This window comes from Candidatus Nanopelagicales bacterium (assembly GCA_028687755.1).
GTDB lineage: Bacteria > Actinomycetota > Actinomycetes > S36-B12 > S36-B12 > UBA11398.
On sequence record JAQTZL010000002.1, the window covers coordinates 114332 to 168881 of the forward strand.

65 protein-coding genes, 2 tRNA genes and 1 riboswitch (2 of these 68 cut by a window edge) are annotated in these 54550 nt (G+C 52.8%); of the genes, 47 read left to right on the forward strand and 20 right to left on the reverse strand.

The window, feature by feature from the left end; genetic code table 11:
- The 3 genes from PHN51_03685 to PHN51_03695 form a co-directional block, all read left to right on the forward strand.
- On the forward strand, positions 1-561 hold the 3' portion of the coding sequence (locus PHN51_03685; protein MDD2817881.1) for a type I restriction endonuclease subunit R. The gene continues 2577 nt to the left of window position 1, outside the view; only the last 561 of its 3138 coding nucleotides appear in the window; its start codon lies off the left edge, out of view; it ends in the stop codon at positions 559-561.
- A 15-nt stretch (positions 562-576) separates the two neighbouring features.
- A complete protein-coding gene (locus PHN51_03690) occupies positions 577-1674 on the forward strand; it encodes a DUF4238 domain-containing protein (protein ID MDD2817882.1) in 1098 nt (365 codons plus the stop codon).
- A gap of 214 nt (positions 1675-1888) precedes the next feature.
- Positions 1889-2173, forward strand: a complete 285-nt coding sequence (locus tag PHN51_03695) for a hypothetical protein (protein MDD2817883.1) — start codon at positions 1889-1891, stop codon at positions 2171-2173.
- Between the two features lie 107 nt (positions 2174-2280).
- Here PHN51_03695 and PHN51_03700 read toward each other — a convergent pair whose 3' ends face one another.
- The gene (locus tag PHN51_03700) at positions 2281-2427 is read right to left on the reverse strand and encodes a hypothetical protein (protein MDD2817884.1); all 147 of its coding nucleotides are present in this window, start codon (positions 2425-2427) and stop codon (positions 2281-2283) included.
- A complete protein-coding gene (locus tag PHN51_03705) occupies positions 2424-2909 on the reverse strand; it encodes a fasciclin domain-containing protein (GenBank protein MDD2817885.1) in 486 nt (161 codons plus the stop codon). Before PHN51_03705 ends, PHN51_03700 begins: the two co-directional genes overlap by 4 nt.
- 226 nt (positions 2910-3135) lie before the next feature.
- Between PHN51_03705 and PHN51_03710 the strand changes: the two genes are divergently transcribed.
- Entirely contained in the window at positions 3136-3684 is a 549-nt protein-coding gene (locus tag PHN51_03710) for an anti-sigma factor (GenBank protein MDD2817886.1), read from the forward strand.
- Between the two features lie 24 nt (positions 3685-3708).
- On the opposite strand, the gene PHN51_03715 is transcribed toward PHN51_03710, so the two are convergent.
- A complete protein-coding gene (locus PHN51_03715) occupies positions 3709-4521 on the reverse strand; it encodes a mycofactocin-coupled SDR family oxidoreductase (protein MDD2817887.1) in 813 nt (270 codons plus the stop codon).
- A gap of 101 nt (positions 4522-4622) precedes the next feature.
- Between PHN51_03715 and PHN51_03720 the strand changes: the two genes are divergently transcribed.
- Positions 4623-5225, forward strand: coding sequence for a class I SAM-dependent methyltransferase (locus PHN51_03720; protein ID MDD2817888.1), 603 nt, complete (start codon positions 4623-4625; stop codon positions 5223-5225).
- Positions 5226-5283: 58 nt separating this feature from the next.
- On the opposite strand, the gene PHN51_03725 is transcribed toward PHN51_03720, so the two are convergent.
- Positions 5284-5487 carry a cold-shock protein gene (locus PHN51_03725; GenBank protein ID MDD2817889.1) on the reverse strand — a complete coding sequence of 68 codons (204 nt, stop codon included), beginning with the start codon at positions 5485-5487 and terminating at the stop codon, positions 5284-5286.
- Between the two features lie 164 nt (positions 5488-5651).
- On the opposite strand from PHN51_03725, the gene PHN51_03730 reads away from it, so the two are divergent.
- From PHN51_03730 to PHN51_03745, 4 genes are all read left to right on the forward strand, one after another.
- Positions 5652-5978 (forward strand): hypothetical protein, encoded by a 327-nt coding sequence (locus tag PHN51_03730; GenBank protein ID MDD2817890.1) that lies wholly within the window; start codon positions 5652-5654, stop codon positions 5976-5978.
- A 42-nt stretch (positions 5979-6020) separates the two neighbouring features.
- A complete protein-coding gene (locus PHN51_03735; GenBank protein ID MDD2817891.1) occupies positions 6021-6575 on the forward strand; it encodes an HPP family protein in 555 nt (184 codons plus the stop codon).
- A 106-nt stretch (positions 6576-6681) separates the two neighbouring features.
- Positions 6682-7695: a DUF2889 domain-containing protein gene (locus PHN51_03740; protein ID MDD2817892.1), complete on the forward strand. Its 1014-nt coding sequence runs from the start codon at positions 6682-6684 to the stop codon at positions 7693-7695.
- 25 nt (positions 7696-7720) lie between these two features.
- Entirely contained in the window at positions 7721-8044 is a 324-nt protein-coding gene (locus PHN51_03745; GenBank protein MDD2817893.1) for a hypothetical protein, read from the forward strand.
- Here PHN51_03745 and PHN51_03750 read toward each other — a convergent pair.
- From PHN51_03750 to trmB, 3 genes are read right to left on the reverse strand one after another with little or no spacing between them, the layout of a single operon-like run.
- The gene (locus PHN51_03750; GenBank protein ID MDD2817894.1) at positions 8016-8897 is read right to left on the reverse strand and encodes an acyl-CoA thioesterase II; all 882 of its coding nucleotides are present in this window, start codon (positions 8895-8897) and stop codon (positions 8016-8018) included. The two genes, PHN51_03745 and PHN51_03750, sit on opposite strands and share 29 nt — an antisense overlap.
- 46 nt (positions 8898-8943) lie before the next feature.
- Positions 8944-9879, reverse strand: coding sequence for an aldo/keto reductase (locus tag PHN51_03755; GenBank protein ID MDD2817895.1), 936 nt, complete (start codon positions 9877-9879; stop codon positions 8944-8946).
- 41 nt (positions 9880-9920) lie between these two features.
- Complete coding sequence (gene trmB, locus PHN51_03760; protein ID MDD2817896.1) at positions 9921-10583, reverse strand: tRNA (guanosine(46)-N7)-methyltransferase TrmB; 663 nt, start codon at positions 10581-10583, stop codon at positions 9921-9923.
- 84 nt (positions 10584-10667) lie between these two features.
- On the opposite strand from trmB, the gene PHN51_03765 reads away from it, so the two are divergent.
- From PHN51_03765 to PHN51_03775, 3 genes are all read left to right on the forward strand, one after another.
- Positions 10668-12896 carry a heavy metal translocating P-type ATPase gene (locus tag PHN51_03765; GenBank protein ID MDD2817897.1) on the forward strand — a complete coding sequence of 743 codons (2229 nt, stop codon included), beginning with the start codon at positions 10668-10670 and terminating at the stop codon, positions 12894-12896.
- A gap of 4 nt (positions 12897-12900) precedes the next feature.
- A complete protein-coding gene (locus tag PHN51_03770) occupies positions 12901-14049 on the forward strand; it encodes an aminotransferase class I/II-fold pyridoxal phosphate-dependent enzyme (GenBank protein ID MDD2817898.1) in 1149 nt (382 codons plus the stop codon).
- Between the two features lie 158 nt (positions 14050-14207).
- Positions 14208-16034: a phosphoenolpyruvate carboxykinase (GTP) gene (locus PHN51_03775; protein MDD2817899.1), complete on the forward strand. Its 1827-nt coding sequence runs from the start codon at positions 14208-14210 to the stop codon at positions 16032-16034.
- 63 nt (positions 16035-16097) lie between these two features.
- On the opposite strand, the gene argF is transcribed toward PHN51_03775, so the two are convergent.
- Entirely contained in the window at positions 16098-17084 is a 987-nt protein-coding gene (argF, locus tag PHN51_03780) for an ornithine carbamoyltransferase (GenBank protein ID MDD2817900.1), read from the reverse strand.
- 44 nt (positions 17085-17128) lie between these two features.
- Positions 17129-17500, reverse strand: coding sequence for a WhiB family transcriptional regulator (locus PHN51_03785; GenBank protein MDD2817901.1), 372 nt, complete (start codon positions 17498-17500; stop codon positions 17129-17131).
- 101 nt (positions 17501-17601) lie between these two features.
- On the opposite strand from PHN51_03785, the gene PHN51_03790 reads away from it, so the two are divergent.
- From PHN51_03790 to PHN51_03805, 4 genes are all read left to right on the forward strand, one after another.
- Positions 17602-17871, forward strand: coding sequence for a DUF3039 domain-containing protein (locus PHN51_03790; protein MDD2817902.1), 270 nt, complete (start codon positions 17602-17604; stop codon positions 17869-17871).
- Between the two features lie 10 nt (positions 17872-17881).
- On the forward strand, positions 17882-18769 hold the full coding sequence (locus PHN51_03795) for a transporter substrate-binding domain-containing protein (GenBank protein MDD2817903.1): 888 nt from the start codon (positions 17882-17884) through the stop codon (positions 18767-18769).
- Positions 18770-18879: 110 nt separating this feature from the next.
- Entirely contained in the window at positions 18880-19467 is a 588-nt protein-coding gene (locus PHN51_03800) for a DUF308 domain-containing protein (GenBank protein MDD2817904.1), read from the forward strand.
- Between the two features lie 54 nt (positions 19468-19521).
- Positions 19522-20169 (forward strand): helix-turn-helix domain-containing protein, encoded by a 648-nt coding sequence (locus PHN51_03805; GenBank protein ID MDD2817905.1) that lies wholly within the window; start codon positions 19522-19524, stop codon positions 20167-20169.
- 7 nt (positions 20170-20176) lie between these two features.
- On the opposite strand, the gene dacB is transcribed toward PHN51_03805, so the two are convergent.
- Positions 20177-21583 (reverse strand): D-alanyl-D-alanine carboxypeptidase/D-alanyl-D-alanine-endopeptidase, encoded by a 1407-nt coding sequence (gene dacB, locus PHN51_03810; protein ID MDD2817906.1) that lies wholly within the window; start codon positions 21581-21583, stop codon positions 20177-20179.
- 47 nt (positions 21584-21630) lie between these two features.
- Here dacB and PHN51_03815 point away from each other — a divergent pair, with 47 nt between their 5' ends.
- From PHN51_03815 to PHN51_03840, 6 genes are all read left to right on the forward strand, one after another.
- Entirely contained in the window at positions 21631-23439 is a 1809-nt protein-coding gene (locus PHN51_03815) for a glycosyl hydrolase family 18 protein (protein ID MDD2817907.1), read from the forward strand.
- A gap of 43 nt (positions 23440-23482) precedes the next feature.
- Positions 23483-23767 (forward strand): ATP-dependent Clp protease adapter ClpS, encoded by a 285-nt coding sequence (gene clpS / locus PHN51_03820; GenBank protein MDD2817908.1) that lies wholly within the window; start codon positions 23483-23485, stop codon positions 23765-23767.
- Entirely contained in the window at positions 23767-24390 is a 624-nt protein-coding gene (locus PHN51_03825) for a DUF2017 domain-containing protein (GenBank protein ID MDD2817909.1), read from the forward strand. The genes clpS and PHN51_03825 overlap by 1 nt, the downstream gene beginning before the upstream one ends.
- Positions 24323-24739 (forward strand): M67 family metallopeptidase, encoded by a 417-nt coding sequence (locus tag PHN51_03830; GenBank protein MDD2817910.1) that lies wholly within the window; start codon positions 24323-24325, stop codon positions 24737-24739. The genes PHN51_03825 and PHN51_03830 overlap by 68 nt, the downstream gene beginning before the upstream one ends.
- Before the next feature lie 102 nt (positions 24740-24841).
- The gene (locus tag PHN51_03835; protein MDD2817911.1) at positions 24842-25114 is read left to right on the forward strand and encodes a MoaD/ThiS family protein; all 273 of its coding nucleotides are present in this window, start codon (positions 24842-24844) and stop codon (positions 25112-25114) included.
- Positions 25115-25125: 11 nt separating this feature from the next.
- Positions 25126-26073, forward strand: coding sequence for a cysteine synthase (locus PHN51_03840; protein MDD2817912.1), 948 nt, complete (start codon positions 25126-25128; stop codon positions 26071-26073).
- A 60-nt stretch (positions 26074-26133) separates the two neighbouring features.
- On the opposite strand, the gene PHN51_03845 is transcribed toward PHN51_03840, so the two are convergent.
- Complete coding sequence (locus PHN51_03845; GenBank protein MDD2817913.1) at positions 26134-26547, reverse strand: hypothetical protein; 414 nt, start codon at positions 26545-26547, stop codon at positions 26134-26136.
- Between the two features lie 110 nt (positions 26548-26657).
- On the opposite strand from PHN51_03845, the gene murI reads away from it, so the two are divergent.
- The 3 genes from murI to rdgB are packed head-to-tail and all read left to right on the forward strand — an operon-like array spanning position 26658 to position 28859.
- Entirely contained in the window at positions 26658-27452 is a 795-nt protein-coding gene (gene murI / locus PHN51_03850) for a glutamate racemase (protein MDD2817914.1), read from the forward strand.
- Positions 27453-27493: 41 nt separating this feature from the next.
- A complete protein-coding gene (gene rph / locus PHN51_03855; protein ID MDD2817915.1) occupies positions 27494-28225 on the forward strand; it encodes a ribonuclease PH in 732 nt (243 codons plus the stop codon).
- Positions 28226-28238: 13 nt separating this feature from the next.
- On the forward strand, positions 28239-28859 hold the full coding sequence (gene rdgB / locus PHN51_03860) for an RdgB/HAM1 family non-canonical purine NTP pyrophosphatase (GenBank protein MDD2817916.1): 621 nt from the start codon (positions 28239-28241) through the stop codon (positions 28857-28859).
- Between the two features lie 18 nt (positions 28860-28877).
- On the opposite strand, the gene PHN51_03865 is transcribed toward rdgB, so the two are convergent.
- From PHN51_03865 to PHN51_03885, 5 genes are all read right to left on the reverse strand, one after another.
- Positions 28878-28962, reverse strand: a tRNA-Leu gene (locus tag PHN51_03865).
- 28 nt (positions 28963-28990) lie between these two features.
- Entirely contained in the window at positions 28991-29455 is a 465-nt protein-coding gene (gene bcp / locus PHN51_03870; GenBank protein ID MDD2817917.1) for a thioredoxin-dependent thiol peroxidase, read from the reverse strand.
- A 31-nt stretch (positions 29456-29486) separates the two neighbouring features.
- Positions 29487-30395, reverse strand: a complete 909-nt coding sequence (locus PHN51_03875; GenBank protein MDD2817918.1) for a metal ABC transporter permease — start codon at positions 30393-30395, stop codon at positions 29487-29489.
- Positions 30367-31152 (reverse strand): metal ABC transporter ATP-binding protein, encoded by a 786-nt coding sequence (locus tag PHN51_03880; GenBank protein ID MDD2817919.1) that lies wholly within the window; start codon positions 31150-31152, stop codon positions 30367-30369. Before PHN51_03880 ends, PHN51_03875 begins: the two co-directional genes overlap by 29 nt.
- On the reverse strand, positions 31149-32171 hold the full coding sequence (locus tag PHN51_03885; protein MDD2817920.1) for a metal ABC transporter substrate-binding protein: 1023 nt from the start codon (positions 32169-32171) through the stop codon (positions 31149-31151). Before PHN51_03885 ends, PHN51_03880 begins: the two co-directional genes overlap by 4 nt.
- A 109-nt stretch (positions 32172-32280) precedes the next feature.
- On the opposite strand from PHN51_03885, the gene PHN51_03890 reads away from it, so the two are divergent.
- From PHN51_03890 to PHN51_03900, 3 genes are all read left to right on the forward strand, one after another.
- A complete protein-coding gene (locus PHN51_03890; GenBank protein ID MDD2817921.1) occupies positions 32281-32547 on the forward strand; it encodes a hypothetical protein in 267 nt (88 codons plus the stop codon).
- A 61-nt stretch (positions 32548-32608) separates the two neighbouring features.
- Positions 32609-32733, forward strand: a riboswitch (SAM riboswitch).
- Positions 32727-34010 carry a threonine synthase gene (thrC, locus tag PHN51_03895; GenBank protein MDD2817922.1) on the forward strand — a complete coding sequence of 428 codons (1284 nt, stop codon included), beginning with the start codon at positions 32727-32729 and terminating at the stop codon, positions 34008-34010. It overlaps the preceding riboswitch by 7 nt.
- Positions 34007-34285, forward strand: a complete 279-nt coding sequence (locus PHN51_03900; protein MDD2817923.1) for a MoaD/ThiS family protein — start codon at positions 34007-34009, stop codon at positions 34283-34285. The genes thrC and PHN51_03900 overlap by 4 nt, the downstream gene beginning before the upstream one ends.
- Before the next feature lie 206 nt (positions 34286-34491).
- Here the strand turns inward: PHN51_03900 and PHN51_03905 are convergent.
- Positions 34492-34564, reverse strand: a tRNA-Lys gene (locus PHN51_03905).
- Positions 34565-34590: 26 nt separating this feature from the next.
- A complete protein-coding gene (locus tag PHN51_03910; protein MDD2817924.1) occupies positions 34591-36081 on the reverse strand; it encodes a hypothetical protein in 1491 nt (496 codons plus the stop codon).
- A 239-nt stretch (positions 36082-36320) separates the two neighbouring features.
- Between PHN51_03910 and PHN51_03915 the strand changes: the two genes are divergently transcribed.
- The 3 genes from PHN51_03915 to PHN51_03925 are packed head-to-tail and all read left to right on the forward strand — an operon-like array spanning position 36321 to position 39051.
- Positions 36321-37811: a CoA-acylating methylmalonate-semialdehyde dehydrogenase gene (locus tag PHN51_03915; GenBank protein ID MDD2817925.1), complete on the forward strand. Its 1491-nt coding sequence runs from the start codon at positions 36321-36323 to the stop codon at positions 37809-37811.
- Between the two features lie 11 nt (positions 37812-37822).
- Complete coding sequence (locus PHN51_03920; protein ID MDD2817926.1) at positions 37823-38446, forward strand: vitamin K epoxide reductase family protein; 624 nt, start codon at positions 37823-37825, stop codon at positions 38444-38446.
- Between the two features lie 47 nt (positions 38447-38493).
- On the forward strand, positions 38494-39051 hold the full coding sequence (locus tag PHN51_03925) for a heme-binding beta-barrel domain-containing protein (protein ID MDD2817927.1): 558 nt from the start codon (positions 38494-38496) through the stop codon (positions 39049-39051).
- Positions 39052-39056: 5 nt separating this feature from the next.
- Here the strand turns inward: PHN51_03925 and PHN51_03930 are convergent, their stop codons facing one another.
- On the reverse strand, positions 39057-39788 hold the full coding sequence (locus PHN51_03930; GenBank protein MDD2817928.1) for a molybdopterin-binding protein: 732 nt from the start codon (positions 39786-39788) through the stop codon (positions 39057-39059).
- Positions 39785-40426, reverse strand: a complete 642-nt coding sequence (locus PHN51_03935) for a TetR/AcrR family transcriptional regulator (GenBank protein MDD2817929.1) — start codon at positions 40424-40426, stop codon at positions 39785-39787. The genes PHN51_03930 and PHN51_03935 overlap by 4 nt, the downstream gene beginning before the upstream one ends.
- Before the next feature lie 151 nt (positions 40427-40577).
- On the opposite strand from PHN51_03935, the gene PHN51_03940 reads away from it, so the two are divergent.
- The 16 genes in view from PHN51_03940 to PHN51_04015 are tightly spaced (at most 48 nt apart) and all read left to right on the forward strand, a layout consistent with a single transcriptional unit that may run on beyond the window.
- Entirely contained in the window at positions 40578-41294 is a 717-nt protein-coding gene (locus PHN51_03940; GenBank protein ID MDD2817930.1) for an IclR family transcriptional regulator, read from the forward strand.
- 48 nt (positions 41295-41342) lie between these two features.
- Positions 41343-42542 carry an LLM class flavin-dependent oxidoreductase gene (locus PHN51_03945; protein ID MDD2817931.1) on the forward strand — a complete coding sequence of 400 codons (1200 nt, stop codon included), beginning with the start codon at positions 41343-41345 and terminating at the stop codon, positions 42540-42542.
- Positions 42543-42550: 8 nt separating this feature from the next.
- Positions 42551-43417, forward strand: coding sequence for an LLM class F420-dependent oxidoreductase (locus PHN51_03950; GenBank protein ID MDD2817932.1), 867 nt, complete (start codon positions 42551-42553; stop codon positions 43415-43417).
- Entirely contained in the window at positions 43414-44292 is an 879-nt protein-coding gene (locus PHN51_03955) for an alpha/beta hydrolase (protein MDD2817933.1), read from the forward strand. Before PHN51_03950 ends, PHN51_03955 begins: the two co-directional genes overlap by 4 nt.
- Positions 44289-45158 (forward strand): hypothetical protein, encoded by an 870-nt coding sequence (locus tag PHN51_03960; protein ID MDD2817934.1) that lies wholly within the window; start codon positions 44289-44291, stop codon positions 45156-45158. Before PHN51_03955 ends, PHN51_03960 begins: the two co-directional genes overlap by 4 nt.
- 46 nt (positions 45159-45204) lie before the next feature.
- Positions 45205-46365 carry an LLM class flavin-dependent oxidoreductase gene (locus PHN51_03965; GenBank protein MDD2817935.1) on the forward strand — a complete coding sequence of 387 codons (1161 nt, stop codon included), beginning with the start codon at positions 45205-45207 and terminating at the stop codon, positions 46363-46365.
- A gap of 35 nt (positions 46366-46400) precedes the next feature.
- Entirely contained in the window at positions 46401-46970 is a 570-nt protein-coding gene (locus PHN51_03970; protein ID MDD2817936.1) for an NAD(P)H-dependent oxidoreductase, read from the forward strand.
- Positions 46967-47803: an alpha/beta hydrolase gene (locus PHN51_03975; protein ID MDD2817937.1), complete on the forward strand. Its 837-nt coding sequence runs from the start codon at positions 46967-46969 to the stop codon at positions 47801-47803. The genes PHN51_03970 and PHN51_03975 overlap by 4 nt, the downstream gene beginning before the upstream one ends.
- Before the next feature lie 2 nt (positions 47804-47805).
- On the forward strand, positions 47806-48963 hold the full coding sequence (locus tag PHN51_03980; GenBank protein MDD2817938.1) for a thiolase family protein: 1158 nt from the start codon (positions 47806-47808) through the stop codon (positions 48961-48963).
- Positions 48960-49388 carry a hypothetical protein gene (locus tag PHN51_03985; GenBank protein ID MDD2817939.1) on the forward strand — a complete coding sequence of 143 codons (429 nt, stop codon included), beginning with the start codon at positions 48960-48962 and terminating at the stop codon, positions 49386-49388. Before PHN51_03980 ends, PHN51_03985 begins: the two co-directional genes overlap by 4 nt.
- Positions 49389-49393: 5 nt before the next feature.
- Positions 49394-50680 (forward strand): Rieske 2Fe-2S domain-containing protein, encoded by a 1287-nt coding sequence (locus PHN51_03990; GenBank protein ID MDD2817940.1) that lies wholly within the window; start codon positions 49394-49396, stop codon positions 50678-50680.
- Entirely contained in the window at positions 50680-51153 is a 474-nt protein-coding gene (locus PHN51_03995) for an aromatic-ring-hydroxylating dioxygenase subunit beta (protein MDD2817941.1), read from the forward strand. Before PHN51_03990 ends, PHN51_03995 begins: the two co-directional genes overlap by 1 nt.
- Before the next feature lie 13 nt (positions 51154-51166).
- Positions 51167-52726: an AMP-binding protein gene (locus PHN51_04000; GenBank protein MDD2817942.1), complete on the forward strand. Its 1560-nt coding sequence runs from the start codon at positions 51167-51169 to the stop codon at positions 52724-52726.
- Complete coding sequence (locus PHN51_04005) at positions 52723-52986, forward strand: hypothetical protein (GenBank protein ID MDD2817943.1); 264 nt, start codon at positions 52723-52725, stop codon at positions 52984-52986. Before PHN51_04000 ends, PHN51_04005 begins: the two co-directional genes overlap by 4 nt.
- Before the next feature lie 48 nt (positions 52987-53034).
- Positions 53035-53823: a fumarylacetoacetate hydrolase family protein gene (locus PHN51_04010; protein ID MDD2817944.1), complete on the forward strand. Its 789-nt coding sequence runs from the start codon at positions 53035-53037 to the stop codon at positions 53821-53823.
- Positions 53824-53829: 6 nt separating this feature from the next.
- Positions 53830-54550 carry the 5' portion of an acetaldehyde dehydrogenase (acetylating) gene (locus PHN51_04015; protein ID MDD2817945.1) on the forward strand. It continues 194 nt past the right edge of the window, so the window shows 721 of its 915 coding nt (coding positions 1-721); the start codon lies at positions 53830-53832; the stop codon falls past the right edge of the window.

Here is a 54550-nt window from a genome sequence, read left to right on the forward strand (position 1 = left end):
CCCGACCTGTCCCTCATTGACGATGAGTTCATCGACCGATTCAAGAAGACCAACAAACCCAACATCCAAATACAGGTGTTAAAGAAAATCCTCGCAGGAGAAATCACCCGCATTTCCAAACGCAACATCGTCTCTGGCCGTGCGTTCTCAGAGATGCTCGAGCAGTCCCTTTTGCGCTACCAAAACAGAACCCTTGACGCCGCCCAGGTCGTCGCTGAACTCGTTGACCTAGCCAAAACCCTGCAGAATGAAGCCGACCGCGGAGGCAAACTTGGTCTCAACTCCGACGAGCTCGCTTTCTATGACGCGATCCGCACAAACGACGCGGCCGTTATGGAACTCGGCGATGACACGCTCAAGAAAATCGCCCACGAACTGGTCGACATTGTCCGCCGCGACGCTAAAACTGACTGGAACGTCAAAGAACAGGTCCGCGCGAAACTGCGCTCCGCCATTAAGCGACTTTTGCTGAAGTATGGGTATCCACCCGACCAAGAAGAATCAGCCACCCAGTTAGTCCTAGACCAAGCCGAAGTCATTGCAGGAGAAGAAGCCGCATAGTCGGGGCGACCTGACATGGCGCATCGCAAGGATCCACTTCGCCGTCGACACCACACGGTGTCGAAGTTTTATCTGGCCGGATTCGCCAACGAGTCAAGACAACTTTCACAAGTGCATCTGCCGGGTCATCACACGCATTTGAACTCCGTTGTCAATGCGACGGTAGACACGGATTTCTACTCCGTGCGCGCAGAGGACGGCTCCCTTGATGACACGATGGAGCGAGCGTTCGGAGAACTGGAAGGTCCAGCAGCGGGTGTGCTTCAGCGCGGGGTCGATTCCCTTTGGCCCCTGCCGTCTGAGGAAAAAGCGACACTTGCCAGTTGGATTGCACTGCAATACATGCGTGGGCCAGCGCTCCGCAGAACGCAAAACCAGTTAATGGCACAGATGCACCAAATGATTGTGCTGATGGCAGGCAGGCCAGCACTGCGCCAAGCCATCGAAGCCCATGAAGGTAGAGCCATTTCGGATGCGCGACTGGAATGGGAATGGAACGACCTCACACAGGGCGGTGGACCCACACTGGAGCCAGACGCCTTCTTCCATGCGCGCACGATAGGCGAGACATTGCCATGGCTCACTGACTTAGTGTTCCAGAGTCAATGGATGCTGGTGACATTTCAACGACGCAATCTCTTCACTTGCGACCATCCGGTTTCGCTCGTCGCGCCTTCGGATCTTCCGTCATTCCTGGGTGTGGGATTGGCGACCGCCGAGGCCTATTTATTGCCCTTGTCCCGAAAGTTGGGTTTAGTCGTCATGCCGCACGAGCACGGAGCAGATGTACAAGTCGGAGGAACGACCAACCTTTGGAGAGTTTTCGTTGACCACACGTTGGAGAATGCCCGCGGGTACCTTTTCCATCACCCAGAGGACTCCATTCCGCCAGAGCTCATTCTTCCGCAACCACGAAGCCTCGAACTCGCTCAACTGGACACTTCAATCTTTGAGCGGCGTATTTCTGTCGAGGAAATCGTTGACACTTCAGCGGATCGGGCCGCGCGAAAGCGCATGCGCGATCTCACATCGACGGAACCCACCCTGTCGGGTGCAGACCTGGTGTGGCCAATACCGGGCAGGATCGCGCTGGAGCGACCGGACTCACTCTGAATACGTGGGCGGATTCCTCCGAAAATGTGTGCGGATGTTGTAAACAGCCTTTCCCTTCATGAGGCGAATAGACTTGTGTCAACTAGCCACAACCGCATGGGGCGTCCCTCGGAAGAGGGCGCTCCATGTTTCTTTGCCTAGAGCACTGCTTTGTGGCCATTGGGAGCGTCAGTACGCCATGCTGTGCTCAGATGCACAATTAGGGAGAACACACATGTGCTGTTTCGTACTCGTACTCGGATTCCTTGGCCCACGCCTGGCCTTTCTGTGGGCCTGGCTTTTCACCCCCCGCGTGACCGACGCATTTACTGGCGGCTTCTGGTTGCCGCTTCTCGGAATGCTCTTCTTGCCATGGACAGCACTGGCCTACATCGTGGTGTGGTCGTTCGCTGATGGTGTCAGCCCATTGGGTTGGGTAGTGATCGCTCTTGGCTTTGTATTAGACATCGCTAATTACGGGAGCCGGTCGGCACAAGCGCGGCTTTCATCCGCTCAGTAGGACGATCTCGGCATTGAAGATGCCAACAGTGCAATGACAACGGTGTGTTCCGCCGCGTTACGCGGCGGAACACACCGTTTCTCTCATTTGCTTAGTGATTGAGAGACTTATGGAGCAAAGGGAAGAAGTACTCCATCGATACCGTGAGCGACCTGCTTATTGCCCTTGTTGATGTCGACCTTGGTTAAAATCACCTGTGGATTGGTCAGTTTCGGGGCGTAATCGCTCAAGATGATTGCCGGCTTGCTGGTCACCTTGACACCAATAGTTTTCCTTCAACTGCAGACTTGAGCTTGGCTCCGTTGGCCTTCAAGGCATCCTGAGAAAGAATTGTTGACCCTGGCACCACGTGATAGAGCAATACATTTTCAACGGTGTCCACTCCAAGACCGGCAACAACCTTGAATGCCGCAGCTTCTGTCTTGACCTTCTTACCGCTGAGTGTGGTTGCCAAGTTCATGAATGCTTGGTCAGTAGGAGCGAAAACGGTAAGTGCTGTCATTCCATAAGCAAGGAGCTTGACGTTCGAATTTGGCTTAGCGCCCAAAACAGTTTCTACTGCTTTTGTCAGAATGTCGAAATCCGCATAATCGCGGTCGAACTTAGATTGACCGACCTTGAGCACCGTTGCTAGTGAGGTTTCACCTTCAGCAGCTTGGGCCGTAGGTGCGAGAGCGGCAAGTCCGATGAGTGCGGCGGTGCCGGCAACTGCCGCCCGAGAAATTTTGGTACGCATAGCTTTCTCCTCTAGTTCTACCCGGAATTGGGTCCGTCGTTATTTGGACGGTGTATTGGCTATTTCCTGACTTAGAGGTCAATTGGATGCAACTTCAGAAAAATAATTAATTTTTGGCCCGAGTGCATCTAAATGCAGGGTTTCTAGAGAAAGAGTCATAACGAGTTTTGTCGAGATCTCGCGAAGCAACACTGTGGGGGATCAGCTCGTTTCTCCCCCAGATGATGTGTGGTCGGCTATTGCTTTTGAATTGAATCTTTCCACTTCAAGGTCGACCGATCACGAAAACTCGCAGGTGGTGCGTTCGCTTGCCACCGCTAGGAGTCGCAAGCGCATTCCCGTATGGCTAGGCGTGGCCGCTGCATCTGTTGGCATTGTGGCTGGTGCTGCTCTCACTGCTGCAATTCTTGAATCACAAGGATCCCAAGAGTCGAGCACACAGGTTGTGGCTCGCGCTGAGTTGGCACCTGTCGCTAACTCTTCGAGTCGAGGAACAGCAGTCGTTGAAACTACGGAACAAGGGCCGATGCTTCACGTGACCGTTCGTGATTTGCCACCTATTGTTGATGGGTATTACGAGGTTTGGATGGCTACTGCTGACGCGAAAACAATGGTTGCGCTTGGAACTTTGAACACGCAATCCGATTCGATTTTCTCGTTACCTGCAGGCATGCAAATGAGCAAATTCCCACTGGTTGACGTTTCTGTCGAGCATTTTGACGGAATTGCCGGGCACAGCGCGCAAAGCGTTGTTCGGGGTCAGTTTTCCACTTGATTAGAAAATGCCTTAACGCCTGATCTAACGGTTGGTATTTCCCGCATCAATCTTCAGCTGAGTGCCAGTTACATACTTGGCTTCATCTGATGCAAGGTAAAGAACGGCGTAGCTCACATCGCGAGCTTCGATTAATCCGACATCAAGCATGTTGTCGTAAATAGGGCTGAGCTTGTTGCTGCCAGCACTTGCAGTAGGAGCCTCGCCACCAAGCCCGGTAACCATCGGGGTGTTCACGCCAGTTGGGTGAATGGTGTTGACGCGAATGTTGTTGCTTGCGAGTTCATTTGCAAGACTTTTTGCGATGCCAACAATCGCATGCTTTGTTGCCACATATGGTGCAAGGAAAGGCAAGCCCTTAATGCCACCGGTTGAGCTCGTGATGATGATTGACCCGCCCTCATTCTTGATCAGATGGGGAATCGTTGCGGTGCAGGTATTCCAGACACCGGTGAGGTTGATATCGAGAGTGTCTTGCCAAATCTGTGGGCTGACTTTGTTCCATGGGCGAGTAATGCACACGCCAGCATTCGCTACGACGATGTCAAGGTGACCAAACTCAGCTACCCCGTCGTTCACTACAGCTGTCATTGCCTCGGCATCACGCACATCAACGACGCGCGTCAAAATTTTGCGACCAAGTGCGCGAACGGCTGCAGCTGTGTCTTCAAGGTCTTCGGGGGTTGCAAGCACGTAGTCAACAGACTTCACATTTTCGCAAATATCAACAGCGATGATGTCGGCACCTTCTTCAGCCAAGGCAATGGCGTGAGCTCGCCCCTGTCCGCGCGCTGCACCTGTAATAAATGCAACTTTTCCAGCGACGCGACCAGTCATGAGGACTCCTTGTACATGTGTGAGGCAATGAATGCGAGTTGATCGTAGGCCCTAAGCAAGGCTTCATCAGGGGATCGGGCGGATTGAACTAGCCTCGACCCATGGCTACCCCGCCCCGTTGGTTCACGGAGACAGAAGAACATCACTCTCAGTGGTACGTCGACCATTTCCGCGAGCTCTCCGCCCAAGGGGTAGATCTCGCTGGTGAGGCGCGCATGGTCGATGCGATGCTCCCTCGAGGTTCGCGAATTCTTGATGCAGGCTGCGGGCCAGGCCGTACTGGAGCTTGGCTGTGTGCGGCAGGGCACGAGGTGGTGGGTGTTGACGCGGATCCTGTACTGATTGAGGCAGCGATTGAAGATCACGCCGGTCCGAAATGGCAGGTGCAAGACCTTGTCGAGTTAACACTCACGTCACTAGGTGAAACCGAGTTTTTCGATGCAGCCGTCATGGCGGGCAACGTGATCACCTACGTTGCATCAGGAACGGAAGTTCAGGTTCTAGCTAACGTTCGGGCAGTGCTTAAACCCGATGGTTTTGCAGTGGTGGGTTTTCATACAGCCCGCTATGAAGTCAATGAGTTTGATCAGCACCTTGCGGAAGCAGGTTTTGCACTTGAGTCGAGATTTGCGACGTGGGATTTACGGCCATGGAAGAGTGATGCCGATTTTGTCGTGACGGTATTGCGCAATCCTGTTGAATAGAGATACAAAAAGGGCCCGGCCAAATGGCCGAGCCCTTTTTGCTATTCGAAGTCTGGAATTAGACGACGCGAACCTTGTCAGCCTGAGGTCCCTTTGGACCCTGGGTGATGTCGAATTCGACAGCCTGGTTTTCTTCGAGTGAGCGGTAGCCATCTGAATCGATAGCTGAGTAGTGGACGAATACGTCTGGTCCGCCATCAGCTTGCTCGATGAAGCCGAAACCCTTTTCAGCGTTGAACCACTTAACGGTGCCTTGTGCCATGTTGCAAAATCTCCTTAACGAAAGACGTGGCGGACAGTGTGTCCTTCACGCGGTAAAGCCGCATCACGCCTTCGTCCTCATGGGATGTGGTGCTGATATGTCTGTACCTATTGAGGAGTCTTCCCTACAAATGGTGATTTACCTAACGGCAGGGTCCACTTTGTGTGAATTCTGTGGAAACTTTGCCGTTTTCCTCAGGGATTTCTGGCTTTTCAGAGCTTTTTGAGGCAATCAGTCCAGATCAACGCTTATTTTTCCACGCCATAACGCCAAATTTCGATACGCCAGACATGAGCGAAATAGCACTCAAAAATGAACCAACACTCAAAATCGAGCCGAATGAACCCACGCTGCCAATTGAGAAGGCCGATCCAAATGAGCCAATGCTCAAAATGGAATTCTTCGATCCAATACTTAAGAGCGAATTCTCAGACGCAACACTGAATCGTGAGTTGGACATAGGTCCACACTATTTGGGCCGAGAGGAATAATTTCCACCAGGTGCATTAAGTGATCTGACTTAAGATCGGGGTATGTCACAGCAGCGGTCGCGTCGATTTGCTCGACCCTTGCGCGTACATCCAGTTGTTGATTTGAGTCAACGTAAGCCGGTAAAACGCGCGTTGGCGTTAGCCTCAGTTGAGACTTTGGGCTTGGGTGTTCTTTTTCTTCTTTACTGGTTACTAGATATTCGCGACAGTGTTCTTGCGCCATTAATGTTTCCGCCAGTGGTGAGTTTCTTGTTAGTGCTCGCTACATCGAGTTCCCCTATTTCGCGCCCACTACGCATCATCACCGCCTACATAGTTGCTGGAACCGTTGGTGTGATTTTCGCTGAACTTCCTGGGCCAATATTTGTTGAAGCGGTGATCGCGGGGGGCATCACCATGTTTTGTATGCACTTGCTGGGAGCCTTTCATGCACCTGCAACCGCGATTCCACTCATGTTGGTGCTGACCTTTACTACGGGAACAACCACGCTCATTGCGCTGCCGCTGCTCGTCCTTCTCGCGTGCATGGTGGTGTTTCTCGCGTGGGGTGCACATCGCATCCTTGGCGACGCTGACTATCCACAAACATGGTGGTAGCAAGCTTTCAGCCAAAGCACTTGTCCTTGGCTTGGAGTTCAGTCAAACTGCGAACGTAGTAAATCTGTTGGTACTCCGATAGACCGGATCAAGAGAGGGAACGCCAATGACCATCGTTGTGCCCCTTGAGCTCCACCCCAAGGGGCCTGCGGTTGCTGCTCCGGTTCGTCGCCCGGGTTCAATCCGGCGGACGTCGACAATCGACAGCATTTGGCCAAATGGAATGGAAGCCAATCGCGAGGTTGTTGGTCGATCAAGGGATCTCTTGACTCCAAGTGATGGCAGTGAGCCCATCGTCCTCGCGGAAGATGCGTTGTTTGCCACAGTCGCTCCTGATCGCGGCATCGTGGCAATGGAGTCTGTGCCACCTCGCGAGGCAATCAAAGTTCTGGTTGGTGCGACTGGAGGCAGTAACTCACGTGGGCGCGTTGTAGCCGCGGTTCCTGAAGAAGTCGCTGCAGGGACACCGCTGTACTTATTGCTCGATGATTTATCTGGAGCAACATTGGTAGGCAGTGTCGCGTTACGTTTCTGGCAAACACCTGAAGAACTCGACGCGCAGATGAAGAAGATGGAAGCTGTCATGGGCAAGCGCGTGATGCAAGGCATCTGCGCTGGATTCGCACCAGGTTCAACGGCATTGAATGAAGACGGAACAAACAGAACCATGGGGGATACCAAGCCAGTTCCTGATATTGACAATCCATCGGATCCTTGGGCTTGGCATGCATTAACTTCTCCAACGCAAGCATCACACCGACGATCACGCCGCATTGATATCTGGCTGGAAGATGGTGTTGTTTGTATCGAAGCCTTTTTTCAAGATTCGTACACCTCGCCTGAAGGTCAGCGCCATGCAGTTCATGAATATGAAGTTTCTGCAACGGCAGATCCAGTGAGTGGAAATGTTCTTTCCATATCTGCAGATCCCCGTGTGCTGCCACACTACGAATGCCCAATGGCGACGCTTTCGGTTGGTCGGATGGTCGGTCAACCTTTGCGCAATTTCCGAGATTCAGTTAACGAAAAACTGCCTGGTACCGATGGGTGCACGCACATGAATGACACTCTTCGATCAATGGCGGAAGTGCCAGTGCTCGTTGCGCATCTGCCGTTGTAATGTCATTGCGCATTAGATTGACGCCATGGCTCAGTTGGTTCGCATTGCAGCGTCATTAGAAGTACACCTATCTCGGTGGGAGAAGTTAGGTGCTGTGCATGGCAATCTCGTGATTCCTGAATCACATGTACTGGCCGTTGAATATGTGGAAGATCTTTGGATTCATTTGCGAGGAGTTCGTGCCCCGGGCACAGGATTCCCAGGAAAAATCATGCTCGGAACCACACGCTTTCGCGGTGGTAAAGATTTCTGTGCGGTCTACAAGCATCGTCCTGGCTACATCGTGAATCTTGTCGATGAAGAATTTCAACGACTGTTGATCACGACTTCTTGCGTTGACCTCGAATAAGGGATTCCTGAACAACAGAAGCAATGAGCGTGCCCTCAGGGTTGTAAAACAAGCCACGCGCAAGCCCATGGCCCCCGCGTGCAACTGGGGTGTCTTGAGCAAACAGCAGCCACTCGTCTGTTCGTATTGGTGCGTGGAACCAAACAGCATGGTCGATTGATGCCATTTGAAGCTGCGGGCGCATATGGGCATTGGGACTTAAAGCAGTTGGGACCATGGTGAGGTCTGAGAGATATGTGAGAGCACACGCTTGAGTCAGTGGATCATTTGGCAATTCTTCCAAGATTCGCACCCAAGCCATCCGCTCATATCGCCCGTCGTGCATCTCAACTGATTTCTCAGGATTAAATAATCGCAAATCGATCCAGCGATGAGGCTTGCGAGACTTTTTAGGACCGTCACGATCCTCAAACTCTGGATCCATGTGTGGATCGCTCGTACCCTCTTCAGGAGGTGGGGCAAGTGGTTGAACGAATTGATGCTCTGGCCCCCAGTCATCAACTGAAAATGATGCGGTCATCATGAAGATAGTTTCGCCATTTTGAATAGCTCGCACGATGCGCGAGGAAAATGATCCGCCATCTCTAGGACGCTCAACTAGGTAGGTGATGTGGTCTTGGCTGCTCCCCGGTCGCAGAAAGTATCCATGCAACGAGTGGACGTGCCTTTGTGGATCCTCCACAGTCAAGCCTGCAGCCATAAGGGATTGTGCAGCTACTTGACCACCATAGGTACGAATGGGCCCGCCGTTATTTGCAATTCCGCTAAAAATATCTCGATCGATGCGTTGCAATTGAAGTTGCTGCGCAAAGTCTGCTGATGCATTTTCCGATGAGTCATGCGGGGTATTCATATACCAACTCTATTCAGTGCAAAATGCGACATTAATTTTGGAGCAATCAAATGGATGAAACAGCGCTGAGTCGTGTGAGCTCGTCATCAGATAAGTCGAAGTTCGCCATCGGGAGAAGTTCCTTGAGCTGATCAAGCGTGCGAGCGCTTGCAATTGGTGCACCAATAGTTGGCTGCGCTTTGAGCCAGGATAAGGCAACGGTTGCGAGCGGAACTTGATGTTGTGCCGCCACATCATCAAGGGCGGCAAGGATTTGCAATCCTCGGTCATCAAGAAGTTTTTCTGCGTTTGACGCTCTCACGCTTTCTACGCTGATGCCAGGTCGATATTTTCCTGTAAGAAAGCCGCGGGCTAGTCCGTAGTAGGGAACATGAGTTATTCCCGACTGCGCGGCGATGTCGCGCATCGAAGTTTCATACTCTGCCCGATTGATGAGGTTGTAATTATTTTGCAGCACTGAATACTGAGTTAGTCCGTTGCTGGCGGATGTTGCTACTGATTCCTGAAGGCGATCGGGAGTGAAATTCGAGGCGCCCAGATAACGCACCTTTCCGCTGTGCACCAATGCATCGAACGCATTCAGAGTGTCAATAATTGGTGTTGACGGATCATCACGGTGGGCATACAAGAGATCGATCCGGTCGGTTTGCAGCCGCGTGAGGCATTCTTCGGTAGCGATTCTTATGTTCTCTGGCGAAAGACCTGGACGTGTTGTCAGGCTGCTCACTTTTGTGGCAATGGTCATGTGATCGCGATTACCACGATCTTTCATCCACTCGCCAATGAGCGTTTCAGATTCGCCACCGATATGACCTGGTAACCATTCGGAGTAGACATCGGCAGTGTCAATGAAATTTCCACCAGCGGCTGCATAGGCGTCAAGGATCTCAAATGTTGCTTCTCGATCGGCCGTCCATCCAAAAACATTGCCACCCAAACACAATGGAAAAACATCAAGAGTCGTGTTGCCAAGAATCGCCATAAGTCTGATGGTGCCTTACTTCTTTGTTTCGTGTGATGGATTTAGGTTCGTTGGAATTCGAAATCATTGATTACTCGATCATGTGACAGCCCTATAGATTCGTAATGAGTAATGGGGCGCCACTTCGGGCGTTCAATTTTCCCACCGGTCCATTTCGGTTGCGCAGCCATGATTTCTTCAATGTGCTCGGCGTATGGCTCCCAGTCTGTGGCAATGTTCCAGGTTCCGCCCGGTCGTAGGCGACTGGCGATCAGGGCAATGCGCTCAGGTTGCACTAGGCGGCGTTTGTGATGTCGAGCCTTTGGCCATGGGTCTGGGAAAAAGCTTCGAACTCCGGCCAGGCTTTCAGGTGCGATGCAATTTTCTAAGAGTTCGATGGCATCGCCTTCGATGACAAAGAGATTGGTGATTCCCTCTTCATGGATGCGAGCAAGTAAGTCGCCGACTCCAGGCGTATGAACGTCAATGGCAATAAAGCCGGTTTCAGGCTGCGCTGCGGCCATAGCTGCGGTGGTTACCCCGGTGCCAAAGCCAATCTCCAAAACCACAGTCTTGTCACCGAACAGAGATGTCAGGTCAATTGGTTTGTGTGCATCGAGAAGAAAAGGGCTGTTTTCCGTTAGAGCCCGGGCCTGACGCTCGGTGATGCGCCCGCGCCTAGGTTTAAAGGTGCGGATGCGCGGATGGTGGTTCTCGGCACTCACGCAAGGATTCCTTTTCTCATAGTGGTGAAAGTATGCTGATCAGAGTAAGTGGCTCACCAATCGCCACGAAAGTAGGTAGATTCAATGAGTAAGACCCAAGAAATCGATCTTCCCGTCATTGGAATGACCTGCACGGCTTGTGCTCGTCACATTGAAAATCGCCTGAACACATTGCCGGGCGTAACAGCATCTGTGAATTACGCGACGGAATCTGCCCATGTGAGCGTTGATGGTGATGTCTCTGTCGGCGCCCTGGTGCAAGCAGTACGCGATGCCGGGTACGACGCCGTATCGCCGGATTCAGGTGTGAGCTTCGAAGAAGCCATCATTCATGAGGCCAAAAGTATGAAGCTGCATTTCTGGGTGTCGTTTGCCTTTGCGGTTCCGGTCGTTGTGCTTTCGATGATTCCTGCTCTGCAGTTTGATGGTTGGCAGTGGGTAGTTTTTGCGTTGACGTTGCCCATAGTTTTCTGGGGTGCTTGGCCGTTTCATCGAGCGACGTTGCTGAATATTCGTCATGCCACAGCAACTATGGACACTTTGATCACCTTAGGAATCGCTGCTGCCTTTGGGTGGAGTTGTTGGGCGTTGTTCTGGGGTGGCGCTGGAGCTATTGGTTACTCGGATTCTCATGGCATGGGTGAGATGAGCGGGGGCATGAGTGTTCCCGCGCTGTACTTCGAGGTTGCTGCTGCAGTGCCTGTGTTTGTTCTGGCGGGGCGTTGGTTTGAATCACGAGCTAAACGTCGATCAAGTGCTGCGATTCGATCCTTGGTTTCTCTGCAACTTTCTGAAGCCACGTTGATTCGCGATGGGGTTGAATCCCAAGTGCAACTTGATGCGCTGCGGGTCGGCGATGAATTTGTTGTGCGTCCTGGTGAACGCATTGCCACAGATGGCGTTGTTGTTACGGGTATGAGCGCGGTTGATGAAGCTCTGCTCACAGGTGAATCAGTGCCAGTGCAAGTTGCGCCAGGGACTGCAGTTGTTGGCGCGACAGTGAACCTTGATGGCCGTTTGATTGTGCGCGCTACTGGTGTTGGTGCGCAGACGAAACTTGCACAAATCGCTGAACTTGTGGTGGCAGCGCAATCTGGAAAAGCTCCAATTCAGCGTCTGGCAGATCGTGTTTCTGCAGTCTTTGTGCCTGCCGTTCTTGGTATCGCAATCATCACGTGGATTGCTTGGTTCATTTCAACGCAGGATTCACAGAAGGCGTTTACATCAGCCGTTGCTGTGTTAATCATTGCCTGCCCTTGTGCGCTTGGTCTTGCCACACCCATTGCATTGCTTGTGGGTACTGGTCGCGGCGCACGGATGGGCATTGTTATCCGCGGTCCAGAAACTCTGGAACTCAGTCGACATGTCAATGTGATGTTGCTGGATAAGACAGGCACAATCACTACGGGTCAGGTCAAGGTTCAGCAGCTGATGAGCGCTCCGAACGTTACCGAATCGGAAGTGGTTGCTATCGCTGGTTCCGTCGAACAGCTGAGTGAGCACCCTCTGGCGCGCGCGATTGCGTCGATGGAATTCGTTCCGGTTGATGTTTTTGAATTCTTGAATTTCCCCGGACTCGGTGCTCGAGCCACCATCGATGGTCAGCAGGTGAGTGTCGGAAGGCCGAGCTGGGTTCTTGAAAACGCTGGTGGCTTGAGTCCCGATTGGTTTGAGGAAGCGATGCAAGTTGCGGGGGAGAGCGGCCTAGCAGTCGTAGCTATTGCACGTGACTTCGAAATCATCGGACTCATTTCACTTTCCGACACTGTGCGTGACACAAGTGCGGATGCTATTCATGCTCTGCGGGCACTCAATGTTCGTCCGGTGCTACTAAGCGGCGATAACTCACGAGTGGCCCAAGCCGTTGCGTCTCAGGTGGGTATCGATGAAGTGATTGCGGATGTACATCCAGAGGGCAAGGTGCAAGCAGTTATTGAGCGTCAAGCATTGGGTCTTGTCGTTGCAATGGTTGGCGATGGAATCAACGACGCGGCAGCGCTTGCACAGTCAGATCTTGGATTAGCAATGAGTTCAGGTTCGGATATCGCAATCGAGGCAAGTGACATCACCTTGGTTCGAAACGATCTCGTCGCTGCGGTTGATGCTTTGCGGCTTTCGCGAAGCACCTTGCGAGTGATTAAAGGAAACCTCTTTTGGGCCTTTGCCTACAACGTCGCGATGATTCCACTCGCTGCCTTTGGGTTACTGAGCCCAATGTTAGCTGGAGCGGCAATGGCTTTCTCCTCTGTTTTTGTCGTTGCGAATTCGTTGCGGTTGCGTCGTTTCAAGTCGTTGGCTCGTGTGACATCCTGATCAGGTGAGCCAATTCTCGTATGAGTCGTTAGATCAACTGCGAACTCGCCAAAGCGTCAAATGGCGTGCCTACGATGCTGATGTCATTCCAGCTTGGGTTGCCGAAATGGATTTCACTTTGGCTGAGCCCATCGCGAAGGTGCTCACGGATGCCATTAGTCGCTCAGACACCGGTTATGCGTGGACGAGTGATTTGGGAGTCGCGCTCTCAGCATTTGCACAACAACGCTGGCAATGGAGTGTTGATCCCAAGTGTGTAATACCGGTGGCCGATGTTTTGACCGGCGTCGGACATGTGTTGCTGGCGTTAACTCAGCCAGGGGACTCTGTCGTGATTACCAGCCCGGTCTATCCGCCGTTTTTTACAACAGTCACAACAGTTGCACATTGCGAAGTGGTCGATGTCCCATTAGTAGATGTTGACGGTCGCTATACCTTCAATCGAGAAGCAATGCGTGAAGCCTTTAGTCGACCTGAAGTCACAGCCTTCTTGGCGTGTAGTCCGCATAACCCCACTGGTCGAGTGTTTGATCGCGATGAGATGTCATTCATCGCGCAGATCGCTCAAGAATTTTCTGTGCTGGTCGTATCAGATGAAATCCATGCTCCGATGACTCATCACGCATATGAATTTATCCCTTACTTATCGGTGGCTGGAGAAACACCCGCAGTCTCCGTAATTTCAGCTTCGAAAGCTTGGAATATTGCTGGCTTGAAATGCGCACAAGTAGTAGCCAACAGCAAAGAACTCCATGCAACCTTGCATCAACGCATTCCACTTGAAGTGCAGCATGGAGCCGGGCACTTAGGTGTGTTAGCTGCGCAAGCGGCATATTTTGATGGAACGCTTTGGCTCGATGAGATGTTGACGCATCTTGACAAGCAACAAGCATTACTTGGTGAGCTTCTGAGCGCACATCTGCCGATGGTGAGCTATGTCCAACCACAAGCGTCCTACCTGGCATGGCTAGATTTCCGTGCGCTGAACCTAGAAGTGGATCCAGCAGCGATGTTCTTGGAGAAGGCCAGGATTGCCCTCAACCCAGGTCCATCCTTTGGGCCGACGGGGCCTGGATTTGCCCGATTGAATTTTGCGACGTCTCCTGAAATTTTGACTCGAGTTATTGAGCAGATGGCGGCGGCTGTCCGATAGGTCCAAATGGCGTGCGTCCAACGTGAGCCGCACCACGTTTTTGGACGTAAAACCTGTGCACTTAGTCACAAGAGAACGTTTGCATGGCGTCCGCGGGCATTTCGCTGGGAAAAAGGGAGCATCCTTGGCTCTGTTCAGTAACTCAACGAGGAGTGTTCATGTCGATTCCCGGTCTCGAGAATCCCCCAACCCGCAATAAGAAACTTATTCAGTGGGTCGAAGAGGTTGCAGCGCTAACCCAGCCAGCTCGGGTGGAGTGGTGCGATGGTTCACAAGAAGAGTGGGATCGCCTGACCCAGCAAATGGTCGATGCGGGCACGTTCATTCGTCTGAACCCTGAGATTCGTCCGAATTCATTTTTGGCACGCTCAAGCCCAAGCGATGTCGCTCGCGTTGAAGACCGCACCTTCATCTGTTCAGAAAATGAAATAGATGCTGGTCCAACAAATAACTGGGCAGCACCTGCTGAGATGCGCGAAAAGATGAATGGTCTGTTCGCTGGCGCAATGCGCGGGCGCACGATGTATGTCATTCCGTTCTCAATGGGCCCACTTGGATCACCAATTGCTCAGCTCGGTGTTGAAATTTCTGACTCGCCATATGTCGTGGCAAGCATGCGCATCATGACCCGCATGGGCAAGGGCGCACTCGACATCATTGGTGAGAACGGTGATTTCGTTCCCGCTATTCACACAGTTGGTTACCCACTTGTTGATGAAGCAGGCAATAAGCGCGATGACATCGCGTGGCCATGCAATGACACCAAGTACATCGTTCACTACCCAGAGACCCATGAGATTTGGTCATACGGTTCCGGATACGGTGGCAACGCGCTCCTCGGTAAGAAGTGCTTCGCGCTTCGCATTGCATCAGCAATGGCACGCGATGAAGGCTGGCTTGCTGAGCACATGCTCATTTTGAAGCTCACCTCACCAAAGGGCAGCGTTCGTTATGTCACCGCTGCATTCCCTTCTGCGTGTGGCAAGACCAACCTCGCAATGCTTCAACCAACCATTCCAGGTTGGAAGGTTGAAACTGTTGGTGACGACATTGCATGGATGCGCTTTGGCGCTGACGGTCGTTTGTACGCAATCAACCCAGAAGCTGGTTTCTTCGGAGTTGCACCTGGTACAGGTATGGACACCAACGCGAACGCAGTTGCCAGCCTTGACGCAAACTGCATCTTCACCAACGTTGCGTTAACCGATGATGGCGACATCTGGTGGGAAGGTCTCACCGCTGAGGCACCTGCACACTTGATCGACTGGAAGGGCAATGACTGGACTCCAGCTTCTGAGGAGCCATCAAGCCATCCAAACTCACGTTTCGCAGCACCTGCTAATCAATGTCCGTCAATCGCACCTAACTGGGAAGACCCAGCAGGCGTGCCAATTGATGCAATGTTGTTCGGTGGGCGTCGTGCAACCAACGTTCCACTGGTCACCGAATCCTTCGATTGGAACAACGGCGTATTTGTTGGTTCAACCGTTTCGTCAGAAATGACTGCAGCAGCAGTGGGCGGCATGGGTCAGTTGCGTCGCGACCCATTCGCAATGCTTCCATTCTGTGGCTACAACATGGCTGATTACTGGGGTCACTGGCTCAAGGTTGGTGCAGCTACCTCGCCTGAGAAGTTGCCTCGCATTTACTCAGTCAACTGGTTCCGCAAGGATGCCAATGGCAAGTTCATGTGGCCTGGTTACGGCGAAAACTCACGGGTTCTTGAGTGGATCGTTCGCCGTCTCGACGGTGAAGCTGATGCTGTTGAAACAGCAATTGGTCGTGTACCTGTTGCCGGTGATCTCAACGTTGATGGTCTTGAAATTTCAGCGGAAAATCTTGCAGATCTCTTCGCGATTGATCCAACAACCTGGATGGCTGAAGCTGACCTCACCGAGGAGTACTACAACCAGTTCGGCGACCATGTTCCTGCAGAACTTCGTTCGCAGCTTGCAGGTTTGCGCGACCGCCTCGCACAGGCATAACTTTTAGAGCAATAAGTAAAGGCCCGGAGCGAACGCTCTGGGCCTTTACTTATGTTCGAAGCATTAACTCAAGGTTGCAACGAGTAGCGCCTTGATGGTGTGCATCCGGTTCTCTGCTTGATCAAACACAATACTTGCGGATGATTCAAAGACTTCATCAGTCACTTCAACGCCATCAAGTAAACCGAATTGGTCGGCAATTTGGCGGCCGATTGCAGTGTTTTGATCGTGGTAAGCAGGCAAACAGTGCATGAATTTCGCATTATTCGCATGCGACATCAACATTGAGTCGATGCGGTACGGGCGAAGGAGTTCAACGCGCTCATCCCAGACTTCCTTTGGTTCTCCCATGGAAACCCAAACATCAGTGTGAACGAAATCAACGCCAGCTAAACCATCAGCAACATCTTCGGTAAGCGTAAGTATTGCCCCGCTGTCATTGGCACGTGCTTGCGCAAGGTCTTGAATTTCTTGGTCGGGCCACAAGCTGCGCGGTGCGACGATGCGCACATCGGACCCCATGATTGCGCCCATCATCAATAGTGAGTTACCCATGTTGTAACGCGCATCGCCAACATATGCGTAGCGCAGCGAACCTGTTGCAGGTGCGTGTTCTTGCATGGTCAAAAAGTCGGCCAACATTTGCGTTGGATGCCAGCGGTCAGTGAGTCCGTTAAAAACAGGAACATTTGAGTTTTCGGCAAGGGCCAACACAGTTGCGTGATCTGCACCGCGATATTCGATGCCGTCGAACCAGCGATCGAGTACGCGAGCAGTGTCCGCGATTGATTCCTTGTGGCCAATTTGCGAACTTGCAGGATCCAGGAGAGTGGTGTGACCGCCCTGATCCTTCATCGCAATTTCAAAAGCGATACGGGTACGAGTGGAGGTCTTTTCAAAAATCAGCGCAAGGTGCTTGCCGACGAGATGCTGGGTTTCAGTTCCAGCCTTGTTGTCGGCTTTCAATTGCGCAGCAAGGTCGAGGAGCCCTTGAAGTTCTTGCGCACTGAAGTCGGATTCCTGGAGGAAGTCGCGATTGATGAGGTTCACCCCACGAACGCTAGTGCCTTCCTGAGGGCTCAGGCTCAATTGGGTTACGCAATCCCAAGTGCTCGGGGTGACACGGCGGCTGCGATTTCTTTTGCTGCTGCCTGTGATCCTTCCCCGGGCCGACGCGGGTAACAATTTGCGGTCAGGCGAGCATAAATTTGTTCGCGTTCATCCTCAGAAAGTCCGCCCCACACGCCATAGGGCTCACGCGCACGCACGGCATAGTCGGCGCAATCTAAACGAACGGTGCATCCCGCGCACACCACTTTTGCTGCACGATCGCGCTTGACCCGAGAACTACCACGCTCGTTTTGGGGGTGGAAGAACAGCAACGGGTCAGCGTTTCGACAGGAACCGTGGTCCTGCCAATACCAAGTGGAATCGTGTGGGACCTGGGCGAGAGGTTGCTGTGGCATACCTCAAACGTAGAAGCGAGTCCACTGGAGATCCAAGGTCCAAAGTCCTCTTTGTCGTAGTCCTAGGGCCTACACGTGAGTAAACACTTAGAATTGTGTCCATGACCACGCCTTTGGATACGCCGAGTTTGTCAGGTGGGACGCTGCTCGAAGAAGACACCCGTCTGAGTAACGACGATGGTGATCATGAGCGCTTCGCCCATTACGTGGAGAAGGCCAAGATTGTGGAGAGTGCGGTAACCGGAACGCCGGTGAAAGCACTGTGTGGCAAGACGTGGATTCCAGGGCGTGATCCATCTAAGTTCCCGATCTGTCCTGACTGCCAGAAGATTCATCAAGGCTTACCTCCAGGTGGCGGTTCCGATTCATAATCGAATCCACTTGAACCGACGAGTTGCTGCCAGCCTGATCGCTCTGATTGGGTCAGCCCTCGTCCTTGAAGCATGTAGCGCACAAGAACAAGTTGCGATACCAGCGATAACGGCTTCCTCTGACGCTATTGAAGGAGCACTGTTCGCAACAGGTGACTGCGCACCGGCAAATCTCACAACCAGAGATGCAGGGCATCTCAATGTTGGATATGCGCAACCCAAACCCTTGTATTTCATTGACCGCTCACCAGCAGATCCAGTGGGCTTTGAAGTTGCGGTCGTCAATGCAATAGCGCGAGCGCTGGGTTTTGATTCCAATCAAGTGCAGTGGAAAAAAGTGTCGTCGGCACAGCTCGTTACGCCAACGCGTCAGGATCTTGATTTTGGGATAGGTCAAGTTGCATCGTCCGAAGTGAGCGCCGGGATTCTTCAGAGCTTGCCTTACCTCAAAGAACAGCACGTGTTGCTCGCTCGCCCAAATACTTCGCTCGCCAACGTCACAAGTGCAGCGGCACTGCAAGGATCAAATTTGGGTGTAGTCAAAGGCAGCTCGAGTGACACCTATGTTGCCGATGTGCTCAAGCTTGAGTCATTGGCCTATCCCTCAAATAACATCCTGAAATCTGCAATGCGCGATCACCACATCAACGGCATGGTGGTTCCCCTTGACCAGGTAATGCCAGTACTGAGCACCTTTAATGGTGAACTCGTGGTCGTGGGACTCTTCGATCCGGCCCGGTCCGCACCAAAGTACGTGCTCACCATGATCCCGGGTGATCCACTCATCACCTGTGTGAATCTGGTCCTTGAGAACATGATGCAGACCGGTCAATTGGCGAACCTGCAGGCCAATTGGTTCACCACCGGGGTAAATCGCACACTTTCGACAAAAGTGTAGGGATTTTTCACTGCTAGTTTGGCGTGGGAAGGCCGTGGGTTCATTGAGCGACCCTACGATCGAAGTCACGTGCGCGATCCGCGCTATCTATAAAAATCAATGGAGGACGAATGTCTACAGTGGATTCAGTTACCGCTGAAGAAAATGAAGTGTTGTCAGCAATCGGACGCAACTGGTGGGTGTTGCTGTTTATCGGCATCGTAAGCCTCGCAGTTGGCATCTGGGCAGTTGCTGCTCCAGAAAAGGCGTTCAGCACGCTTTCCATCATCTTCGCAATTTGGCTTCTCGTTACCGGTGTATGGCAGGTTGTCCGTGCCTTCGCTTCAGGCCTAAGTGGCGGCGCTCGTGCGCTTTACCTCATCACCGGCATCTTGTCGCTGATTATTGGTTTCGTTTCATTGCGCTACTTCTTCAACCAAGACAGTGTGCTCCTTGCTGACTGGGTCTTCTCGATCTTCATCGGTGTGGGCTTCTTGATGCGCGGTTTCGCTGATCTCTTTGGCGGCATTGCAGCCAAGGGTCAGCCAGGTCGCGGTTGGACCATCTTTGCTGGCATCGTGATTCTTATCGGTGGCATTGTCATCCTGACCGCACCTTTGTCTGTGCTTGCACTCGCATGGGTTGTAGGAATCTGGTTGATCGTGATCGGTATTTTCGAAATCATCGCATCATTCTCAGTTCGTAAGGCTGCTGCGTAAGCATCACAGCTTGTAATGGCCCACGGCGACGCCGTGGGCCATTACATTTATCCCATGGCTGCAGAAACCTCACAAACGCTTGGTCGCGGCCTGCACGTACTTGAAGTTGTAGCTGAAGCTCCTGATGGTTTGACTGTTACTGAAATTTCCCATGCACTCGGCATTGGCCGAACCGTCGTTTACCGTCTCGTCGTCACCCTTGAGCAGCACGCATTTTTGCGTCGTTCTGCTGACGGTAAATGTCGCTTAGGTTTGGCGCTACTTTCTATGGGTCGCCAAGTGCAGCCTGTTGTGCGCGATGTTGCATTGCCAGCACTGCGCCTCCTGGCTGACGCCGTTGGTGCAACTGCACACCTCACCATTGTCGATGGTCTGGAAGCAGTTGCGGCTGTTGTGGTCGAGCCAAGTCGATCAGACGTGCATGTTGCCTACCGTGTTGGTTCCCGGCATCCACTTGAAGCAGGTGCGGCCGGTCGAGCCATTCTTGCTGCTCGCACGGCAGCGGGCCGACCACTTGACCCGCCTTGGATCTTGGCGACAAATGATGGTCCACAAGGTGCATATGGCATTGCTGCGCCGATCATTGCGGTACCTGGTTTAGAAGCCAGTGTCGGTGTGGTGTCGTTGCGTGAATTGCCAGAACTTGAAGTCGGGCCTCGAGTAGCTCGTGCTGCTGGTGAAATTAGTCGGGCGCTGCGCTAGCGAATTGTCACCAACAACCAGTAATGGTTGCTGCTAGACCATCAACGGCTTGCCTCGTGCGTAAAGGGATGACTCGTGTTGGTCGATGATTGACTAAGAACGAAAACACTTTTAACTGACCATCACCATCGTGTGTAGTCCCTGAAAGCGCGATGGTGTCGTGCAAAGTTCCTGTTTTTGCCCGAATATTGCCTTTAGCGCACAAGCTCGGTGCAGTGGTAAATCGATTGAACTTTGCTTTTAGCGTGCCATCAATGCCAGCGTTGGGCATCGCGCCAGAGTCGAACATAACTGCGAATCTCGCGGGATCAGTAGCGCTCACATAGCGGAGCACATTGGCCAAAGCAATTGCCGTGAGTCGATCACTGCGCGAAAGGCCACTGCCATCGTCAAGGCGAAGATCTGTGGTGTTGATTCCCAAACCTGACAGGCTTGCAACGGCTGCGTCAGATGCACCCTGCCAAGAACCTGGATGGCCAGTTGCAATGGCAACGTGACGGTAAAGATTTTCGGCAACGTTGTTTTCAGAATCGAGCAACATGATGTGAACTGCGTCAGCAACGGTATGTGGGCTTATTGATGCCAGAGGCGAAGTGCCTGCGGGAACGTCGACATGAGTTCCTCTTGATGCTTGGACACCAAGGTTATTGAGTGCGTTCATGAAGGTGTCAATGGCATGAATTGATGGTGTGCGCGAGTAATCGCCGTAGATAGCAAGAGGTGTCACGGGGGATACAACAGAGGGAACGTAACCCTTTGTCCAACCAGGTCCGTTTGTAGGCTCTGAAAACAAGTTGAGATCTGTGTCGATCACCACTGGCTGGGTGCGATCAAGGGTGGCAGCAAGGTTTGTCGCCAATGTCTTGAGATTCTTTTTCGAAAGTAGCGGATCGCCCCCACCTTGAAGAACCACGTGTCCAGCTTGAATACCTGGAAAAACTGCGGTGGTGAAGGTTTGGGTAGGAGACATTGTTGCGAGCGAATTTGTGGCGGTAATAATTTTCATATTCGAAGCCGGCAGCATGGGTTTGCTGGCATTGCGCGAGGCGATCACTCGCTGAGAATTCGCATCCATCACTACATAGGAAAGATCGGTACCGATGGCTTTGTTGCGCCAACGTTCGGTGAGTTTCTGGGCGATGGCTAGTTCGCCTGCTGAGTTTGAAGTTGCTGATGATGTTGGATTCGGAGCATTGACAGGTGGTGCGGTTGAGGTGGCGTTTGGAGTGCTTACGGCACCTGGCGTAACAAAGGTATCTGCGTAGGCAGGGAGTGAACCCACAGCAAGACTCAGTGCAATCATCATGAATAGCGCGAGAGCCTTGACTCGCGTTGTGCTGTACTCCATAAGTCCATCATGCGACACGTCGGTGAGATCGTCGGGATTCGGGTCTGGCGCGTCGATGGCGCACAATGGAGGCTCGTCTGAGTTGTTGGAGAAGCACTGTGCGCTTGTGGGGAATGAAACTTCGAATTGTCGTGATGGGTGCGGTCATGGCTGGCTCTGCGTTGCTCATGCCAGCCGCCCAGGCGGACGGTGGCCCCAAAATCATCACTGGATGGATGCCTTACTGGATGACCAGTCAGAGCAAGCCTGCGGGAATCACGAGTGCTGTAACAAACGCGGATGTTCTTAAAGATGTTTCGCCGTTTTGGTTTTCTGCAGTAGCTGGCGGCCCGGCGGGCGTCACGGTGAAGTTCAATCCAAATTTCGGTAGCGCTGAGGCAAATGCAACTTGGGCGGTAGGGCAGTTAAGGGGTGCAGGATTAGCGATCCTTCCGAGTATTGCTGATGGGTCCGGCAAGGGACGAATGGCGGCGACACTGGCCGACCCCGCTAAGCGTGCGCAACATGTCGCAGACATCGTCAACTTGGTGACCAGCCGTGGGTACGACGGTATTGATCTTGATTACGAAACATTCGCATTTACTGACGGGCGAGCCTCATGGCCAGCAACGCAACCGAACTGGACCGCATTCGTCAATGAATTGAGTGCTGCTTTACATGCGCAAGGCAAACTCTTGGCAGTAACAATTCCCAGCCCCTGCGATGTTGCAAATAAATGCGGCGGTACAAACGGGTATTGGGTTTACAACCTTCCGGGAATCGCGGCGCCAGCTGATCGCATTCGCATCATGACCTACGACTTCCACGTTGGTTCGCCAGGTGCCATAGCACCTATCGGATGGGTAACTGCATCAATGCAGTACGCAGTGACGCAGGCTCCTGCAAACAAACTCACTGTTGGCGTACCAGCGTATGGGCGCGCGTGGACGAAAAAGAATGGCAGCTCGTACGCACTGAGTGGTGTTTGCCCGGCTTCGGCTAGTAGTGGCGCGACACGTACTGCCTACAACTCCCTTACCTCTTCGGCTTCACTCACCGCGGCTGAAATACCAGCCTTTCTGGCATCTATAGGTAAAACCCAAGCAGATGTTCAATGGGATCCAGTGAGTCAGGAAAACTGGATTGAATATGACAAGTCGGTGAATTGGACCGATGGCAATGGCGCAGCGCAAACCTGCGTTGCGAAACGCATCATGTGGTGGATAGGGCCACAAGTAGCGTTAGTGCGAACACAGCTCGTTGGGCAGCTTGGTTTGAACTCGGCGGGCTTTTGGACGATCGGTGGCGATGATCCAGCTATGTGGCCGCTCCTTCGTGGCTATGCAGCCTCTATGGCACCCGCGACCACGGCAGTAGCAGTTACTGCTCCCGCATCGGTCACGTTTAACACAGTTGCCACGATCAGTGCAGTCGTTACCTCGCAAGGAGTTCCTGTCACAGGTGTTGATGCAGCATTGCAATTCCAAAATGGTGGCAAGGGAGCTTGGGTGCAGACTGCAGCGGCCCCACTTGCTGCAGATGGAACTGTAAGTTTCGCTCCAACACTGACATCGGGTGGTAAGTGGCGAGTATTCATTCCTGCAGCTGCTGCACGTGGTGAGCAAGCAAGCGAAGCGAAACTGATCCCTGTGACAAGCGTTGTGAAGGCGAACGCGAAAAAGTCGATTGTGAAACCCAAATCAAAACTGGTGATTCGAGTAGTAGCTTTGCCGGCTCAAGCTGGACAACCAGTGATGGTTCAAGAACAACGTGCGGGCCAGTGGATACGTGTGGGCAAATCAGTCACGCAAGCTACAGGTGTGGCGCGGGTAGTTCTTGTTGCTCCCAAGGCCACCGGCGTACATACCTATCAGGCCACGGCTAGCACGAAGGGCGCTTTGGGCGCTGGTGTATCTGCGCCATTCACAGTGACGGTTCAGTGAGGCTGCTGCATGTGCTGGTCGCGCAATAGGCCAGACTTGCCTTATGTCGATTGCTCCAGCTGAAATTGCGGAGACTTCGACCGATGTCAATCCGGATCGACCATGGGTCACAATTGTGTGGAATGACCCCGTGAATCTCATGTCATACGTGACGTATGTATTTATGACCTATTTCAAATATGACAAAGCCAAAGCAGAGCTCTTAATGATGGATGTGCATGAACGCGGTCGTGCAGTTGTTTCCAATGGAACGCGCGAAGCGATGGAAATTGATGTGACAGCAATGCACGGCTACGGCCTGTGGGCAACACTGCAGAAAGACGACTGATGTCTTCCGGGTTTTATCGTGAAGGTGAAGCGCGCATCGTGTTGCGTGTGGAAGAGGTTGAGCGGTTACTCCTGATCTCCATGGCAGAGCAAATGCTTGAGATAGTTGCTCCGCGTCAAACAAATCCAGATGCTGATCCACTGTTTGCTTTAATTGGTATTGAACCCACCTCGCAGCGGCCAACAAGTGAAGTTCTCCTACGACTGTTTCCAGATGCGTACGACGATGATGATGAAGCTGCTTCTGAGTTCAGGCGATTCACTGAACGTGATCTGCGGCAAATGAAAACTCAGCATGCTCAAACAGCACTGGAAGCGTTGCAGCGGTCTGGTGACAAAGTGATGCTCACCTACGCAATGGCGCCGAGTTGGATGGGCTTTCTCAATGATGTTCGCCTCGCCCTTGGTGTGCGCATAGGCATCGACGATGACTTTCATGACGAAGTCGAGGAATTTGATCGTGATGATCCGAGGTTGCCACTCTTAGGCGTGTACGACGTGGCTCACGTATTTACAAGAGTCACTTGTTCAAATCATGCTGCCGTAGGATTCCTTCGTGCTTCGAATCTCTCAGACACTGGTGGACCAGATCGTTGGACATGCCAAGGCGGATCATCCGGATGAAGCCTGTGGTGTCGTGGCTGGTGCGGCGGGTAGTGATTCACCTGAGCGTTTCATTCCCATGATCAATGCTGCGCGCTCAACCACCTTCTACGAGTTTGATTCAAGTGATCTACTCAAGCTGTACCGGGAGATGGATGATCGCGACGAAGAGCCTGTCGTTATCTATCACTCACATACCGCCACAGAGGCCTATCCATCGCGAACAGATGTGACCTTGGCTGGGGAACCAGGGGCGCATTACGTGCTGATATCCACACGGGAGCATGGGCAAGAGCCTGGGCCAGTGGAGTTTCGTTCGTACCGAATCGTGGATGGCGAAGTGATCGAGGAGCCAGTCGAGGTCCTCTAGCTGCAAAGCCTTGGCAACTATGAATTTTGTAGTAGTCAGAAGGAAAACGCGGCCCTATCGTGAGGTTGTAGCGGAAACTCGTTCCGACTGATGGGAGTTATCATGGCAATTGAAGTACGCGTGCCAACCATCCTTCGCGAATACACCGGTGGCGCAAAAATAGTGTCGGCTGAGGGCGCGACCTTACAAAGTGCCTTTGACAATCTTGAGGCTAACTATCCAGGCATCGGTGGTCGTTTGCTCGACGACAGTGGCCTTCGTCGTTTCGTCAACGTGTATCTCAATGATGAAGATGTGCGATTCTTGGATGGCCTGAACACCGCAATCGCCGATCAAGACACCATCACAATTTTGCCTGCCGTTGCCGGCGGCTGAAATTTCGCATCGTGCGTTTTGATTCGTTGCTCGCCTCTGTCGGGCACACCCCGCTCGTGGGATTACCGCGACTTTCGCCGTCCGCTGATGTTCGTATTTGGGCGAAATTAGAAGATCGCAATCCCACGGGCTCAGTGAAAGATCGAGCAGCACTCAACATGATTCTTCAAGCCGAAGCCGAAGGCCGGTTGGCGCCTGGTTGCACTTTGCTCGAACCGACCTCAGGCAACACTGGAATTTCACTTGCCATGGTTGCCAAGCAACGTGGTTACAAGCTCATTTGCGTAATGCCCGAGAACACCTCCGCTGAGCGCACGCAGTTGCTCACGATGTGGGGCGCAACGATCATCACCTCACCGGCAGCAGGTGGCTCAAACGAAGCAGTGCGCGTTGCTAAAGGTTTAGCAGCGCAAAATCCTGATTGGGTCATGCTCTATCAGTACGGCAATGCGGCTAACGCTCAAGCGCATTACGACTCGACCGGCCCAGAGTTGCTCGCAGATCTACCAGAAATCACGCACTTCGTCGCGGGCCTTGGAACGACTGGCACCTTGATGGGTGTGGGGCGCTACTTCCGCGACAAGAAGCCTGACGTGCAAATCGTCGCGGCTGAGCCTCGCTATGGCGAACTTGTGTATGGATTGCGCAACCTTGATGAAGGATTCATTCCAGAGTTGTACGACGCATCGTTGTTGTCATCACGTTTTTCAGTTGGTCCACTTGATGCATTGAAGCGCACTCGTGAACTCTTGGAAGTTGAAGGAATTTTCGCGGGCATCTCAACCGGCGCAATTTTGCACGCAGCACTCGGTGTGGCACGCAAGGCCGTGCAGGCAGATCAACGTGCTGACATTGCTTTCATCGTTTGTGATGGCGGATGGAAGTACCTATCAACGGGTGCGTATGAAGGCACTCTGGAAGAAGCTGAAGAGCGCATCGAGGGTCAGTTGTGGGCTTGATCTTGAAATAAAAAAGAAACGGGCTGTCGCGATGCGACAGCCCGTTTCTTTTGAAGAAAATTACGCGGTTTGCTTGAACCATTCCACTGCGCCCTTGGTGTTGACCATAAGGAGCACGAGCAGGCTGATGATGATTGAAGCCCAGCCGAATGGAAGGCGGAAGAAGCCGAACACGATGTTGATGACCATGAACATGCTGATGATGGTGTGAGCTGTTGCTGAACCAATCATCGTCATACGCATCAACCACATGTAAATGAGGCCAAGGAAGATTGACAGGAGGCCAAACATCCAAAGCTGGAAGGTGCCCACGGTGTGTGAAGCGCCGTAGATATCTTCCCAAGCAGGGTTTTCACCAAAGCTGGAGAAAATTGCCAGGAAACCCATCCAGAGGTTGAAGACCGCTGCGATTACCAGAAGAACGGCAACGATCAGGACGCCGAATGGGCGGGAAGGGCTGGTAGGTGTTGACATGTATTTCCTTTGGGTTAGCGCCCACGTCTTGGATGCGGGCGGCTGGTTGAGCAACAGCGTAGGGATCGGTGACATATTTACGGGGAACCGCGCCGTAGGCTTAGAGCGTTATGGCAGACGCACCTATTGGCATCGTCGACTCTGGGGTCGGTGGCTTAACTGTTGCTCGGGCCATTCTTGATCAGTTACCTCACGAGCCTGTCTTGTATGTAGGGGACACCGCACGCGGCCCTTATGGCCCGCGCCCAATCGCAGAAGTTCGCCAATTCGCTCTTGAAATCATGGATCGATTAGTTGCTGATGGCGTGAAGTTATTGGTCATCGCGTGTAACTCGGCAAGTGCGGCAACCTTGCGCGATGCGCGTGAGCGCTACAACGTTCCAGTGATTGAAGTTGTGCATCCAGCCGTCAGGCGTGCTGCTGCAGCGACACGTAATGGACGCATCGGTGTTATTGGCACTGAGATGACCATTACGTCGCGCGCATATGACGATGCATTTGCTGCAGCACCAAATCTGGAAATCATTTCTGCAGCATGCCCGCGCTTTGTTGAATTTGTTGAAGCGGGCAGAACTTCTGGGACATCGCTACTTGAAGTTGCGCACGAGTATTTAGATCCACTGCAAGCAGCCGACATCGATACTTTGGTCTTGGGATGTACCCACTATCCGTTGCTCACGGGTGTGCTTTCGTATGTCATGGGTGAAAATGTGACGCTCGTTTCTAGTGCTGAAGAAACCGCGAAAGATGTGTACCGCACTCTTGTTGCGCATGATCTGCTTCGTGATCCTGAATTGCCACAGCCAGTGCATCAATTCAGTGCAACGGGTGACCCCGCAAGTTTCGAGCAGTTAGGGCGCCGCTTCTTGGGGCCTGAGATTGGTTCGGTCGGCCATTTCGGCTAGCCAACAAAGCGTTACCCGTCAGCCCAATAGAGTTCTGTCCCATGACTTCTGTTACCCCGCGCTCAGATGGCCGCGCCGATCAAGAACTTCGCCCAGTAACGTTCCAGCGTGGCTGGCTCGAGCAAGCCGAGGGTTCAACCTTGGTTTCTTTTGGTCGCACGCGGGTGCTGTGCACAGCGTCCTTCACTCCAGGAGTTCCACGCTGGCTCAAGGGCAGTGGCAAAGGCTGGGTGACCGCCGAATACGCGATGCTTCCTCGTGCAACCAATGAGCGCAATGATCGTGAGTCAGTCAAAGGCAAACTTGGTGGACGTACTCACGAGATTTCCCGTTTGATCGGACGCAGTTTGCGAGCCGTGGTCGACATGTCAACGCTTGGTGAGAACACCATTGTTATTGACTGTGATGTGTTGCAGGCCGATGGTGGCACGCGCACAGCTGCAATTACCGGTGCGTACGTTGCCCTGGCTGATGCAGTGACCTGGGGCTTAGAGAAGAAGTACCTCTCAAGTAATCCATTCACGGATTCAGTTGCAGCGGTGAGTGTTGGCATCATCGATGGTGTGCCACGTCTTGACCTTCACTACGACGACGATGTCCGTGCTGAAACTGACATGAACATTGTGATGACAGGCGATGGCCGTTTCATTGAAGTTCAAGGAACAGCCGAAGGCGCACCATTTGATCGCGCCGAACTTGATGTGTTGTTGTCATTGGGCACTCAAGGCTGTGCTGATCTCACGCGCATGCAGCGTGAGGCGCTGGCACTCTAGATCGGGCTTTGTGATGACAGTTCGCATGGTCCTAGCGAGTAAAAACGCGCACAAGCTCATTGAGTTACGCCGAATTCTTGCGCAAGTCGGGCTCGATATCGATCTTGTCGGAACTCAAGAATTTCCTGACCTTCCTGATGTTGATGAAACCGGGAGTTCGTTTGCGGCCAATGCGTTACTGAAGGCACGTGAGATCTGCGCGTTCACTGGGTTGCCAGCGATCGCTGATGATTCAGGGATAGCAGTTGATGCGCTCAACGGGATGCCTGGGATCTATTCAGCTCGTTGGGCTGGCACCCACGGTGATGATGCCGCCAATCTTGCATTGCTGATCGCGCAACTCGATCATGTTCCCGCGAAGCGACGTGGGGCTGCTTTCCATTGCGCAGCTGCAATCGTGACACCTGAAGGTGATGAGCGAGTAGTTGAGGGAACACTCGATGGGATGCTCATCACTGAGCCTCGTGGGGCCAATGGGTTTGGATATGACCCAATCTTTGTGCCTCTTGGATACCAAGTGACAACAGCGCAAATGTCTGATGATCAGAAAGACGCCATCAGCCATCGAGGTCGAGCCCTAGCAGCGCTCGCTCCTGTAATCGAGCAACTGATTCCGGAAGCCAAAAAGCACTAGAGCCAGTGCTCTAGTGCTTGGTGCGGGAGAGGGGACTTGAACCCCTACGTCCGAAGACACAGGTTCCTAAGACCTGCGTGTCTGCCAATTCCACCACTCCCGCGAGGAGTGCGTACGAATCTTACGGCGTGCTATCCGAGTTCGAGATCGCGGATCAGTTTTGCCACGTGGCCGGTGGCTTTCACGTTGTAAAACGCCTCTTCGATCTTGCCGGTTGGGCTGATCACGAAGGTTGAGCGGATGACGCCGACCACAGTCTTGCCGTAGAGCTTCTTTTCGCCGAAGGCCCCGTATTTTGCGAGGACTTCCTTGTCAGGGTCCGACAACAAAAGAATTTTCAAATTGTCGTGCTCCCGAAACTTTGCCAGCTTCTCGGGCTTATCGGGGGAGATACCAATGACGACGTAATCAAGCTTGTTGAACAATTTGAGATTATCAGTGAAGTCGCAGGCTTGTTTTGTGCAGCCAGGTGTCAACGCAGCGGGATAGAAGTACAAGATGACTCGTTTGCCCTTGAATTGGGACAGGCGAACGGTCTGGCCAGCATCGTTTTTGAGTGCAAATGCTGGAGCGGTGTCTTTAGGTGCCAGAGTCATAGGAGCACTCTAAACCGTAGGCAATGCTTGATCAGCGCGATAGAGGAGCAAGCGCCGAAGCATCGGTATGTGAATCCAAGCCTGCAGATCGACGTAACCCGCGAGTGCCGGTGATGGCAAGAACAATCAAGAACAGCGCCGCACCAACGAGAACAATCATCGTGCCCGACGGAACGCCTGCGTAGTAACTCAAGTACATGCCAACGAGACCGCTGAAAGCGCCGATGATCGTGCTGTAACTCAACATTCTCCCGAAAGAGTCGGTCAACATGCGAGCAATCACCGCTGGAATCACCAGCATGGCTGCGACGAGAGTCACGCCGATGACCGTAAGTGTGGCCAGAATCGAAAGAGACAACACGATCATGAGCATGGCTTCAATTCTGGAAACCTTGACACCTGAAACATCCGCAACATCTGGGTCAAACGTGCTGAACAAGAGTGCTCGATAACGCAGGAATACGAAAGTGCCAGTGAGAACAGATACCGCGATCAAGCCGATGATTTGCTCAGTGCTAATTCCAAGGATGCTGCCGAAGAGTGCGTTTTCAAATGACGGGCCGCTGGTGCCAAATTTGGCGAAGAGGGCAACACCAAGGGCAAACGAGGCAGTGGTGATCACGCCAATTGCAGCATCTGCACCAAGTCGGCTGCGCTTTGTCACTGATGTAATCGCAAGTGCTGAAGCGATACCCCAAATGCCGGCTCCAAGAATATAAAAACTCGAAGCAAACAGTTGTGCTGCTGCAAAGCCGCCAAAAATCGAGTGTGAAAGTCCGTGGCCGATGTAGCTCATGCCGCGCAACACAATGAAAACACCAATGAATCCAAGGAGTGCACCGGAAAGCGTGGCGACGAACAAACCCTTTTGAAAGAAGGCGTACTGCAGTGGTTCAAGCAGAGTTTCCATGTCAGACTGCACTTCGCACAGTGCCGCCATGCGGTGCTTCGTCAACAACGATTCGCATGCCTAAATGTTCGAGCACTTCCATACGGGCGCCAAAAGTTTGCTCGAGCACTTCTGGATTCATCACATCTGCCGGTGTGCCTGAAGCAACGATTCGTTGATTCACGCAAACCAAATGGGGGAGATGTGCCGCAATGCCGTTGAGGTCATGGGTAGTGAGAACGATTGCTATACCTTCTTCGTGAAGGTCAGCGAGCAAATGAAGAACGTCATGTCGAGTTGCTACGTCCACACCACTGGTTGGTTCATCAAGCAACATGATCTGCGGTTGACGCAGGAGTGCACGCGCAAGGAACATGCGCTGTTGTTGCCCACCTGAGAGCTCGCGAATGTGTCGCTTTGCTAAATCCGCGATACTCAAGCGGTCAAGGACTGAGTAAACGCTTTGTTTCTCGCTCTTACTCGCCCAAGGTAAAAGATTTGCAGACTTGCGTGACATCAGGACGCACTCTTCTACGGTGATGGGGAAGTTCCAGCTGACGGTTTCAAGCTGAGGTACATAGGCGATGCGGAGGGCACTGTTCTTTGCAATTGAGCCGCTCATTGGCTTTAACGTGCCAAGCAGTAGACGCAGCAGAGTTGTTTTGCCTGCGCCTGACGGACCAACAATTCCAGTGAACTGATCTTCGTGAACATGAAAGTTCACATGAGAGAGCACTGGATGGTGTGTGTAGCCGGCAGTGACGTCATTGAGTTCTATGAGTTCAGGACCAACGCCAATGCCTGTCATTGTGGGTACTTCGCGGAGTCAGTTTTCCCTGTTGCGGTAGATACTGCTTCAAGGTTTTTTGTAGTTCCACCCAAGCCTTTAATCATGGTGATGTAGTCGTACTTCATTAATCCCAACCAGGAATGATCCTTTTCTCCAGGGCTTCCAGGAAGATCATCATCGCGAAGTGAGGCCTCATATTTCGCGCCAGTTGCTCGCCCAATTTCTTCCAAGACCTTTGACGGGAACACTTCAGATCCGAAAATTGTCGGGACCTTCTGGCCTTTGACCTGTTCAATCAATTGCGCGACTTCTGCTGGAGTTGGATCCGAGAAGTTCTTAGGTTGAACAGCACCGATCACGGTCCATCCAAAATCTTTCGCAAAGTATGCGTAGGCATCGTGATAGGTCAGCAGCTTCAAGTTTCCGGCAGGCACTGTGGCTTGATCTTTACGCAGAGCATTCGCGAGTTCTGTTGCTTTTTTGTCAAAGCGGACGAAGTTCTCAGAGTAGTAGTCAGCATTTTTTGGGTCACGCTCAATGAATGTGTCGCGAATGACTGTTGCGTACTTGGCCGCGAATAAAGGATCGGTCCAAAGATGTGGATTTGGTTTTCCTTCTTCCTTCGGAAAGGAGAAGTCGTAAATGTATTCAGACTCTGGAAGAACTGTGGTGCCGATTTCGATGAGGTTCGCACTGCTTTTCATATTGGCACGCGCCAATTCAGCTGTTGGATCCTCAAGCTTGAGTCCATTGATGAAAACAATGTCGGCCTTGCTGAGTAGTTCAGCGACCTGAGGAGCTGGTTCATAGGTATGGCTATTCGTTCCTTCGGGAACGATACCTTCAATATCGACCTTGTTGCCGCCGATGCTTGAAGCGATAGAAGTAATCGGCGAAACCGTGGTGGCCACGAGAAGTTTGCCGTCGGTTTGCGGGTTGGCTGCGCTGGCGGCCGAACCGAAATCTGAACCACATCCGCTCAACAGGAGTGCGAGGGCACCTAGGCCCACACCGAATTGCGGCAAATGAAATTTCATATCCGAACCTTAATGACGACAGGTTGTAATTGCAAAAGACTTGCAATAAGAGCAAGGGTGGGGTGCTCACATTTGCCACGCCCCCAAGGGGTCCGTCTAGTCTGAGCAGGTGGCACCTCATGCAGAACATGGCAGCGATCCCAAAATCGAGGCACTCGTCGCCGAAATCACCGCGGCCCGGGCGCAGTTATTGGCATCGGTCGATGACCTCAAGCAAGAGTTGAGCCCAGCCTCCCTGCGCAAACGAGGCCTAGGTGCGATCACGGGAATCTTCACTGATGAATTTGGCGGGATTAAACCCAAGCGCGTGGCAATAACTGCTGGCGTGATTGCGGGGGTCGTAGGCCTGAAGGTTATTGCTCGCCGCCGCAAGTAACTTGACGACCTGAATTTGATGCCTGCTTTCGTGGCAGGTAAGGTTCAACTCATAACTGAATACCTCATCCAGAGGGGCAGAGGGATACGGCCCGTTGAAGCCCCGGCAACCTATTTGATAACTCGCTTGCGAGGCCCATCAAAGTTCGGTGCCAACTCCGACCTGTAACACCAGGACAGATGAGCGAGAAGGAAGGCCTCGTACATATGACTGCAACGTTGGGTACCAACCCTGAACTTGGTGCTGCCCATGCCCTGAAGTGTCGCGAGTGCGGTGCGCTGTATCCATTGGATGCCAGCTACGCCTGCTTCGAATGCTTTGGCCCACTCGAAGTGGCCTATGAAGCCCGCGGACTTACGCGTGAAGCCATCGAGGCTGGTCCACTTTCCATGTGGCGCTATGAAGCATTGCTGCCGGTTACGCCAGGAGCAGGTCACCGCCCAGGATTACAACCAGGCCTCACCAAGTTGGTTAAGGCAGACAATCTTGCTGCGGCGCTGGGTGCTAAAGCGGTGTGGGTCAAAGACGATTCAGGTAATCCAACGCATTCGTTCAAGGATCGGGTAGTTGCCGTCGCACTTGAAAACGCACGACGCCTCGGTTTTGAAACCATTGCTTGCGCATCGACCGGCAATCTTGCGAATGCTGTTGCAGCAGCCGCTGCACGTGCAGGCTTGAAATCGGTTGTATTCGTGCCATCAAATCTTGAAGCTGGAAAGATCGTGACCACCGCGGTGTATGGCGGAGTTCTTGTCGCAATCGGTGGTAACTACGACGACGTGAACCGCTTGTGCACCGAAGTTGCTGCATCGCGCAACTGGGGTTTTGTGAATGTGAATCTTCGCCCGTATTACGCAGAGGGCAGTAAGACCGTTGGTTACGAAATCGCTGAACAACTCGGCTGGCGATTGCCAGATGCCGTGGTTTCGCCAGTTGCGTCAGGCTCATTGCTTACCAAGGTCGATAAAGCATTCCGTGAGTTTGTCGACCTGGGGCTTGTGAGTGATCACGCTTATAAGATTTACGGTGCCCAAGCAACTGGATGCTCGCCAGTGTCACAAGCATTTGCCGCTGGACAAGATTTCATCAAGCCAGTCAAGCCTGACACCATCGCGAAGTCACTAGCGATTGGTAACCCAGCAGACGGTCCGTATGCACTCGATGTCGTCCGCCGCACACAGGGCGCACTTGCAGATGTGACTGATCAAGAAGTCATTGAAGGCATCAAGTTGCTTTCAGAAACTGAAGGCATCTTCGGTGAGACTGCAGGTGGCGTAGTTGTGGGCACGTACCGCAAGCTCCTGCGTGAAGGATTGATCGATCCTGAAGCTGAAGTTGTGCTACTGAACACGGGCGATGGCCTTAAAACACTTGACGCCGTTGCACCGACCTCAGGACCAACCATCACTGTCTCACCGTCGTACGACGATTTCGAAGCTGCTTACAAGGAGATCACATCATGAGCGCAACCGTTCGCATCCCAACCATTCTTCGCACCTACACCGGCGGCGAGGCAGAAGTAACTGCAACCGGGGCAACCCTTGCGGAAGTCATCAACGACCTTGAGGCACAGTTCCCAGGCATCGCCGCACGTGTACTTGATGACAATGGCGCACTGCGCCGTTTCGTCAACATCTACATCAATGATGACGATGTGCGCTTCATTGACAGCTTGAACTCACCAACCGCTGATGGCGCACAGATCTCGATCATTCCTGCTGTTGCTGGTGGTTGCTAACTCTTTGAGTTGCCTCGCCTGACCAACAATGCGATTAGGCCGATTGACAGTGTTGCAGCGATAAGCGCAGCAACCGAAACGATTGTGCTCATAGCAGCGTTCCTTCCATCTTCTACGGGTCAAGTTAGGTGCATTTGCAAGCTTTACGGCCCCTAAAACCAAGAAAACCTCACCCAACTGGGTGAGGTTTTCTTGGTCGAACGTAGTGCGCCGCGAGGGACTTGAACCCCCAACCCGCTGATTAAGAGTCAGCTGCTCTGCCAGTTGAGCTAGCGGCGCGTATTGCGAGGCAAAACTATAACAGCCTAGGCAGTGGCAGATTTGGCTGCCTCAAGAATGGCTGCGGCGATCTGGGTTTGGCCCATTGGATTTGGATGAAATGCGGCACCCAACATTGGTCCGCCAAGCTGCACACCAAAAACCCAACTTTGTGATCCCGCGCAAATGCCATGGCCAATGGGTGAATCACCTGAGCGTGTCCAGCTCGCAGTAACCGGCTTCCATCCCAGGTTCACCGTGTTACTGATTTGTTGATTCAGCGATGAGCTCACTGGCAGCGCAACCGACGTTTGTGCAGATGTTCGATAGGTGACGGTAGGGGGCGGTGCAGGATTGAGCATTGATGATCGAGCCCAACTGAAATCCTCTTGGGTCATTGTCAGATACGAGCAGATAGCGCCATTGCTATTGCGGGCAATGTCTGGGTACAACGTGGGAAGTACAGCGACTGTTGGGGAAAGTGTCGGTGCGTTGGTGCAAATCTTTCCTGTCAGGCAATTGGCCACTTCGGCGTAGGAGGCAGCGAGTTTGGCTGTTTGGTCAGCGACGCCAGCATTGAGCGTTGGGTAATTCTTTAACGGGCCTGCGCCTGGCTTACTGAGTGGGCAATTAGCCGTAGTGAAACATGCGTTGAGTACCGATCCAAAGCCGATGTCATTCCCGCCGACGGAAAGTGAAATGACGTCAACGCTTTGATTGCCAAGGATCGTCTTCGCGAGCGCAACTTGCGATTGAGACGTCCCTGGTTGCACGCCCAAGATGCCTTGCCGAATCGTTGCACCGCTGCACGAGACATCAACGAGCGTGACGGAGGTTTGAGGCGAAGTTTTTTCAAGGGCAAGTGCAGCGAGGGCTGGCGCTCCACGCACACTGCGATGGCACCCAGATTCATCCCAGTACGGCGTAAAGGTAGAAAAAAGCCCGCCTTGTGTGATCCATGCATTGACATTGCGAGGATTTCCTTCTCCCGATGCATATGAATCACCGAGGCTCAAAAACACGATGTTGTTCACTCGTGCCGGTATGTCGATTGAACTGACATTTGTTCCGCTCGAGACAGTCAACGTAAAGGTGTAGTCACCTTCGGGGAGTGTCACGCGAGTACGGCAAGTTTTTGGAGTGAGTGACTTTTTTGCTACTGCTGTGATCACTTGAGTTGCGGAGTTCTTGATTGTCCATTGAAAGGACGAGCCGGTAGATGCGCACGCATTGAGTGACACAGGGAAGCCAGCGGGCGAGAGGTACCAGGAAAGAGTGCCACCGATCAGCCGTTCGTTCGGTTGCGCAATGTGATTACCTGCGCCAACCATCTGTGGCGAAGGGGTAAGCGAGAGTGCCCCGGATTTAGGAACACCTCCATCACCGTCAATGGCACCGTCGCGATTGACGTCCTTGGTCATATCCACCATCGACCACGAGCCTTTGGCCACAGTGTTAGGGCCCGCAAGAACATTAGGTGCGAGTGACAATGTGAGGGCTCCGGCAATCGTGATCGCCAGAGTTGATTTACGCCACATAAGGGCAGTGCCTGCAATTATTGGAACAACACTTTCCCCGCTCAAGGTGGGCTGCAGCAGTCATCACAAACAACCCGCTGGCTGGGTCCATGTATCCGGCGTCCCCGCGCGCAAGGGCGGCGGCATGGCAGAGGATGATTTCGTCGTAGTGCTCATGATCGAATGGCAACCGATCAGGGTGCGGCTGCGTCAAAGGACGGGACGGAGCGGGCATACCGATGATTATGCAGGAGGCGCACATGCGAAGCATTGAGCACTGGATTGATGGGTCATTGACGTCAGGCTCTGGATCAGGCACTTCAGCGGTGTACAACCCGGCGACGGGTCAGCAGCAGGCACAGGTGGTGCTCGGTACTTCGGCAGATGTCGACGCAGCGGTGGTGAGTGCAACCCGTGCCTTTGAAGAGTGGAGTCAGTCTTCACTCAGTCGTCGCACCAAAGTGCTGTTTGCCTTCCGCGAGTTGGTCAATGCGCGAGCCCAAGAGCTCGCCGAACTCATTACTGACGAGCACGGCAAGGTTCTCTCAGATGCGCTTGGTGAAGTGCAACGAGGTTTGGAAGTTGTCGAATTTGCGTGCGGAATTCCACAAGTGCTCAAGGGTGAATATTCAGACCAGGTTTCAGCAGACGTTGATAGTTACTCATATCGTGAACCCCTAGGTGTGGTGGCAGGGATTACGCCGTTTAATTTTCCGGCGATGGTCCCGATGTGGATGTTCCCTATTGCAATCGCCACGGGTAACACCTTCATTTTGAAACCCAGCGAACGCGATCCTTCGGCTTCACTCTTGCTTGCTCGCCTTTGGCAGGAAGCAGGCTTGCCAGATGGTGTATTCAACGTTGTTCAAGGTGACGCAACAACTGTCGATGCGATTCTGGATCACCCAGGAATCGCAGCGGTCTCATTTGTTGGTTCCACATCAATAGCTCGTCATATTCATGCGCGTGCAACAGCTGCCGGCAAACGAGTCCAGGCACTTGGTGGAGCAAAGAATCATGCCGTGGTGCTACCTGACGCCGATCTTGAATTCGCCGCAACGCATTTGACTGCAGCTGCCTTTGGTTCTGCTGGCGAGCGTTGCATGGCTATTTCAGTGGCTGTGGCCGTTGGTAGTGCGGCCGAAGGGCTTGTGGAACTCCTGGAAACGCAAGCACGTGAGATACATGTGGGCTCCGGGCGTGATGCAGGTATCGACATGGGACCAGTGGTGACTGCGCAGGCCAAGCAGCGCATCATCGATCTCGTGAATTCTGCGCACACGCAAGGTGCGGATGTTCGGGTCGATGGTCGAAATATTCATGTCGCAGGTTTCGAAGAAGGATTCTTCGTTGGCCCGACCTTGATTGATGGCGTAGCGGCGACGATGGATGTCTACCAACAAGAAGTTTTTGGGCCAGTGCTCGCAGTGGTGCGAGTTAGCGCTCTTGAAGATGCGATCGCATTCATCAACGCAAATCCATATGGCAACGGAACGGCTGTGTTCACGAATAGCGGATCAGCAGCTCGCGCATTCATTCGTGGGGTCCATGTAGGCATGGTGGGTGTGAACGTTCCTGTTCCAGTGCCGATGGCTTACCACTCATTTGGCGGATGGAAAGACTCACTGATTGGGGAACACCACATGCATGGGGCTGAAGGGGTGCATTTCTACACGCGTGGCAAGGTCGTTACCGCCCGCTGGCCGCACGATGCCTTGGGTGCCTCCTTTGATATGCCGACCGCGCGATAGATACTTCACTCATGTCCACTGAAGCATTGGTTGAAAGTGCGGAGTTCACTCCGATTGCGAAAAAGGCTCGTCACATCGGAGCGTTCAGTGAAATGTTGGTGTCTTCGCTGCTGTCGCTGATCGCATCACTGGTGCTCTCTGCTGAAGCCATCACCTTGGCCGCGAACCCCAACGCAGTGTTTTCCTGCGATATCAGTGCCAAGATTTCCTGCAGTGTGGTGGGTGCTTCCTGGCAGGCTTCATTACTTGGATTTCCAAATGCATTTTTAGGTCTCATTGCAGAGCCTGTGGTGATCACTATTGCCTTGGCATCCCTTGCCGGCGTGGTGTTCCCTCGCTGGTTCATGAATGCAGCTTGGGTTGTGTACACCGCTGGATTGGTGTTTGCCTACTGGTTGCTCTATGAGGCCTATTTCAACATTGGTGCGTTGTGCCCGTGGTGCTTGTTAGTGACAGTAACCACGACCATGGTGTTTGCTTCAATGACCCGGGTCAATATTTATCGCAATACCTTTGGCTTCAGTGATGCCATGCACCAACGACTGACTCGCTGGCTAGATGCCTGGATTGATCAGTACATTGTCGTGGTCATATTTGTGGTCATCGGAGCAATGATTGTGGTTCGCTATCTCTAAGAGTTGTTTACGCGTTTTATTTGACCACTAACCGATGAGGAGTCAACATGAGTAACGAATGGGGTCCGCTCGCCGGTCTTGCTGGTGAATGGGAAGGCGAAGGCGGAGTCGATCGCGCATTCAAACACAGCAAAAACGTTGTCTTTGACACTGATTACCGCGAGAAGTGCTCAATGAAGCCATTTGGCCCGGTCGACAACGGTTCCCAGATTTTGTACGGCTTGGATTACAAGTCTGCGATGTGGCGTGATGATGAAGAAAACCCATTCCACACTGAAGTGGGTTACTGGCTTTGGGATGCAGCAACAGGTGAAGTGATGAAGGGCTTTGTTGTTCCTCGCGGAATTTCGGTTCTGGCTGGGGGCGTGACCACAGCTGATTCGAAGCAGTGGACGATGAAAGCTGCAATTGGCGATGAGCGGTATGCAATTGGTGAGAATCAATATCTTGCCAAGAATGCAAGCAGTCGCACATATGAAGTGACGATCACTGTTGGCGATGGAACGTTTTCATATGATCAGGTGACCATGCTCAATATGAAGGAATTCAACGAGCCGTTCGCGCATACAGATCGACACACACTTCGCAAAGTGAGTGATCTCTAAACGAATTACGCAGTGGCAACCTTCGGTAACATTTGTGCTGAAAGCCATTCCACTCCGGCATCAAGTGCTGGGGTGGAATGTGAGGTCACCACTATTTCAACCAGTGGCATAGTGGCGTGGAAACTTGGGTATGAACCAAGGCGCACATCCGGATGCTCGCCTTCAAACGCATGCAGTACTCCCAGAATTTGATCTTCAGTGGTTTCAAAGGTCAAAGTGCGAGATGAAATAACCGTTCCCGTGGCAGGGAGATCAAGTACAGCAAACATGCTGCGCATTTCTGTAGGAACACCAGGCAGCACTACAACATTGTGAATGCGAAAGCCAGGTGTTCCACCGCAAGGTGAATAGATAGGTGTTGCGCCGGCGGGGAATGTCGCAACTTTGCGGGCAAGTTCAGGTGTCGCCCACGAACATAACGTCATCATTTCGGCCGCAAGCGTTTCGTTTATTTCAAGTTCGCAGTCAAAGGCTCGAGCTACTGCATGGCGAGTGATGTCATCTGGCGTAAATCCAAGCCCGCCACTGACAAGAACAACATCGGATGAGCGTGCGGCCATTGTGAGCAGATCGACAATGAGTGCTTCTTCATCAGGAACAGTGATGTTGATGCGAGGCCAGTAGCCCTGTTCGATGAGTTGTTGTGACAACCACATGCAATTTTCATTTGCGATGCGTCCTTCAACAATTTCATTGCCGATGGTGACAACTGCGGCAGTGCGACGGGTGTTGGTCATGCTGGGTTCGCAAACACTGTTGCCAGGTGATTTTGAACAAAGAGCAACAGGCCCTCGCGACTTCCTGATGGCACTGGCAAACCTTGGGTTACGTAGAGGTACATCCAGCGGTTAACCAAGAGAAGTAAGAGGCGAATCTGCTCGAGTGGGTCGGCAATCTTTGGAATAAAGCCAGCAGCAAGCCAGCCATCAAGCGCATTGCGTGCGGTGGCTTCTTGAACGTGCAAGAACTCCTGGGCCACTTCGGTATGGAGCATGACCAAAGTGACCAGCATGGCGTCTTCGCGGAATCGGGCTTCGAGATCATCGAGCCAGCGCTGCAGGGATTCGGGGCTGAAGGGATCTGCTTGACCCAAGGCCGAAACCGAGGCATTGAGGTCGACGGTCTCTGCAACGGCAATCGCCACAGCGATGTCTGATTTGCTGGTGAAATGTGAGTAAAAGGTGGTTCGTCCCGCATTTGCCCGCTCAGTGATCTCTTCCACGGTGGCTGCATCGAAGCCTTTTTCGTTGAAGACCTCCAGGCCTGCATCCATGAGGCGGCGGCGGGTGAGCTCTTTTTGGGCCTCACGGATGGGGCCGCGCTTATTGGCTCGGGCCTGGGCGATGCCCGTGACGGGCGAAGGAACCATGGCCATAACCAAATCCCTTCCATCTTTATCGGGCAAAACCATTGACAAGGTGTGCGCGAGATCATACGTTCCATTCACTCAATGAACAAGTGTCGGCGAATGGATATTTGTCTTGGGTAGTTCACACACCGGAGCTGGTCCGAAGGGAGTTGAGCACGTGTCCGTTGCTGCATTGCGCCTGTCTGACACGCCCACCTCCACTGACCTTGGAAGTAAGTCGGTGATGGGTCGCGGCCTGTTCATTATGGAGACGCTGAGCCATAGCTCAGATGGGTTGAGCTATGCCGAAATTTCAACGGCAACCGGGTTGCCGAAGTCAACGGTGCATCGCATTGTGGGTCAACTCATCGAGTTGAGATTAGTCGCGCGGTCGCGCAGTGGATTTATTTTGGGGCTTCGAGTTTTTGAATGGGGCAGCAAGGCAGGGGGCAATGTGCCGCTGCGGCAAGCTGCCATGCCACAGCTCGTTGCCTTGAGTAATGAGTTCGGGGAAACCGTGCACCTTGGAGTGCTCGACGTCGCAGACGTTGTTTATCTGGAAAAACTTGAACCAGATACTGGAGTGAAGTGTCCAACACGCGTGGGTGATCGGCTCCCAGCGGCTACCACAGCTCTGGGTAAAGCGATGCTGGCGTTCAAACACAGTCCCGGTGTACAGGATTCCTTCGTGTGTGTTGAGCAAGAAGAGTCTTTCGCGGGGTTGTCTTGTGTCGCGTCACCAATTTTAGATCGCAGGATGCGTCCTATCGGCGCAATCTCGATCAGCGTTCCTGCAGATCGCTTTGTGGCCGAAAAATTCGCACCGCGAGTCCGTATGGCGGCAGAAAGAACAGCAAGGCAATTACTTGGTACCACTCGTCTGGAACAGCACTAACCGCTTTAATCGCATCACTCAATCACCATCGAATTAGGAGATACCGGCATGTCGAAGCCAAATGGCCGCATGAAGTTCGGAACATTCATTTCCCCAGTGCACTCAAGCCGTAAGAGCCCAACGCTTGCGCTCCAACGCGATGTTGAACTCATTGAGCACATGGACCGCCTTGGATTCGATGAGGCATGGATGGGTGAGCATCACTCAACAGGCTGGGAGTTCGTTGCCTCTCCCGATGTATTCCTTTCGTACGTTGCGGCTCGCACCTCTCGAATCAAACTTGGTGCTGGTGTGGTTTCGCTTCCTTACCACCATCCATTCAACGTGGCCGAGCGCTTCATGATGCTCGACCATCTTTCACATGGACGAATCATGTTGGGCGTCGGCCCAGGTGCGCTTCCTTACGACGCAGAAGCCATGGGTATCAGCACGTTGAATACGCGCGAGATGATGGAGCAATCAGTCGAAGCCATCATGGCTCTGATCCGTGGCGAGCGCGTCACGATGAAGACCGACTGGTTCGAACTCAATGGAGCTGCACTGCAACTCAAGCCTTACAACGGCAAAGACATTGATGTTGCGATCGCAGCAACGATCTCGCCAAATGGTCCACGCCTTGCAGGTCGCCTTGGCGCAACGTTGTTGTCCATGAACGCAACACAGCAAGCAGGCTTCAACGTTCTTGCTGAGCACTGGGACATCATGGAAGAGCAAGCTGAGCGTTACGGCACTCCAGTCTCTCGTGATCAGTGGCGCATGGTTGGCCCGATGTACATTGCAGAAACCGAAGAGCAGGCCTACGCAGATGTTGAACAAGGCATTCAGGAATGGGCGTACTACATGAAGGACGTCAGCACCCTGCCGATCCTTCCTGCATCAGGTTTGGTTGACGGCTCCTGGGCTAAGACATTGGTCGCATCAGGCTTCGCGATTATTGGTACTCCAGAAATGGCCATCGCGCAGATTGAGCGCCTGTATGAACAAGCTGGTGGCTTCGGCACCTACCTGCTCTGGGCGCATGAGTGGGCCAATCGTGTGAACACCTTGAAGTCATACGAACTCTTCGCAAACGAAGTGATTCCGCACTTCACCGGAAGCACCGAATGGATGATCAAGGCCGAGGAATACGCAATTCAGCGTCGCCCGGATCTCACTCCTGACGTTCTTGCAGCTCGCGAAAAGGCTCGTAAGCAATTTGCTGACGAGCGTGCAGCTGATCCGAACTACAAGCCAAAGAGTGGCGAGTAGGTCATTCAATGAAGTTTGGGGTATCTCGGGTTCCAACGGGTAAGGGTGCATCTGACCCTGACTACGTTGCGCAACTTGGTGCCATCGCTGAGGCGCGCAATTGCGAGTCCTTGTGGATGGTGGAACATGTGGTGGTTCCTGCCTCGTATGACTCTGTCTACCCCTTTGATTCCAGCGGAAAAATGGGGTTGACCGGCAACGATGATTTACCAGATCCGATCGTGTGGATGAGTTACCTCGCTGCGTCAACGAAGAAAATCAAGCTTGCCACCGGTGTCGTGATTTTGCCGATTCGTAATCCAGTTGTGCTTGCTAAGCAAATGGCAACCTTGGATCGCTTGTCGAACGGTCGCATCATTCTTGGCCTAGGTCTTGGGTGGCTGTCTGAGGAATTTGATGCAGTTGGCGTTCCATTTGCTCGGCGAGGAGCTCGGGCCGATGAATATCTCGAAGCTATGACCGCCCTATGGGCTCAATCACCTGCAACCTTCAACGGTGAATTCGTCAACTTCGAAAACATGTACTGCACACCGCAACCAGAATCCAGATCAATTCCGCTGGTGATTGGCGGAATATCTGAAGCAGCAGTGCGCCGTGCAGTGCGCTTTGGTGCAGGCATGCACCTCATGCGCTCAAGTGCGGATGAAGTGCGCAAGGTGAAGCAGCGCATTGCTGATGAGTGCGAGCGCACTGGTAAAAACGCCGACGACATTGAAATAACGATGGTGGCTCCGGCAACTGTTGAACAGTTGCAAGAGCTCGATGAGCTTGGCGTCAACCGCGTATTTCTTTCAGTCTGGGACGGCGATCTCAATGCGTTCTCCGATCGTATTGAGGATTACCAAGCAAATGTGCTTTCAGGGGTTACCTCATGAGCCAACAAACCTTGTGGAACATGATGCTTGGCACCGAAGTGGTGTATCGCGATGCAAAGGGAACGCGCACGCGTTGTATTGAAGCTGGAAGCGGGCCAGCGATTTTCTTGCTCCATGGCACTGGTGGGCACGCAGAAGCATGGGCCAATAACTTCAACGACCTTGCGAAGCATTTCCATGTCATTGCCTTTGATTTTGTTGGCCATGGGCTGAGCGATAAGCGCACCGATATTGAGTATTTAATTCCCGATTACGTTCAACAGGTCCGTGACCTGATGGATGTTATGGGTATTGAGAAGGCTGCTTTTGTTGGGTTGTCCCTTGGAGCATGGGTTGCCTCGTGGTTAGCAATTGAAAGCCCTGAACGTGTCTGCTGTGTAGTGAATGCAACTGGTGCAGTGTTCCGTTGGCCTGAAGGTCAGCCAGCTAATGAAGCCAAAGACCGTGATTCCTGGAAGAAAGCCAATGATGAATTGGCAACTTTGAATCGTGACACTGTGCGCAATCGTCTACATACCCTGTTTCACAACACGGACCGCTGCCCAGAAGAACTCGTTGATTTGCGCCTAGCGTTGTATTCGCAACCAGGCGCATCCGAACTCATTCCGGCATTGCATCAGATGATTCCGTATGACTCGCCAGGGCGAGTGAAGTTCGGTCTGACTCCTGAACTCTTGGAATCGATTTCGGTACCGGTGCTGTACCTCTGGGGAGAACACAATCCAGGTGGTTCGGTGAAAGGCGCACAACGTGCTGCAGAAATTACTCCACAGGGAGAACTCAAGGTGATTGCTGATGCAGGTCATTGGCCGCAGTGGGAACAGCCTGAAGCATTCAACGAGATTGTTACTGAATATGTGGAGGCCCATAAATGAGCGCAAAATTCTTAAGCGTGTGTGCTTCACATAGTCCGCTGCTTGAAAATGTTGATGCAGGCGATGCTGGCGTGACTTTCTTTAGCGCAATCGAAGAAGCAAAAGCAACGATTGCGGCTTTTGATCCTGAACTCGTTGTGTTTTTTGGACCTGACCATTTCCGTGCCCTCCAAGGAATTGTTCCTCCCATCACGATTGCCACATCAGCGATTGGATTTGGCGACTGGGGAACGTCAGAAGATCCATACGAAGTTCCGTCTGAACTTGCCGACCACCTTGCAGCACATGTGCTCGCAGACGGATTTGATGTGGCCGTCGGTAGCGATGTGCGCATTGATCACGGCTTTGGTCAAACGTTTATGCAGCTGTTTGGTTCGCTGAACGCCATTCCAGTGATTCCAGTAGTACTCAACTGCGCTTCCATGCCGCGAACCTCTGTAGCTCGTGCCATCGATTTCGCTCAATCGGTCGGTGCCTTCATGGCCACAACTAATAAGCGAGTGCTTTTCTTAGGCTCAGGCGGCCTTTCTCACCAGCCGCCGTCAATGAGCGCTGAAGTTCGTGCCTTGCCATCAGAAGAGCGCGAGGCAATTGCTCGCAAGTCTGTTCTTGACGCCGCGAAGTTCGTCAACGCGCAATGGGATGAGAAGTTCCTCGAAGCGTTAACGACCAGTAATTGGTCAGTTTTACGCGAATATCAAGATCCTGAACTCACCTCGGTGGGTTCAGGTACACATGAAATTCGCACGTGGGTCGCAGCCTGGGCAGCCGCAGGCGCCTCAGCTGGTCGATTCACCTATGTACCTATTCCCGAATGGATCACCGGCATGGGTGTTGCGGTGAGTTCAGTGGGGAATAGTAAATGAGCACCAACGCCAGCAAAGTTCCATCACTACAAAGGAGTGTCACGCAATGAGATTCGGTTTATTCCTTTCTCCTTTCCATTCGGCGAGGGCAAACACCACGCGTGCATTGCACCGCGACCTTGACCTGATCGAGCACCTTGATTACTTGGGCTTCGATGAAGTTGTGTTCGGTGAGCACCATTCAGGCGGCATGGAACTGATCCCTGCACCTGACCTCTTCATCGCTGCTGCAGCGCGTCGTACCGAGCGCATCATTCTTGGTTCAGGTGTGGTGTCGCTTGCGTACCACAACCCGTTCCTCACTGCTGAGCGTTATGCAACGCTTGATCACCTCACCAATGGCCGCTTGCTCATGGGTGTTGGCCCAGGCGCATTGCCACAAGACGCATTGATGATGGGTATCCATCCAAATGACCAGCGTCGCCGCATGGAAGAGTGCCTTGACGTCATCATGAAGTTGCTGCGCACTGATGAGCCAGTGACCATGAAGACCGACTGGTTCGAACTCAACGAAGCGATCTTGCAGTTCAAGCCAATGACTGATTTCGAAATCGCGACCGTGTGTGTGGTTTCACCTTCAGGCCCAGCACTCGCTGGTAAGCACAACCTCTCGATGATTTCGACTGCGGCAACCACTGAAGGTGGATTCGCTGCGCTTGCTAATCACATGTCTATTGCTGAGGAATCAGCTGAACGTCATGGTCAGCCAAAGCCATCCCGTGATAACTGGCGCCTTGTTGGCCCGATGCACATTGCGGAAACGCGTGAGCAGGCTGAAAAGGATGTCGGCTACGGCATGGACGAGATGGTTGCTCAGTGGCTTCGTATCACCGAAGTGTGGGCTGCTGCTCTGAACAAGCCTTCGCGTTACCAAGAAGGCAAGACCTCGATTCAGATGGTTCAAGAATCAGGCGCTGGCATCATCGGTACGCCAGATGATGCTGTTCAGCAGATTCTTCGTCTCCAGGAGCAAACTGGTGGCTTCGGTACCTACATGCTCATGGGTCACGAATGGGCTAACCCAGAAGCAACCAAGCGTTCCTACGAACTCTTTGCTGAGTACGTGATTCCTGAGGTTAATCGTCAGAGCAAGCGCAAGATTGACTCACAGAATGGCTTCTTTGAGTTCCTCGATGAGGGTCGTGAGCTTGGCGCGAATGCTGTTCGTCAAGCAATTGCAAATTACGACGCTAAAAAATCATTCTGATCTAACCGCACCTCGAAAAGAAAGCAGAAACGTTCATGTTGATCGTCGGAATTGGCGGCACGGTAAGCCCAACCTCATCAAGTGATGGCGCATTGCGCATTGCTCTTGATGAGGCACAACGCCAAGGCGCTGAGGTAAAGATTTTCTCGGGTGACCTGTTGAAGAAGCTTCCAATGTATGACCCAACAGATCCAGATCGCACTCCTGAAGCCAAGGAGTTCGTTGAGGCGATGCGTGCAGCCTCTGGAATCATCATTTCTGCTGCGGCCTACCACGGCTCGATTTCTGGAATGCTCAAGAACGCATTGGATTACACCGAAGATATGGCGCGCGATGAGCGCTCATATTTTGCGGGTATTCCCGTTGGCAGCATCGCTGTAGCTAAGGGCTATCAAGCAGCGGTGAACACCCTCTCCACGATTCGCATGATTGTTCATGCACTTCGTGGTTGGCCAACGCCATATGGCTGTGTTGTGAACACCGCAACCGATGAAGGAGGAACCGGAGTGGCTGGCGCCGAAGAAGGTCTCCGCATGGTTGCAAGCGAGGTTGTTCATATGGCTCGTGCTTTTGAGTCACATGCTCAGATTGTGGCCAATTCGTGAATGCACCAAGTAATCCAGAAATTGGATTAAGCCTTCGTCACGACACCTTCACCACCAACTATCACGATGGTGGTGAAGGTGACGTGGTGTTGCTGATTCACGGTTCAGGGCCTGGTGTCAGCGCCTATGCAAACTGGCGCTTGATCCTTCCTGAATTGGCTAAGAAGTATCGAGTGCTCGCGCCGGATGTCGCCGGGTTTGGTTTCACGGAGATCGACGGCGATGTTGTGCCCCGCACTGATGACTGGGTCCGTCACATCAAGACCTTCCTTGACGAACTTGGTGTAGCCAAGGTGTCAATCATTGGGAACTCATTTGGTGGAGCACTCGCGCTCTGGTTCGCATCGACTTACCCAGACATGGTTGATCGCCTTGTACTCATGGGTAGCGTCGGCGCATCCTTTGAACTTACCGATGGATTAGACGCCGTATGGGGTTACGAACCATCTGTTGAAGCGATGGAAAACCTCCTCGAAATCTTCACGTATGACCGAAGCCTGTTGCCGGCCAATCTTGGCGAATTGCGTTACCAGGCTTCCATTAAGACAGGTGCTCAAGAACGTTGGGAATCACTCTTCCCAGCTCCTCGTCAGCAATGGATTGAACTCCTTGCATTGACCTCTGAACAATTTGCTCGCGTCACACATCCAACGCTGTTGGTACATGGTCGTGAAGATCAAGTGATTCCGTTGGAAAGCTCAATGACTTTGTTGCAATCAATCGATGATGCGCAACTTCATGTGTTCCCACACACAGGTCACTGGGTGCAAATCGAACGTGCCGCAGATTTCACTGAACTCGCGACTGACTTCCTAGCAAAGGCAGGCAAGTAGTCATGAGTCAATCCGCAGCCATCACGGGCATGGGTGTTGTTATTTGCGGTCCGAATGAAATCCCGGATGCAACTGGCAATGCTCTTTCGGCAATTTCCATGGCTGCGCAAGAGGCCGGTATCGATCTTCGTGACATTGATGGTCTTTTGATCAACCAAAATGAGTTGATCGCCGATGATCACCTCACCTTAGATCTTTCTCGCCGTGGCGCTTTTGGCACTCTCAAAGTGCTCTACGAACTTGAGTCAAAGGGCACCACGATGTCGGTGTTGCTGAAGCAAGCATCTGACATGGTCAATGCTGGTGAAGCTGACAACATCGTGGTGGTGTTTGCTGATGCTGCTATCTCACCGAATGCCCCATCCGGTGCTGCATTCGCAAGCATGGGTGGCGATACCGGCTACCGAGGCCTTGAGCGCGCAGGCGGAATGCTGGGAGCTGTGGCGGCGTATGCGTTAATCGCGCAGCACTACTTTGTGGAACGCAACGCAGGAATCGATGATCTCTTCGCGGTCGCTCAAAGCCAGCGCTCCTGGGCAGTTGAAAATCCACTTGCTTGGATTCGTGAGCCACTGACTCGCGAAAAATATGATGCGGCACCTCTTGTCGCTGATCCACTACGCCGTCTGGACTGTGCTCGTCCTGTCAGCGGTGCTGCTGCCTTCATCGTGTCCAAGCCCAGTGCCGCCAATACATTGAACCCTGTATTTGTTCGCGGTATGGCGCAACGTCACACCATGCGACGCCGTCACGCGCCACATTCGCCATGGCGCCCAGTGGGCGCAGCTGATGTGTTCACTGATGCGCTGAAGCAAGCGCGCATCGCTTCAACTGCGATCGACAATCTGCAGATCTATGACGCGTTCACGATTGTTCCGCTTGTGATGATGGAAGAGCTGGGAGTCGTGGGGCCAGGGGAGGCAGGCAGTTTTATTGCCTCCGGAAACACTCGACATGGCGGGTCATTGCCGGTGAACACTGGCGGTGGGCAGATTTCTGGGTTCTACTTACAGGGAGCAACCCCACTGATTGAGGCTGTCACCCAATTACGTGGGCAGGGCGGGAATCGTCAGATTGCCGATGCCAGTACGTCAATGGTTGTCTCGGTTGGCGGTCGTCTTGAAAGCGTGAACGCACTCGTGATGGGAGTTCAGCAATGACCATCGACTGGCTCCTCCACGACTCAGCCGCCCCCAGCGATGTAGCTCCACTGACTGAATACTTGGCAGGCTCAGCACAAGGAACGCTTGTGCTGCCATTTTGTGCAGCATGCAAGCATCCCCTTGACCTTGATCAACTCCATTGCGATGAGTGCGCACATCAGGAACGAGTATGGGAAACAGTTGAACCGGCAGGTCGCGTGACTGTCTCCATAATGATGAATCGCGTCGATGCTCGTTATGTGAAACAGGAAGCGGCTTATCCAGTGATTGAAGTGTCACTGAACTCCGGACACCGCATCATCGTGTCCACCAGCACGGTTTCTGAAGCGCCAATGGCCCCAGGCACAGAAGTTTGCCTTGAGTTTGTTCGCGTCGGTACCCAAAACATCCCACGCATCATCAACACCACAGTGAAAGGTTGACAGAGATGACAGCTCAAATGGATCGCGCAGCATCGATCGATATTGCTTCGCTTATTCAGCATGATCGAATTCATGGATCGCTCTACACCGATCCAGCTATTTTCGATCTGGAAATGACTGCGTTGTTCGAGAACGCATGGGTCTTCGTCGGTCACGACAGTGAGATTCCAGAAAAAGGTGATTACCTCACTCGTCGCATCGGCCGTCAGCCAGTCATCGTTGCTCGCGGCAAAGATGAAGTAGTTCGTGTATTACTGAACCGCTGCACCCACCGCGCAAACATGTTGTGCCGTGCGGATTCTGGCAATGCTGCACTCTTCCGCTGCCCGTATCACGGTTGGACATATGCCAATGATGGTCGCCTGCAGGGTGTGCCATTCCGTGAAGGCTATGACCAAGAAATGGCTGAAATGCGATCAGAGCTTGGGATGGCTCAAGCGCATCAGGTTGAGATCTATGGTGGATTCATCTTTGCCAATCTTTATGGCAACGCAGGAAGTTTCGATGATTACATCGGCCGCGCAAAGGGACCAATCGATCGCCTGTTGAGTCTTTCGCCTGAAGGCCGCATTGAATTGCGCGGTGGCTGGATGAAGCACAAGTCAGCAGCGAACTGGAAGATCGTTAACGAGTCACAGGTTGATGGGTACCACCCGCTCTTTACTCACGAGTCGGTCTATAAGGCAATCATGCCGGCCAAGGTTGACTACGCATCTGACGAGTTACTCGTTGCGACCCGCGACCTTGGCGGCGGCCACAATGAAGTTGATTACTCGCGTGAGTACCAGGCACAAGATGATGAATTCATCTGGTTCAAGCGCACCCCTCGCGAAAAGATGGCTAAGTACGTAGCTGCTATGGAAGCAGCAGTAGGCGCAGAAGAAACGCATAAGCGTTTTGTTGATGGTCCTCCGCATACATTTATTTGGCCGAACCTCTTCCTTGCTGAAATGCACGTGATCATGGTTGAGCCAGTAGCTGCAAATGAATCCATTCAGTACACCGCGCCAATTCATATTGCCGGTGGTGAAGAGATCAATGCCCGCATTCTTCGCAATGCTGAAGGCGCCATGGGCCCAGCAGGCTTCTTGATCGCCGACGATGGCGAAATGGGTGAGCGCAACCAAGCAGGGTTGGCCGCAAAGCAGCCTGAATGGGCGCTGCTTTCACGCGGATTCAGTTCAGAAGTTCAGGAAGACAAGGGTCTGACTTCATACGACCGCACATCAGAAACCACCCAGCGCGCTATGTGGGTGCACTACAAGGAACTCATGGCAGGGGATCAGGCGTAATGGCAAACACACATGTTCCCGATGACATCGCCGCTTTTCTCTACTTGGAAGCTCGATACGCAGATGAAAGTCGTTATGACGACTGGGAGTCGCTCTGGGCAGACGATGCGATTTATTGGTTGCCAACCAAAGACGACTCTGATCCGTCAGTAGATGTTTCATACATCTACGACAACCGCAGTCGCATCCATAGTCGTTTGGCGCAACTAAAAACTGGACGTCGTTATTCGCAGAGCCCGCCATCGAAAATGCGCCGCATGCTGAGCAACCTCGAAGTACTCAGTGAGCAAGGCGATGACATCAACATTGGCGCAAACTTTGTGTTGTATGAACACCGCAACGGCACACATGTGTGGGCTGGTCGCTACCTCTACACCGTTCGTCGCACAGCCGATGGCCTGCAGTTAGTGAAGAAGACTGCACTGTTGGTCAACAACGAAGACGCCATCCGCACCGTCGCGTTCATTATCTAAAGGACTCAAGAACATGCTCGTTGGTGATATTCCACGCCTGAATGCTCGTCGCTTCCCAAACAAAATTGGCATTATTTGTGAAGGGCGCGAGCTGACGTGGGCTGCCGTCAATGATCGTGCCAATCGCATTGGCTCCTACCTGCGAAATGCCGGCCTCCAACCTGGCGATCGCGTGGCCATGTTTGCGCCGAACACTCTTGAGTGGCCTGAAATCTCCTTTGGGCTATCAAAGGCAGGTTTTGTCCTCGTACCTCTCAATGTGCGTTTAGCTCCAGCCGAACTTGAGTATCAGGTGCAAGACAGTGGCGCAAAGGCATTGATCTTCCATGGCTCTGTAGCCGAAGCGGCAGCAGCAGTGATGGCTGGCAATAGCGACATCACAATCGTGCTGGAGATTGATGGTTCAGGTTCAGCTCCTGATTACGAGCAAGCAATTCTTGCTGCGTCTGCTGGAGATCCAACGCCAAGTGATCTCAAGCCAGATGATTTACGTGCATTTATATACACCTCTGGCACAACCGGCCTACCCAAGGCAGTGATGCATACGCATCGCACGATGTTGGCGGGTTGTGTTGATCAAGTGGTGATGGATCGCAGTCGTCATGACGATCGTTACATCGCAGTCACACCATTTTTCACGTCAGGCGGAGCTTTCCGCACGCTGTCTTGGGCGTATCAAGGTCAAACCATGGTGATCATGCCAAAGTTCGAAGTGCCAGAAGTGCTTGCAACTGTTGAGAAATACCGGATTACTTCAACCATCATGGTGCCCACGATGTTGCAACGTGTGGTGTCATATTTGGAGGAGCGTCCAAAGGTTGATATCTCATCTTTGACGCGCATTGGCTATGGATCTGCTCCAGCCTCTGCTCCACTCATTGAGAGTGCGCTAGAGCTGCTCGGTTGTGATCTTTGGCAACGCTACGGCCAGTCTGAAGTAGGTGGCTTCGTCACGATGTTGTCGCCTGAAGACCACCGCCAGATTGCGCTTGGCGATGTAGCCCGAGTGAATTCATGTGGTCGTGAATCAATGTATGCAGAAATTGCAGTGGTTGATGACGATGGCAAGGAATGTGCACCCGGTGAGGTCGGCGAAATTACCCTGCGATCAGAAGCGGTGAGCCCGGGCTACTGGAATCGTCTAGAAGAAACCGCAGATCGTTTCCGCGGTGACACCCTGTTCACGAATGACATCGCGTATCGCGATGAAGATGGCTATCTCTTCCTTGTTGATCGCAAGAACGACCTCATCATTAGTGGGGCGTTCAATATCTATCCGGCAGAACTGGAACGTGTTGTAGCTCGGCACCCAGGTGTTGAGTCTGTTGCAGTGTTTGGCATGCCGCATCCAGAGTGGGGCGAGAGCCCACATGTTTCTGTGGTGGTTCGCTCGCAATGGAGCGGTGATCAGGCACAACTTGAGCAAGAGATTAAGGATCTATGCCGAACTGAACTTGCCGGTTACAAGCAACCACGTGGTTTCACAACTCACGCAGATTTCCCGCTGAGTGGTGCAGGCAAAGTGCTCAAGAGTGAGTTGAAGAAGGTTGTTGCTCAGGATGCAGACTCATGAGCAATAACTGGACCCTTGGCATCACCGATAAGCCAGAAGAAGTCGTGTGGAACGAATTTGCAGCAGTTCGAGTTGCGATTGATCGGGCAGGCAAGACCCCTCGACTCATGATTGAGGATCTAGAAACTCACGAGGTTGCGTATCTTGATCCTCTGGAGTTAGCCAGTTTCGTCATCGCAACACCAGAAATGCGCACGGAATGGTTAGCAGTGGGCGCTTACGCGAAAGCGCAGCTACGAGGCGAACCACACCCGCACTGACCTGTGCCGAATAATGAGACCTGAACTACCGATCGATCGAGGAGCAGCATGACCATCAACGCCGAACAGGCTCAATCGCACGCCGATGCTTTGTACGAGGCTCGGCAAACTAAGCAAGCCATTGCTGCGTTCACTGATGATGCTCCAGAACTTGGCATGCTTGACGGGTACGAGATTCAGCAGCGCCTGGTCGAAAAGCTCATTTCCAGCGGTGAAGTCATTACTGGCTACAAGTTGGGTCTGACATCAAAGGCAATGCAGGACCTGCTCGGAATTGATCAACCTGACTTTGGTCCAATCTTTGAATCCGGAATCTTTAGTGATGGATCAACCATTCCTCGCGATCAATTCATTGCGCCTCGCATTGAAGGCGAAATTGGCTTGATTCTCGGCAAAGATCTCAGCGGCCCAGATTGCACTGTTGATGATGTGCGTGATGCGACCGTGGGGCTCTCGGCTGCACTGGAAATTGTTGATTCCCGCATTGTTGACTGGAAGATCAAACTTGCCGACACCGTGGCGGATCTTGCAAGTGGTGGCGCAATTGCATTGAGTAGCAAGGTCGTGCCTATTGATGGATTCGATCCACGCCACATCGGCATGGTGTTTTCTAAGAACGGCGAAGTGCTGGCTACTGGAGCAGGAGCTGCAGCGATGGGTGACCCATTGGCCACTGTTGCTTGGCTTGCTAACACTTTGGCCCCGATGGGGGTCGTGCTCAAAGCCGGTCAGGTCATCATGACTGGTGCGCTGCACGCAATGGTGCCCGCTGGCTCAGGTGACTCGTTCACTGCAGAGTTTGATCGTCTTGGCTCAATCACAGTGGAAGTGAAGTAACCCTTCATGAAGAAAATGCGCTGCGCAATCCTGGGTTCAGGAAATATCGGTACCGACCTCATGTTCAAAATGCTTCGTTCTGATGTGTTGGATCTGGTTGCCCTCGTGGGCATTGATCCTGAAAGCGACGGACTCAAGCGAGCAAAGGGTTTAGGGCTACTTGCGCCACACGAGGGACCTGAGTGGGTTCTTGATCCGGGTAACAACATCGACATGATCTTTGATGCGACCAGTGCTTATGTGCATGTGCGAAACGCACCGAAGTATCGTGAAGCTGGCATCGTTGCAGTGGATCTCACTCCCGCGGCTCGTGGGCCAAAGGTGATTCCTGCAGTGAATCTCTATGAGCACCTTGATTCCATGAACGTCAACATGGTTACTTGCGGCGGACAAGCCACAACGCCAATCGTGTATGCCATTCGTCGCGCCATCGATGAGCTCCCTTACGCCGAGATGGTGTCAACGATTGCCTCCCTTTCGGCAGGTCCAGGAACACGCGCAAATATTGATGAATTCACCGTGACCACAAGTGCTGCACTTCGTGAAATTGGTGGCGCCAAGACTTCAAAGGCCATCATCGTGATGAATCCAGCCGATCCACCGATCATGATGCGTAACACCGTGTTTGGGGCACTTCCAGAAGGCTCTGATCATGATGCAGTGATTGCCTCAATCTTGGAAATGGTTGGAGAAGTCGCCAAATATGTCCCGGGTTATCACTTGAAAA

Excerpts from the sequence above, each read along its gene's own strand:
- PHN51_03690 (MDD2817882.1), top strand. The coding sequence starts at position 577 with ATGGCGCATCGCAAGGATCCACTTCGCCGTCGACACCACACGGTGTCG.
- PHN51_03695 (MDD2817883.1), top strand. The coding sequence starts at position 1,889 with ATGTGCTGTTTCGTACTCGTACTCGGATTCCTTGGCCCACGCCTGGCC.
- PHN51_03705 (MDD2817885.1), bottom strand. The coding sequence starts at position 2,909 with ATGCGTACCAAAATTTCTCGGGCGGCAGTTGCCGGCACCGCCGCACTC.
- PHN51_03715 (MDD2817887.1), bottom strand. The coding sequence starts at position 4,521 with ATGACTGGTCGCGTCGCTGGAAAAGTTGCATTTATTACAGGTGCAGCG.
- PHN51_03720 (MDD2817888.1), top strand. The coding sequence starts at position 4,623 with ATGGCTACCCCGCCCCGTTGGTTCACGGAGACAGAAGAACATCACTCT.
- PHN51_03725 (MDD2817889.1), bottom strand. The coding sequence starts at position 5,487 with ATGGCACAAGGCACCGTTAAGTGGTTCAACGCTGAAAAGGGTTTCGGC.
- PHN51_03735 (MDD2817891.1), top strand. The coding sequence starts at position 6,021 with ATGTCACAGCAGCGGTCGCGTCGATTTGCTCGACCCTTGCGCGTACAT.
- PHN51_03740 (MDD2817892.1), top strand. The coding sequence starts at position 6,682 with ATGACCATCGTTGTGCCCCTTGAGCTCCACCCCAAGGGGCCTGCGGTT.
- PHN51_03745 (MDD2817893.1), top strand. The coding sequence starts at position 7,721 with ATGGCTCAGTTGGTTCGCATTGCAGCGTCATTAGAAGTACACCTATCT.
- PHN51_03750 (MDD2817894.1), bottom strand. The coding sequence starts at position 8,897 with ATGAATACCCCGCATGACTCATCGGAAAATGCATCAGCAGACTTTGCG.
- PHN51_03755 (MDD2817895.1), bottom strand. The coding sequence starts at position 9,879 with ATGGCGATTCTTGGCAACACGACTCTTGATGTTTTTCCATTGTGTTTG.
- PHN51_03765 (MDD2817897.1), top strand. The coding sequence starts at position 10,668 with ATGAGTAAGACCCAAGAAATCGATCTTCCCGTCATTGGAATGACCTGC.
- PHN51_03775 (MDD2817899.1), top strand. The coding sequence starts at position 14,208 with ATGTCGATTCCCGGTCTCGAGAATCCCCCAACCCGCAATAAGAAACTT.
- PHN51_03785 (MDD2817901.1), bottom strand. The coding sequence starts at position 17,500 with ATGCCACAGCAACCTCTCGCCCAGGTCCCACACGATTCCACTTGGTAT.
- PHN51_03790 (MDD2817902.1), top strand. The coding sequence starts at position 17,602 with ATGACCACGCCTTTGGATACGCCGAGTTTGTCAGGTGGGACGCTGCTC.
- PHN51_03800 (MDD2817904.1), top strand. The coding sequence starts at position 18,880 with ATGTCTACAGTGGATTCAGTTACCGCTGAAGAAAATGAAGTGTTGTCA.
- PHN51_03805 (MDD2817905.1), top strand. The coding sequence starts at position 19,522 with ATGGCTGCAGAAACCTCACAAACGCTTGGTCGCGGCCTGCACGTACTT.
- PHN51_03815 (MDD2817907.1), top strand. The coding sequence starts at position 21,631 with ATGAAACTTCGAATTGTCGTGATGGGTGCGGTCATGGCTGGCTCTGCG.
- clpS (MDD2817908.1), top strand. The coding sequence starts at position 23,483 with ATGTCGATTGCTCCAGCTGAAATTGCGGAGACTTCGACCGATGTCAAT.
- PHN51_03825 (MDD2817909.1), top strand. The coding sequence starts at position 23,767 with ATGTCTTCCGGGTTTTATCGTGAAGGTGAAGCGCGCATCGTGTTGCGT.
- PHN51_03835 (MDD2817911.1), top strand. The coding sequence starts at position 24,842 with ATGGCAATTGAAGTACGCGTGCCAACCATCCTTCGCGAATACACCGGT.
- PHN51_03845 (MDD2817913.1), bottom strand. The coding sequence starts at position 26,547 with ATGTCAACACCTACCAGCCCTTCCCGCCCATTCGGCGTCCTGATCGTT.
- murI (MDD2817914.1), top strand. The coding sequence starts at position 26,658 with ATGGCAGACGCACCTATTGGCATCGTCGACTCTGGGGTCGGTGGCTTA.
- rph (MDD2817915.1), top strand. The coding sequence starts at position 27,494 with ATGACTTCTGTTACCCCGCGCTCAGATGGCCGCGCCGATCAAGAACTT.
- rdgB (MDD2817916.1), top strand. The coding sequence starts at position 28,239 with ATGACAGTTCGCATGGTCCTAGCGAGTAAAAACGCGCACAAGCTCATT.
- bcp (MDD2817917.1), bottom strand. The coding sequence starts at position 29,455 with ATGACTCTGGCACCTAAAGACACCGCTCCAGCATTTGCACTCAAAAAC.
- PHN51_03875 (MDD2817918.1), bottom strand. The coding sequence starts at position 30,395 with ATGGCGGCACTGTGCGAAGTGCAGTCTGACATGGAAACTCTGCTTGAA.
- PHN51_03880 (MDD2817919.1), bottom strand. The coding sequence starts at position 31,152 with ATGACAGGCATTGGCGTTGGTCCTGAACTCATAGAACTCAATGACGTC.
- PHN51_03885 (MDD2817920.1), bottom strand. The coding sequence starts at position 32,171 with ATGAAATTTCATTTGCCGCAATTCGGTGTGGGCCTAGGTGCCCTCGCA.
- thrC (MDD2817922.1), top strand. The coding sequence starts at position 32,727 with ATGAGCGAGAAGGAAGGCCTCGTACATATGACTGCAACGTTGGGTACC.
- PHN51_03900 (MDD2817923.1), top strand. The coding sequence starts at position 34,007 with ATGAGCGCAACCGTTCGCATCCCAACCATTCTTCGCACCTACACCGGC.
- PHN51_03910 (MDD2817924.1), bottom strand. The coding sequence starts at position 36,081 with ATGTGGCGTAAATCAACTCTGGCGATCACGATTGCCGGAGCCCTCACA.
- PHN51_03915 (MDD2817925.1), top strand. The coding sequence starts at position 36,321 with ATGCGAAGCATTGAGCACTGGATTGATGGGTCATTGACGTCAGGCTCT.
- PHN51_03920 (MDD2817926.1), top strand. The coding sequence starts at position 37,823 with ATGTCCACTGAAGCATTGGTTGAAAGTGCGGAGTTCACTCCGATTGCG.
- PHN51_03925 (MDD2817927.1), top strand. The coding sequence starts at position 38,494 with ATGAGTAACGAATGGGGTCCGCTCGCCGGTCTTGCTGGTGAATGGGAA.
- PHN51_03930 (MDD2817928.1), bottom strand. The coding sequence starts at position 39,788 with ATGACCAACACCCGTCGCACTGCCGCAGTTGTCACCATCGGCAATGAA.
- PHN51_03935 (MDD2817929.1), bottom strand. The coding sequence starts at position 40,426 with ATGGCCATGGTTCCTTCGCCCGTCACGGGCATCGCCCAGGCCCGAGCC.
- PHN51_03945 (MDD2817931.1), top strand. The coding sequence starts at position 41,343 with ATGTCGAAGCCAAATGGCCGCATGAAGTTCGGAACATTCATTTCCCCA.
- PHN51_03950 (MDD2817932.1), top strand. The coding sequence starts at position 42,551 with ATGAAGTTTGGGGTATCTCGGGTTCCAACGGGTAAGGGTGCATCTGAC.
- PHN51_03955 (MDD2817933.1), top strand. The coding sequence starts at position 43,414 with ATGAGCCAACAAACCTTGTGGAACATGATGCTTGGCACCGAAGTGGTG.
- PHN51_03960 (MDD2817934.1), top strand. The coding sequence starts at position 44,289 with ATGAGCGCAAAATTCTTAAGCGTGTGTGCTTCACATAGTCCGCTGCTT.
- PHN51_03965 (MDD2817935.1), top strand. The coding sequence starts at position 45,205 with ATGAGATTCGGTTTATTCCTTTCTCCTTTCCATTCGGCGAGGGCAAAC.
- PHN51_03970 (MDD2817936.1), top strand. The coding sequence starts at position 46,401 with ATGTTGATCGTCGGAATTGGCGGCACGGTAAGCCCAACCTCATCAAGT.
- PHN51_03980 (MDD2817938.1), top strand. The coding sequence starts at position 47,806 with ATGAGTCAATCCGCAGCCATCACGGGCATGGGTGTTGTTATTTGCGGT.
- PHN51_03985 (MDD2817939.1), top strand. The coding sequence starts at position 48,960 with ATGACCATCGACTGGCTCCTCCACGACTCAGCCGCCCCCAGCGATGTA.
- PHN51_03990 (MDD2817940.1), top strand. The coding sequence starts at position 49,394 with ATGACAGCTCAAATGGATCGCGCAGCATCGATCGATATTGCTTCGCTT.
- PHN51_03995 (MDD2817941.1), top strand. The coding sequence starts at position 50,680 with ATGGCAAACACACATGTTCCCGATGACATCGCCGCTTTTCTCTACTTG.
- PHN51_04000 (MDD2817942.1), top strand. The coding sequence starts at position 51,167 with ATGCTCGTTGGTGATATTCCACGCCTGAATGCTCGTCGCTTCCCAAAC.
- PHN51_04005 (MDD2817943.1), top strand. The coding sequence starts at position 52,723 with ATGAGCAATAACTGGACCCTTGGCATCACCGATAAGCCAGAAGAAGTC.
- PHN51_04010 (MDD2817944.1), top strand. The coding sequence starts at position 53,035 with ATGACCATCAACGCCGAACAGGCTCAATCGCACGCCGATGCTTTGTAC.